This window comes from Mycetohabitans endofungorum, from assembly GCF_002927045.1.
GTDB lineage: Bacteria > Pseudomonadota > Gammaproteobacteria > Burkholderiales > Burkholderiaceae > Mycetohabitans > Mycetohabitans endofungorum.
This window is the reverse complement of sequence record NZ_PRDW01000009.1, coordinates 114,509-167,235: the sequence shown is the minus strand read 5'-3', so window position 1 is coordinate 167,235 and position 52,727 is coordinate 114,509. Positions and strand designations below refer to the sequence as shown.

Below are 52,727 nucleotides of genomic sequence, written 5' to 3'. Positions count from 1 at the left end.
CCCTGCCCATCCCGAACAGGACCGTGAAACGACTCCACGCCGATGATAGTGCGGATTGCCCGTGTGAAAGTAGGTAATCGTCAGGCTCCCCCCTTTCCCCCCAGCGCCCGCTTCCACCCGAAGCGGGCGTTGTGCTTTGGGGATCGCCCCCGGCTCAGCCCACCTCGCTTGCCCAACCCGCCCTCGAGCACCGCCTGGACCGAATGGTGGGTCCGCTCCCCCTTCGCTGCAGTGCCACCCCGTATGGATGCGCTTGACCCAATCAGTCGCGCCGACGCCCACGCACCTCGTCATTGACGCGTCATCGCTGGCGTGATGCAACGCGCACGGGCCCAGTGCGTGCCCCGCGGTGCGATGCGCGCCACTGCCATTGTCGAGAAACGCATAGCAACCTGACTGGGCCTGTAGCATGAACGACATGAGATGACGCACTTCGTATGGTGCTGGTACATTTCGCAAAACGCATCTGGCCTTGCCGTGCCATCGGCACACTGGATAACGCGCAAAGTGTTTACGATGCGGCGCGTTTTTTCAACTGCTTATGAGGAACGGATATGGACGGCATCAACTCAATGCAAGGCGTCAACCCGACTAGGATTGATATCGGGGAGGACGGGAACCTCAAACCGGGTGCTAAAAAGCTGGATCTTTAAAATCAATCCTGGAGCGTGTGGGACGGCAACGACTGGAAACCAACTCTTCCTGATCCGGCGAGCCAAGCAGCAACAGACGCTGCTATGGCAGCATTAAAACACCAGATTATGTCAGGCTCCGATAAGCCAGTAGAGATCCATAATATGGATGAAGGGACTCAAAACGCGGGTGGTGGAGCTTCGGATGGTAATGCTGCGGCATCGCCAAAACCTGTCGAAAGCCACCAAATCTAATTTTCTACTGGATGATGCGCTCGGTTATGCCATCCTAGTGGCTTCGAGCACCGGCACAAGGCGGCATATTTGCAGTTCTGAACAGGCGGCGCGCTCGGCAGTAGCGGCCCCGCGTTGCCTGCCTGGAAGAAACTCGGCAAATTTAACTTGCCTTCTTAGGGCTAACGGGGCTTTTAGCAAAGTACCAATTTCATGAAAAGCGGCAGGAACATCCGCTGCTGCCCGATGTTTCATCGCACACTCTGCTGGTAAAAAGTAATTCAGTGCGCTGTGCGGCCCTTCTTTGTTGCAGCCCTAGCGCTATGCCGCGATGGGCAGCTCGAGCATGCGCGGGGCTCGTCAACCATTGCTCATTGACGCATTCATCGCGAAACTTGCCGTTGAATGACTCGATGAATGCGTTCTGCGTCGCTTTGCCCGGCTGAACAATTTCAGCGTCACGCCGTTGCCGTACGCCCATTGGCCGAGCGTCCGGCTCGTCAGTTCAATTCCAGCCTCTGCTCCGCCTCGCAGCGAAGTCGACGTTTAATAAACGAACTCGGTCCGAGCGTCGAGATCCGTATGCATTCCCATCCGTCGCGGCAGGTGCCTTATCAGACAAGCCTATGCGCCCTATACCGCAGCTGTTGTCGCACTGCTCCCCATCGGACCTCCAAACCTTTGTGCGTTAGCAGACCGAGGCCATGAAGGCCGTTAAGCAACGATCTGTATCGGATAACGTAAATCCGGCTCAACGAAAAGGAGATGAGAAAAATGAAGGCGGTGTCGATTGCGATTGCGGCCATTTCTGTCGGAATCCTAACAGGATGCAACAGCGGGCTGACGGAGGTTTCACCTTCAGCAGCCAATAGGGGCGCCAATGCCGGAAGCGGCCCGAATGGCGGGCAGTTCGGCGTGCCGCAGTCCGGTACAAGCGCGAGCAACGCCGATAACGGAGGCAAGGGTACGGGCAGCCGTCCAGGCAATGACGGCAATCGGCCGGTAGTGAGCCTTGCGCAAGGATACTACGTGGGCATGACGACACCGGGTCAGCGCGAGGTGGGTATCGTTCGAGATGACGGCGTGTTCTGGATCGCCTACGACCGCGGCACGCCGGGATTGGGTGGCTTCGTCAGCGGCACCAGTACGACGAGCGGCACGCAGGCCAGCGGCACGTTCACCTCGACGGACGCGATCCGCTATGACTTCGCGCAGCGCACGAGCGACGCGGAACGGGTGGATGCAAATTATGTGTACAAGGACTGCTTGTGCGGCCGCAGCACGAATGCGTCGGGCACGGTGGGGGTGGAGTTCGGCTCGACCTACCAAGGGCTGTACGAGCGGCAGCCGACGCTCGCGGCGTTAGCTGGGGCGTACAGTGACGGGGTCGCGCAAACGCTGGTGGACGACCAGGGTGTCACGTTGCAGATCGATGCGGGCGGCACGCTGAACGCCCGGACGGCCAATGCGTGCACGCTGACGGGTACGTTTCAGCCGCGCACGGTGGGCAACCTGTACGACGTGACGGCCACGGCTGGGCCCGCGCCTTGCGCGACGCCCGGCACGGTGTACGCGGGCGCAGCGGTGCTGGACAGCGGCAAGCTGCTGGTGATGGCCACCGATGCCTCACGCCAGGCCGCTCTGGTACTGACGGGTACGCGCGCGACGGCCGCACCGGCTCTTCAATGAGTCGCGTCTCAAACCGGTGCTCCGACGCGGCGAATTCGCCGCGTCGGAGCACCGGTAACCGCTGGCGATACGCATATCGCTTGCCTTCGGCGCCCGTGTAGTTGACAATTCCCATCTTGCTGGAAGGCGAACGACTGACGGTCATCAAGTACCAAGTCGGCGGGTGGTTGCAGGGCAGTTGACACTCGCAACTAATTAGCCGATAATCGTCAGTTCTCTGCGGAGGGGTGCCCGAGTGGCTAAAGGGGGCAGACTGTAAATCTGTTGGCTTACGCCTACGTTGGTTCGAATCCAACCTCCTCCACCAGAATTTTACGGCAGCGGTACTGGGTGGAAGCACCTCGCGGGTGTAGCTCAATGGTAGAGCAGAAGCCTTCCAAGCTTACGACGAGGGTTCGATTCCCTTCACCCGCTCCAGCGTTTCAGATGTTCGCCCATGTGGCTCAGTGGTAGAGCACTCCCTTGGTAAGGGAGAGGTCGGCAGTTCGATCCTGCCCATGGGCACCAGCAAGTGTCGGTGATGCGTTTGCGCGCGGCGCAACGGACCAAATTCCTGTTAGGAGTCGAATATGGCCAAAGGCAAGTTTGAACGGACCAAGCCGCACGTGAACGTGGGCACGATCGGTCACGTTGACCATGGCAAGACCACGCTGACGGCGGCAATCGCGACGGTGCTGTCGTCGAAGTTTGGCGGCGAAGCGAAGAAGTACGACGAGATTGACGCGGCGCCGGAAGAGAAGGCCCGTGGCATCACGATCAACACGGCGCACATCGAGTACGAGACAGAGCAGCGTCACTATGCGCACGTGGACTGCCCGGGTCACGCGGACTACGTGAAGAACATGATCACGGGCGCGGCGCAGATGGACGGCGCAATCTTGGTGGTATCGGCCGCAGACGGCCCGATGCCGCAAACGCGTGAGCACATTCTGCTGGCGCGTCAGGTGGGCGTGCCGTACATCATCGTGTTCCTGAACAAGTGCGACATGGTGGACGACGCGGAGCTGCTCGAGCTGGTGGAAATGGAAGTGCGCGAGCTGCTGTCCAAGTACGAGTTCCCGGGCGACGATACGCCGATTATCAAGGGCTCGGCGAAGCTGGCGCTGGAAGGGGATAAGGGCGAGCTGGGCGAAGCGGCGATCCTGAGCCTGGCCGATGCGCTGGACACGTACATTCCGACGCCGGAGCGTGCGGTGGATGGCACGTTCCTGATGCCGGTGGAAGACGTGTTCTCGATCTCGGGTCGAGGCACGGTGGTCACGGGGCGCGTGGAGCGCGGGGTGATCAAGGTCGGCGAGGAAATCGAGATCGTGGGCATCCGTGACACGACGAAGACGACGTGCACGGGCGTGGAGATGTTCCGCAAGCTGCTGGACCAGGGTCAGGCCGGGGACAACGTGGGCATCCTGCTGCGTGGCACCAAGCGTGAGGATGTGGAGCGTGGTCAGGTGCTGGCCAAGCCGGGTACGATCAAGCCGCACACGGGCTTCACGGCGGAAGTGTACGTGCTGAGCAAGGAAGAGGGCGGTCGTCATACGCCGTTCTTCAACAACTACCGGCCGCAGTTCTACTTCCGCACGACGGACGTGACCGGCTCGATCTCGTTGCCAGAGGGCAAGGAAATGGTGATGCCGGGTGACAACGTGTCGATCACGGTCAAGTTGATCGCGCCGATCGCGATGGAAGAAGGTCTGCGTTTTGCGATCCGCGAAGGTGGCCGTACCGTCGGCGCCGGTGTCGTCGCCAAGATCATTGAGTAAGCCAGTTATTTGATGACCGCGATAGGGGCAGCGATGGCTGCCCCGACAAGGTTTTAGGGGTATAGCTCAACTGGCAGAGCGTCGGTCTCCAAAACCGAAGGTTGGGGGTTCGATTCCCTCTGCCCCTGCCACTACAGCGCCGCTTATGCGGCGCGTTCGTTTAGGGTGTTATGGCGAATCCATCCGTCGAAACTGTGAATACCGCAAGCGACAAGCTATTGCTTGCGCTGGGCGTATTGCTCGTGATCGCCGGGATCGCCGGGTTCTACCTGCTGGACACGCACGATTGGTATGTGCGTGGTGCGGCGTTGGTGGTCGGCATCGCTGCGGGTATCGCGGCGGCGCTCGCTTCTTCCTCGGGCAAGGGCTTTGTTGCATTCGCGAAGGATTCGTACCGCGAGGTGCGTAAGGTCGTTTGGCCAACCCGTAAAGAGGCTGGCCAAACGACGTTGGTCGTATTCGGTTTCGTGCTGGTGATGGCGATCTATCTTTGGGTTAGCGATAAGACCATCGAATGGGTCATCTTCTCGCTAATTCTAGGTTGGAAATGATATGAGCGATAGCGCAGCGTCATCGGGTGGAAAGCGTTGGTACGTCGTGCACGCCTACTCTGGCATGGAGAAAAGCGTGCAACGTGCGCTTCAGGAGCGCATTGAGCGTGCTGGCATGCAGGATAAATTTGGCCAGATTTTGGTCCCGACCGAAGAGGTCGTCGAGATCAAGGGCGGGCATAAGTCGGTCACCGAGCGCCGGTTCTTTCCGGGCTACGTGCTGGTCGAAATGGAAATGACAGACGAAACCTGGCACTTGGTGAAAAATACCGCCAAAGTGACCGGATTCGTCGGCGGCGCACGGAATCGTCCGAGCCCTATCTCGCAGCGCGAAGTCGACAAGATCATGTCGCAAATGCAGGAGGGCGTCGAAAAGCCGCGGCCGAAGACGCTGTTCGAGGTCGGTGAGCTGGTTCGCGTCAAGGAAGGTCCGTTCACCGATTTCAACGGTAGCGTCGAGGAAGTCAATTACGAGAAGTCGCGCGTGCGTGTCTCGGTGACGATTTTTGGTCGCGCGACGCCGGTTGAGCTTGAGTTCGGCCAAGTTGAGAAGGTCTGATATGGGTTTCGTGCGTGACGCGATGCGTCACGCGGCAAAGTGTTGACAGCCCGCTTCATTGGCTGTTGAGGAGCGCTGGTACGGTTTGCCGGAAAGCGCGTTATCACTCACCGAACGCCAGGCGTTCACCCGAGGTTTCAAATGGCAAAGAAAATCATCGGCTTTATCAAGCTGCAGATCCCTGCAGGTAAAGCCAATCCGTCGCCGCCCGTCGGTCCGGCGCTGGGTCAGCGCGGCCTGAACATCATGGAGTTCTGCAAGGCGTTCAACGCGCAAACGCAGAGCCTCGAGCCGGGTCTGCCGACGCCGGTCGTGATTACCGCCTATGCGGACAAGAGTTTCACGTTCGTCCTGAAGACGCCGCCGGCAACCGTGCTAATCAAGAAGGCGGCGAAGGTCGACAAAGGCTCGAGCAAGCCGCACACAGACAAGGCGGGCAAGATCACGCGCGCACAAGCCGAAGAAATCGCCAAGACGAAGATGCCGGATCTCACCGCAGCCGACCTCGATGCGGCGGTTCGTACGATCGCTGGCAGCGCCCGTTCGATGGGCATTACCGTGGAGGGTGTGTAAATGGCCAAGGTTTCAAAGCGCCTGAAGGCACTGGAAGGCAAGGTCGATCACCTGAAGCTGTATCCCGTGGACGATGCGCTCGCGCTCGTGAAGCAATGCGCGACCGCTAAGTTTGATGAGTCGATCGATGTCGCGGTGCAGCTCGGTATTGACGCGAAAAAATCGGACCAAGTGGTGCGTGGCTCAGTTGTGTTGCCGGCCGGCACCGGCAAGAGCGTGCGCGTTGCCGTGTTTGCGCAAGGCGACAAGGCGGAGCAGGCGAAAGCCGCGGGCGCCGACATCGTCGGGATGGAAGACCTGGCTGAGCAAGTGAAGGCGGGTAATCTGAATTTTGACATCGTGATCGCGTCGCCGGATACGATGCGCGTGGTGGGTACGCTCGGCCAGATCCTGGGTCCGCGCGGCTTGATGCCAAATCCAAAGGTGGGCACGGTTACGCCGGACGTGGCGACCGCGGTGAAGAACGCGAAGGCGGGGCAGGTACAGTTCCGTGTCGACAAGGCTGGGATCATCCATGCAACGATCGGCCGCGCGTCGTTTGAACCGACCGCGCTGAAGTCCAACCTTGCCGCGTTGGTCGACGCGCTGCAAAAGGCGAAGCCGGCGACGAGCAAGGGCGTTTATCTGCGCAAGATCGCGGTGTCGAGCACGATGGGCGTCGGTGTGCGCGTCGACTCGAGCACGGTTGTCGCGTAACGATCGATAACGCGGCGAGATGCGACGGTGGTCGCGCCTCGCCGCACACAGGCTTTGGGCGGTTGTGTCGTTGCTGTGGGACGACGCAGCCGGTTGTCAAAGACCGTTGGCGGAAGGGTGGTTGTATCGCCTGACCTTAATCGGAAGCCAACGCAGATGGCGAACCCGAAACAGTTTTGCAGAATGGAAACCGGGCACTGTGACAGGTGTACCGGCGGAAATACTCCTAACAACCTCGGACGCCGTTTATGAAACGCGGTGCGCGATGTGGTCGGAACGACCCCTAGCGGACCGAATCTGGAGGTTAAACGTGCCACTCAATCGTGAAGATAAGCGGGCCGTCGTGGCTGAGATTTCTGCGCAAGTCGCGAAAGCTCAGACCATCGTGCTGGCCGAATATCGTGGGATTGCGGTTGGCGATCTGACCAAGCTTCGTGCGAAGGCGCGCGAGCAACAGGTGTACCTGCGCGTGTTGAAGAACACGCTCGCGCGTCGCGCGGTCGAAGGTACGCCGTTTGCCCCGCTCGCCGAGCAGATGACCGGTCCCTTGATTTATAGCATTTCGGACGACGCAGTCGCGGCAGCCAAGGTCATCCATGACTTTGGCAGGACCACCGACAAGCTCGTGATCAAGGCCGGCTCCTACGAAGGCAAGGTGATGGACAAGGCTGACGTGCAAGCGCTGGCTTCCATTCCGAGCCGCGAGGAACTGCTCGCGAAGCTGCTGGGCGTCATGCAGGCACCTGTTTCCGGCTTCGCGCGTGCTTTGGCCGCGCTGGCCGAAAAGAAGCAGGGCGAGGCGGCCTGACAGGCGGCCGGGTGCAAGCCCGGTTGGCCGCGGATCGTTGGCTGAGAATCCAAATTCCAAGTTAGGAGTATTTTAAATGGCAATCGCAAAAGAAGACATCCTGGAAGCCGTTGGCGCGATGTCGGTTCTGGAACTGAACGAGCTGGTCAAGGCGTTCGAAGAGAAGTTTGGCGTGTCGGCCGCTGCGCTGGCCGTTGCGGGTCCGGCGGGTGCCGGCGGCGGTGCTGCTGCGGCGGCGGAAGAGCAGACCGAATTCACGGTCAACCTGCTCGAAGCCGGTGCGAACAAGGTGTCGGTCATCAAGGCCGTTCGTGAACTGACGGGTCTGGGCCTGAAAGAAGCGAAGGACCTGGTCGACGGCGCACCGAAGCCCGTGAAGGAAGCGGTACCCAAGGCTGCCGCTGAAGAAGCGAAGAAGAAGCTCGAAGACGCTGGCGCAAAAGCTGAAATCAAATAACTTTCGGCATTTTGCGCGAAGGGCTGGCGGTTTCGGACCGTCAGCCTTTTTGCGCTTTGTGGATCTGGCGGGCGTCATGCAGGTCGGGCACCGCGATGATCGCCGGAGAAGTCAAAGAAAAGGCCACCGTGCAGAGCACATGCCCTTTTCTTTGTCTTCTGAAGCGACTGCAGAAGGCAAGTTTGGTCGGGTAGCGGGCAACATGGGCATCCGCTGCCGTCAGCCAGCGGTTGGTAGCGGCCAACCACCAAGCTTCTTGGTCCGTTCGAGCGTTTGGACGGCCACAGGGTCTCAGTCGGTGAACACTCGGGCAATCCGGTTCACTGCTGTCGGAGCAATGAACCACCCCGCCGTGATTCGGAGATCGTATGCACTATTCCTTCACCGAGAAGAAGCGTATTCGCAAGAGTTTCGCGAAACGCCCCATCGTTCACCCGGTTCCTTTCCTGCTGGCCACCCAGCTTGAATCATTCAGCACTTTCCTGCAAGCGGATGTGCCTGCCACGCAACGCAAGCCGGAAGGGCTGCAAGCTGCGTTCACATCGGTCTTCCCGATTGTCTCGCACAATGGCTTTGCTCGGCTCGAGTTCGTCAGCTATGCGCTGTCGTCGCCGGCGTTCGACGTCAAGGAGTGCCAGCAGCGCGGCCTGACCTATTGTTCCGCGTTGCGGGCAAAGGTCCGCCTGGTGATCCTCGACAAGGAATCGCCGAGTAAGCCGGTCGTCAAGGAGGTCAAGGAACAGGAAGTGTACATGGGCGAGATTCCGCTCATGACGCCGACCGGCTCGTTCGTGATCAATGGCACCGAGCGCGTGATCGTCTCGCAGCTGCACCGCTCGCCGGGCGTGTTCTTCGAGCACGACAAGGGCAAGACGCACAGCTCGGGTAAGCTGCTGTTCTCGGCGCGGATCATCCCATACCGCGGCTCGTGGTTGGACTTCGAGTTCGACCCGAAGGACATCCTGTACTTCCGTGTCGACCGTCGCCGCAAGATGCCGGTGACGATTCTGTTGAAGGCCATCGGCTTGACGCCTGAGCAGATCCTGGCGAATTTCTTCGTGTTCGACAACTTCACGTTGATGAACGAAGGCGCGCAGATGGAATTCGTGCCGGAGCGGCTGCGAGGCGAGGTCGCGCGCTTTGACATCGCCGACCGGGACGGCAAGGTCATTGTCCAGAAGGACAAGCGGATCAACGCCAAGCACATCCGCGACCTCGAGAATGCAAAGACGAAGTACATCTCGGTGCCGGAGGACTACCTGATCGGTCGTGTCCTCGCGAAGAACGTGATCGACGCGGACACCGGCGAAGTGATCGCCAATGCGAATGACGAGATCACCGAGAGCGTGCTCGAGAAGCTGCGCGAAGCGAGCGTGAAGGAAATCCAGACGTTGTACACGAACGATCTGGATCAGGGTCCGTACATCTCATCGACGCTGCGTATCGACGAGACCACCGACAAGACTGCTGCGCGCATCGCGATCTACCGGATGATGCGGCCGGGTGAGCCGCCGACGGAGGAAGCGGTCGAGGCGTTGTTCAACCGTCTGTTCTATAGCGAGGATGCGTACGACCTGTCGAAGGTCGGTCGCATGAAGTTTAATCGCCGCGTCGGTCGCGACGAGATTCACGGCCCGATGACGCTGACCGACGATGACATCCTCGCGGCGATTAAGATTCTGGTCCAGTTGCGCAACGGCAAGGGCGAGGTCGACGATATCGACCACCTCGGCAACCGCCGCGTGCGCTGTGTCGGCGAGCTGGCCGAAAACCAGTTCCGTGCTGGCCTAGTGCGCGTGGAGCGGGCGGTGAAGGAGCGTCTCGGCCAGGCCGAGAGCGAGAACCTGATGCCGCACGACCTGATCAACTCGAAGCCGATTTCGTCGGCGATTCGCGAGTTCTTCGGCTCGTCGCAGCTGTCGCAGTTTATGGACCAGACCAACCCGCTGTCGGAGATCACGCACAAGCGGCGTGTGTCCGCGCTGGGACCGGGCGGCTTGACGCGTGAGCGCGCCGGCTTCGAGGTGCGCGACGTGCACCCGACCCACTACGGCCGCGTGTGTCCGATCGAAACGCCGGAAGGTCCGAACATTGGTCTGATCAACTCGCTCGCGCTGTACGCGCACCTGAACGAATACGGCTTCCTCGAGACGCCGTACCGGAAGGTGATCGACGGCAAGGTGACCGACCAAATCGACTACCTGTCCGCGATCGAGGAAGGTCGGTACGTGATCGCGCAGGCGAATGCGGCGATCGACGATGAAGGCAAGCTGATTGACGAGCTGGTTTCAGCCCGCGAAGCTGGCGAAACGCTGATGGTCACGCCGGACCGGATCCAATATATGGACGTCGCGCCGTCGCAGATCGTGTCGGTGGCCGCGTCGCTGATTCCGTTCCTCGAGCACGATGACGCAAACCGTGCATTGATGGGTTCGAACATGCAGCGGCAAGCGGTGCCTTGCCTGCGACCGGAAAAAGCGGTGGTCGGCACCGGTATCGAGCGTACGACCGCGGTGGACTCCGGCACGACGGTGCAGGCGTTCCGTGGTGGCGTGGTGGACTATGTTGACGCGGGCCGCGTGGTGATTCGCGTGAACGATGACGAAGCGGTGGCGGGTGAGGTCGGCGTCGACATCTACAATCTGATTAAGTACACGCGCTCGAACCAGAACACGAACATCAACCAGCGCCCGATCGTGAAGGTCGGCGACCGTGTCGCGCGTGGCGACGTGATCGCCGATGGCGCATCGACGGACCTGGGCGAGCTTGCGCTCGGCCAGAACATGCTGGTCGCGTTCACGCCGTGGAACGGCTACAACTTCGAGGACTCGATCCTGATCTCCGAGCGCGTCGTCGCCGACGACCGCTATACGTCGATCCACATCGAGGAGCTTAATGTCGTGGCGCGCGACACGAAGCTCGGGCCGGAAGAAATCACGCGCGACATCTCGAACCTGGCTGAAGTGCAGCTGGGCCGCCTGGACGAATCGGGCATCGTCTACATCGGCGCCGAAGTCGAAGCGGGCGACGTGCTGGTCGGCAAGGTGACGCCGAAGGGCGAGACGCAACTGACGCCGGAAGAAAAGCTGTTGCGCGCGATCTTCGGCGAGAAGGCATCCGATGTGAAGGATACGTCGCTGCGCGTGCCGTCGGGCATGACCGGCACCGTGATCGATGTGCAAGTGTTCACGCGCGAAGGGATCCAGCGCGATAAGCGTGCACAGCAGATCATCGATGACGAACTCAAGCGCTATCGGCTGGATTTGAACGACCAGTTGCGCATCGTCGAAGGCGACGCATTCGAGCGGCTGGCGCGGATGCTCGACGGTAAGGTTGTGAACGGCGGTCCGAAGAAGCTGGCGAAGGGCGCGAAGATCACGCGCGAATACTTGGATGACCTGGACCACTATCACTGGTTCGACATCCGGCTGGCCGACGAGGACGCAGCGGCGCAACTGGAAGCGATCAAGGAATCGATCGAGCAAAAACGCCATCAGTTCGACCTCGCGTTCGAGGAAAAGCGCAAGAAGCTCACGCAAGGTGATGAACTGCCCCCGGGCGTGCTGAAGATGGTCAAGGTGTACCTGGCGGTCAAGCGTCGCTTGCAGCCGGGCGACAAAATGGCGGGCCGCCACGGGAACAAGGGTGTTGTCTCCAAGATCGTCCCGGTTGAAGACATGCCATACATGGCGGACGGCCGTCCGTGCGATGTCGTGCTGAATCCGCTGGGCGTGCCGTCGCGGATGAACGTCGGCCAGATCCTCGAGACCCACTTGGGCTGGGCCGCAAAGGGCTTGGGTTGGCGTATCGGCGAAATGCTGCAGGCCAAGAAAGCGACGCTAGTGCAGGATCTGCGATCGTTCCTGACGAAGGTCTATAACGAATCGGGTCATCCGGAGTCGATCGACGAGATGTCCGATGATGAAGTCGTCGAGCTTGCGCAGAACCTGAAGGAAGGCGTGCCGTTCGCGACGCCGGTGTTTGACGGCGCGCACGAGAAAGAGATTTCGCGCATGCTCGATCTCGCGTTCCCAGATGAGGTGGCGCAGCAGCTTGGGATGACGAAGTCGAAGAACCAGGTGGCGCTGTACGACGGGCGCACGGGCGAGGCGTTCGAGCGCCCGGTGACAGTCGGCTACATGCACATGCTGAAGCTGCACCACCTGGTCGACGACAAGATGCACGCGCGCTCGACCGGCCCATACTCGCTGGTGACGCAGCAGCCGTTGGGCGGCAAGGCGCAGTTCGGCGGCCAGCGCTTTGGGGAAATGGAAGTGTGGGCGCTCGAGGCGTATGGCGCATCGTACGTGTTGCAAGAAATGCTGACGGTGAAGTCGGACGACGTGACGGGTCGCACGAAGGTGTACGAGAACCTCGTGAAGGGCGACCACGTGATCGACGCGGGGATGCCGGAGTCGTTCAACGTGCTGGTGAAGGAAATCCGGTCGCTCGGTATCGATATCGACCTGGACCGGAACTAATCGGACTACTGGAGAGAAGCGATGAAAGCTTTGCTCGATCTATTCAAGCAAGTCCAACAAGAAGAAGTTTTTGATGCGATCAAGATCGGTCTGGCCTCGCCGGACAAGATTCGGTCGTGGTCGTTCGGTGAAGTGAAGAAGCCGGAGACCATCAACTACCGCACGTTCAAGCCGGAGCGCGATGGTTTGTTCTGCGCGAAGATCTTCGGCCCAATCAAGGACTACGAGTGCTTGTGCGGTAAGTACAAGCGCTTGAAGCACCGCGGCGTAATCTGCGAGAAGTGTGGCGTCGAGGTGACGCTCGCGAAGGTGCGCCGCGAGCGCATGGGCCATATCGAGCTTGCCTCGCCGGTCGCGCACATCTGGTTCCTGAAGTCGCTGCCGTCGCGCCTGGGCATGGTGCTCGACATGACATTGCGCGACATCGAGCGCGTGCTGTACTTCGAAGCCTATGTCGTGATCGATCCGGGCATGACGCCGCTTAAGGCGCGGCAGATCATGACCGAAGAGGATTACTACAATAAGGTCGAAGAGTACGGTGATGAGTTCCGCGCCGAAATGGGCGCGGAAGGTGTGCGCGAGCTGCTGCGCTCGATCGACATCGATGCGCAGGTCGAGCAGCTTCGCACCGAGCTGAAGAACACCGGCTCCGAAGCGAAGATCAAGAAGTACGCGAAGCGCCTGAAGGTGCTCGAGGCATTCCAGCGTTCGGGCATCAAGCCGGACTGGATGATTCTCGAGGTGCTGCCGGTGCTGCCGCCGGAGTTGCGTCCGCTGGTGCCGCTGGACGGCGGCCGGTTCGCGACGTCGGACCTGAACGACCTGTATCGTCGCGTGATCAACCGTAACAACCGGTTGAAGCGTCTGCTTGAACTGAAGGCGCCCGAGATCATCGTGCGCAACGAGAAGCGGATGTTGCAGGAAGCGGTAGACTCATTGCTCGACAATGGACGCCGCGGCAAGGCGATGACCGGCGCCAATAAGCGGCCGCTGAAGTCGCTTGCCGACATGATCAAGGGCAAGGGCGGCCGCTTCCGCCAGAACCTGCTCGGCAAGCGCGTCGATTACTCGGGCCGCTCCGTGATCGTCGTCGGTCCGACGCTCAAGCTCCACCAGTGTGGCTTGCCGAAGCTGATGGCGCTCGAGTTGTTCAAGCCGTTCATCTTCAACAAACTCGAGGTGATGGGCGTCGCGACGACGATCAAGGCGGCAAAGAAGGAAGTTGAAAGCCAGACGCCGGTCGTGTGGGACATCCTCGAAGAGGTGATCCGCGAGCACCCGGTGATGCTGAACCGCGCGCCGACGCTGCACCGCCTGGGGATTCAGGCGTTCGAGCCGGTACTGATCGAAGGCAAGGCAATCCAACTGCACCCGCTTGTGTGTGCGGCGTTCAACGCCGACTTCGACGGCGACCAGATGGCCGTGCACGTGCCGCTGTCGCTCGAGGCGCAGATGGAGGCGCGCACGCTGATGCTCGCGTCCAACAACGTGTTGTTCCCGGCCAACGGCGATCCGTCGATCGTGCCGTCGCAGGATATCGTGCTGGGCCTGTACTACGCGACGCGCGAAGCGATCAATGCGAAGGGTGAAGGGATGACCTTCACCGGCGTGGGAGAAGTCCTGCGAGCGTATGAGAACAAAGAAGTGGAGTTGGCCTCGCGCGTGAACGTGCGGATCACCGAGATGGTGGTCAACGAGGATCGCTCCGACGGTGCGCCGAAGTTTGTGCCGAAGGTCTCGCTATATGCGACCACCGTCGGCCGTGCGATCTTGTCGGAGATCCTGCCGCCGGGCCTGCCGTTCAGCGTGCTGAACAAGCCGCTGAAGAAGAAGGAGATTTCGCGGCTGATTAACACGGCCTTCCGCCGTTGCGGCCTGCGCGAGACAGTGATCTTCGCCGACCAGCTGATGCAGTCCGGATTCCGGCTGGCCACGCGTGCCGGGATCTCGATCTGCGTCGACGACATGCTCGTGCCGCCGCAAAAGGAAACGATCGTGGGCGAGGCCGCCAAAAAGGTCAAGGAATACGATCGCCAGTACATGTCAGGTCTGGTCACCGCGCAGGAACGCTACAACAACGTGGTTGACATCTGGTCGGCGACGTCCGAGTCGGTCGGCAAGGCGATGATGGAGCAGCTGTCGACCGAACCGGTGATAGACCGCGGCGGCAACGAGACGCGCCAGGAGTCGTTCAACTCGATCTACATGATGGCGGACTCCGGTGCCCGTGGTTCGGCGGTGCAGATTCGCCAATTGGCGGGCATGCGTGGGCTGATGGCCAAGCCGGATGGCTCGATCATCGAGACGCCGATTACCGCGAACTTCCGCGAAGGCCTGAACGTGCTGCAGTACTTCATCTCGACGCACGGTGCACGTAAGGGTTTGGCGGATACTGCGTTGAAGACGGCGAACTCGGGCTACCTGACCCGTCGTTTGGTCGACGTGACGCAGGACCTAGTGGTGGTCGAGGACGATTGCGGCACCAGCCAGGGCGTGGCAATGAAGGCGCTGGTCGAAGGCGGTGAAGTCGTCGAGGCACTGCGCGACCGGATTCTCGGCCGCGTCGCGGTGGCCGATGTCGTCGATCCGGAAACCCAGGAGACGCTGTACGAATCGGGCACGCTGCTGGATGAAACCGCGGTCGAGGAGATCGAGCGCCTCGGTATCGATGAAGTGCGCGTGCGCACGCCGTTGACCTGCGAAACGCGCTACGGGTTGTGCGCGAAGTGCTATGGTCGCGACCTGGGACGCGGCTCGCTGGTGAACGTGGGCGAGGCGGTCGGCGTGATCGCCGCGCAGTCGATCGGCGAGCCGGGTACGCAGCTGACGATGCGCACGTTCCACATCGGTGGTGCGGCTTCGCGCGCGGCGGTGGCCTCTAGCGTCGAGGCGAAGTCCAACGGTACCGCGCGCTTCACCGCGACGATGCGCTATGTCACGAACGCGAAGGGCGAGCAGATCGTCATTTCGCGCTCCGGCGAAGTGGTCATCGCGGACGACCACGGCCGCGAGCGCGAACGCCATAAGATTCCGTACGGTGCGACGCTGCTGCAGCTGGACGGCGTGCAGATCAAGGCCGGTACGCAGCTCGCGACGTGGGACCCGATGACGCGTCCGATCATCACCGAGTACGGTGGCACGGTGAAGTTCGAGAACGTCGAAGAGGGCGTGACCGTCGCGAAGCAGATCGACGAAGTGACCGGCCTGTCAACGCTCGTCGTGATCGACTCCAAGCGCCGCGGCTCGCAGTCGTCCAAGAGCGTGCGTCCGCAAGTGAAGCTGCTCGATGCGACCGGCGATGAAGTGAAGATTCCGGGAACCGAGCATGCGGTGCAGATCGGCTTCCAGGTCGGTGCGCTGATCACGGTAAAGGATGGTCAGCAAGTCCAAGTCGGTGAAGTGCTGGCGCGGATTCCGACCGAGTCGCAGAAGACGCGTGACATTACCGGCGGTCTGCCACGGGTTGCCGAGTTGTTCGAGGCGCGTTCGCCGAAGGATGCGGGCATCCTGGCGGAAGTCACCGGGACGGTGTCGTTCGGCAAGGACACGAAGGGCAAGCAGCGCCTGGTCATCACGGATCTGGACGGCAGTCAGCACGAATTCCTGATCGCGAAGGAAAAGCAGGTGCTTGTGCACGATGGCCAGGTTGTCAACAAGGGCGAGATGATCGTGGACGGGCCGGCCGATCCGCACGACATCCTGCGCTTGCAGGGCGTCGAGGCGCTGTCGCGCTACATCGTTGATGAAGTGCAGGACGTGTATCGCTTGCAGGGCGTGAAGATCAACGACAAGCACATTGAAGTGATTGTGCGCCAGATGCTGCGCCGCGTGCAAATCGTTGACAACGGCGATACGCGGTTCATCCCGGGCGAACAAGTCGAGCGTTCCGACATGCTCGACGAGAACGACCGGATGATCGCGGAAGACAAGCGGCCGGCAACCTACGAGAACGTGCTGCTGGGTATCACGAAGGCGTCGCTGTCGACCGATTCGTTCATCTCGGCCGCATCGTTCCAGGAGACGACGCGCGTGCTGACCGAAGCCGCGATCATGGGCAAGCGCGACGACCTGCGTGGTCTGAAGGAGAACGTGATCGTCGGTCGCCTGATCCCGGCCGGTACGGGGCTTGCGTTCCACAAGGCGCGCAAGAGCAAGGAGACGGCGGATCGCGAGCGTTTCGAGCAGATTGCGGCAGAGGAAGAGCACGCGAGCCCATTCGACTTCGCCACGCCGGAAACGCCGGTCGAGCATCCGCATTCGGAAAACGAGTGACGCATGCTGCCGGCGCCGGGTTGACGGCGCCGGCAGCCTCTCGTGACCGCATGACAGTGTGCCTGGTCAGGTGTCCGCGTGTCAGTAGACTGTAAGTCTGCGGCGCCCGATGGTTGAACAATAAACCCCACGTACGAGAGTGCGTGGGGTTTTGTCTTTGTGTGGATCGACGGGAACGTTCAGCGGTTGGAGATTAGAGGCAGGGGGCAGGGGGCACGGGGTAGGAGATAGGAAGGTAGGGGGTAGGGGGTAGGAGGTAGGAGGTAGGAGGTAGGAGGTAGGAGGTAGGAGGTAGGGGATCAGGGTCAGGGTCAGCGGACATCGGTCGACAATTGGAAGTTGGAGTGCAGTTGGCATCCGGCCTGCCAGGGTCTTCAAGGCGGCGGACGCCAACTGTCACATAGGGCGAGACAGGGATTCGCATCAAGCCACGGCAGTTCGCAGTTTCCGGAGCCTGGTTCGGCGACATGCTGATAATCGATTCACGATCCGTTGCCCCGTTCAGGGCATGTCTTGCGCACCACTGTTGCTGGCGCGCCACCGAGAGGAGCCAAACTCGATGAATACCTTAGTGCAGCAGTGGAGTGGCCCATGGCTCAACACGGGACTGCAAATGCCTGAAGCCGACGCCAAGAGTGACAAGTTGGACGTACAGAGTGATAAACTCCCGCCCCACTTAAGCCTGTTGGGGCTGTCCTACCTAGATTCGGAGTGGGAAGACTCCGATGTCGACGACAGCGACTCGGAGACCGACACATGGGCTCCCCCGGCGCAGACAGCGCATGATGGCACCAAAGCGAACCCGTCTGGCACCGAATCGAATACGCCGTCGAGCAGCGCGAAATCGGATACATCAGCCTTCGGAACCCGCACCTTTGTGATCCGCGCGCCGTTCGTTACCGTCAACGACGAGCAGGATTGGTCAGACGACGATTCGACCATCGTAGACGGGGCGGACACGGATACCGACACGACAGAATGTGGTTGTGATGAGGAGTTTATTCAAGGCAATCCGAAGTATGCCGCCCTCGATAATTTCATTGACCAGTACGAAGGTGATGACTTATCGAAGTGGAACGACATGGCCTCGGCCGATCAGTGCATCCAGTTGGAGCGCCCGATTGCGGCGATGCAGATTCTGAGCGGCCAAGTTGACGGGGCCACCGATGAGATGAAGCAAGCCGCGCTGCAGTATGTCAACGACAATCCATCGCTCAAGAGTGCACTGCAGCGAACCGGTGCGTTGAAGGATGATGGAACGGTCGATCAGGGAAAAATGGGCGACTTTCTAAACTCGGTTCATAAAAATCTGGAACAGGCCGATAACAATATCCAGGAGTATATGAAGAAGCACCCAGACGCCGATTCCGATTCGCTGGCAACGGCGCGCTCGGCTGCGCTGCTGCAAGCCTACATCGCGATCACCGGCCAGTCCACGGGTCATCAGGATGCCGGTGGCAAGAACCATAGCTACAACGGCGGAAAGGGCGGCGGTATGGTGGCGACCAAGGAGCAGGTTGCCAATCTGCAGAACAACGAGGGGTTCAGCGATGCCCTGAAGAGTGCCGCAAAGGCGCTGTCGACCAACGGCGGGTTCGACGCGATTGACCGCGCCGGCGTTGACAAGGCGACGAACAAGGCCGATAACCTGATCAACGATGACAATCTGACGAGCTTTATCAAGGATGAGGCGCCGACGGACCAACAATCCGACTTGAGTTTCTTGAAAGATGCAGGCCTGAAAAACATCACGGCTAATACCGATATCAGTACACTGAATCAGGACATCTTCGCTCACCCCGGCAATTACACGGCGGAGCAGAAGGCCGCGGTTATGTGCAAGCTGATGCAGACGCTGATCAACGTGCAGGCCGGCGGCAGCGATCATTTACGCAACGTCGATGAGACGGTCAAAGCGCTCTCGCAGGACATCCAGACACTGGCAAAGGATCCGGCCGTGGGTGAATACCTAAAGAAGAACTTGCCGCCGGAAATGGAGAGTCTTGCGCAGCTGTTCGAGAAGGCGGGCGGTGGCGCGGCGTCGAGCGGCGCCGAAGGGGCCGATTCCAGCGGCAGCGGATCGTCCAGCGCGAACCCGACCGACATCATCGACACAATCAAGGACGCGGTCAAGGGCACCAAGGACGTCGGCTCATGGGTTGCCCGTGGCGCCGGTGCGGCTGGTGAGGCCGCGGCGGAAACGGGTGAGGTCGCCACCAAGATTGCGACGACCGCTGCCCGCGTCGTGGGCAACGTGGCGGGTGAAGCGGTTGCTGGGATCGTCAGCGCGGTATCGACGGTGCTCGATGCACTCGGGCCGATTGGCGAAATTGCCGGTGTGATCGCGACGATTGTGTCGGCGATCGTCGAAGCGGTGCACAAGAAGCAGAATCAGGAGAAGTTTGCCGATAACGTGAATCCGACGCTGCAGCAATTCGGCATTCCATTGCCAACCTGATCCGCTGTTTGGACCCGATTATGCGACGAATTGTGTATCACCGTAGCGACGAGGTCATGCGCTTTGTCGCCGCGGCAACGGGCGAGGCGAGCTACAATGACTGCACGACGATTGGGCTCGAAAAAGACGACCATATCGTGGCCGGCGTGGTGTACCAGGGATACAACGGCCCGAACGTGCTGATGCACTGCGCGATGCTGGAGTCGCGTCATCTGCTGACGCCGGCGTTTCTGTCAGCGGTTTTTCTGTATCCGTTCGTGGTGCTCAACTGCCGGCGGGTGACGGGGCTGGTGCGCACGGATAACCTGCGTGCGCAGCGGCTCGACGAGCACCTGGGTTTTCGGCGTGAAGGTATCATGCGCGAGGGCGCCGGAGACGGCACGGATTTCATCCTCTATGGCATGCTCAAGCAGGAATGCCGCTTCCTGCGCGGACGATATTTGCAGGCACTGCAGCAAGAGCTGGGGCTGATCATGCCGGGGCCGACGCGGGCCCGGCGCGCCGAGCCGTCTAAGTGACTCCTACTGAGCGGTATCCTTCATTGGCCATCGAGGCGATATCGCTGCCCGCGCGCGGTTGTTAAAATGCACGGATCTGAACGCGCACGCTGCGTGCCGTTCCCATCCATGGAGTTGCATGTCCCGCTGTCTTGCGTTGCTTAAAGAGGTCTTCGGCTATCCGGCGTTTCGCGGGCCGCAGGCCGATATCGTCGAACATGTCGCAGCGGGGCACGACAGCCTCGTGCTGATGCCCACCGGTGGCGGCAAGTCGTTGTGCTATCAGATTCCCGCGCTGGTGCGCCACGAAGCCGGCCTGGGCGCTGGCATCGTGGTGTCGCCGCTGATCGCGTTGATGCAGGACCAGGTCGCGGCGTTGACCGAGGCGGGGGTGCGGGCGGCCTACGTGAACTCGGCGCTCACCGCAGCCGAGGCGGCGGCAACCGAGCGCGCGTTCACGCGTGGTGAGTTGCAATTGTTGTACGTTGCACCGGAGCGACTGCTGACGGAGCGGTTCCTGGAACTGCTCGCGCGCAGCCGGATAGGGTTGTTTGCGATCGACGAAGCCCACTGCGTGTCGCAGTGGGGCCATGATTTTCGGCCCGAATACATGCAGCTATCCGCGCTGCACGAGCGTTTCCCGCAGGTGCCCCGCATCGCGTTGACCGCGACGGCAGACGCGCTCACGCGCGAGGAAATCATCGAGCGGCTCGCGCTGAACAACGCTCGGGTGTTCATTTCGAGTTTCGACCGGCCGAACATTCGTTACCGGATCGTCGAGAAGGACAACGCGCGTGTGCAACTACTCGACTTTATCCGGGCCGAGCACACCAACGTTGACGGTACCACCGATTCGGGCATCGTCTATTGCCTGTCGCGGCGCAAGGTCGAGGAGACGGCCGACTGGCTGGTGCAGCAGGGGCTGCGCGCGTTGCCGTATCACGCCGGCATGGACGCTCAGCTTCGCCAGCGGCACCAGCAGGTCTTCCAGCGCGAGGAGGGCGTCGTGATGTGCGCGACGATCGCGTTCGGAATGGGGATTGACAAGCCGGACGTGCGCTTTGTCGCGCATCTGGATCTGCCCAAGAGCATCGAAGGCTACTATCAGGAAACCGGCCGGGCCGGCCGCGATGGCCTCGCGTCCAACGCGTGGATGGCCTACGGGCTGGGCGACGTTGTGCAACAGCGCAAGATGATCGACGAGTCCGAGGCCGACGAACTGCACAAGCGCGTGCAAACGGCGAAGCTCGATGCGTTGCTTGGATTGTGCGAGACGGCCGGATGCCGGCGCGTGCATCTGCTCGGCTATTTTGGCGAAACGGGCCAGCCATGTGGCAACTGTGATACGTGCTTGGAGCCGCCGGCAACCTGGGACGGCACTCGCGAGGCGCAGATGGCGCTCTCGTGCGTGTACCGCGTGCAGCGGGCCAGCGGCTTTGGATTTGGCGCGGGCCACCTGATCGACATATTGCGCGGCAATGCAACTGAACGCGTCAAGCAACGGAGGCACGACGCGTTGAGCACCTTTGGTGTCGGCGCGGCGTTGTCAGAGGCGCAATGGCGGGCGATTTTTCGCCAGTTGATTGCGCTAGGCCTGCTTGCGGTCGATCACGCAGGCCATGGCGTACTGGTGCTCACGCAGGCGAGCAAGCCGGTGTTGAAGGGGGAGCGTAGCGTCACGCTGCGCCGGTATGCCAAACCCAAACGGGTGCGCGAGGCGGATGGCGCGCGTCGCGGCGAGCGCACCGATCCGACCGCTGGCATGTCGCCGCGCCAGCGTGCGTGCTGGGACCGGTTGCGCGCCTGGCGTAGCGAGACGGCTAAGGCCGACGGCGTGCCGGCCTACGTGATTTTCCACGATGCGACGCTAGCCGAACTGGCCCGCAGCGCGCCGGTTTCACTCGATGAGTTGCGCGGCGTACCGGGCCTGGGCGCGCGCAAATTCGAGCGCTTCGGTGACGAGCTGCTCGACGTGATCAGCGACGACTGACGGCGGTAGTCGCTCCGCCGGCGTGATCTAATGCATGCAACCTGTTGACGTACTTGCAAATTTTGGATTACTATGCCAGGTTCCGGTATTCGGCGCAAATGCGCTCGCATCGCTGGTCGCCCTCTGTGTCATTGTGGGCCGGCCGATTGTTAGCATGGCGGGCGCGGCACTATCGCCGCCGATATTCGGGTGTCGGTTCATCGGGTGGCGTGCGTGCAACCATTCAGGTCCGCTTGCCCGGGCCTGCGTCGTCCGGTTTTATCTATTTCCAGGAATCAACAATGCCAACCATCAATCAATTGGTTCGCAAAGGCCGCACTTCGGAGCATGTGAAGAGCAAGAGCCCGGCCTTGCAGGACTGTCCGCAGCGTCGCGGTGTGTGCACTCGTGTGTACACGACGACGCCAAAAAAGCCGAATTCGGCGCTTCGTAAGGTCGCGAAGGTTCGCTTGACGAACGGCTTCGAGGTCATCTCGTACATCGGTGGTGAAGGCCACAACCTGCAGGAGCACTCGGTCGTGCTGATTCGCGGCGGCCGGGTCAAGGACTTGCCGGGTGTGCGTTACCACATGGTGCGCGGCTCGCTCGACACGCAAGGCGTCAAGGACCGTAAGCAGGCCCGCTCGAAGTACGGTGCGAAGCGCGCCAAGGCGGGTAAGTAAGCTGCATCGTCCATCGATGCAAAGGCGGTGGTGCCGGATCGGTCGGCGCTATCGAGTAAGTGGTCACCCGGCCAAGCTGGTTAGTCGTGAGATGGATCGGGTTAGTTGGTGGCCGCGGGGTGGGGAAAGCAACCGCTCCAACTGAACAGTCAAAGGAACAGAAATGCCGCGTCGTCGCGAAGTCCCCAAGCGGGAAATATTGCCGGACCCGAAGTTCGGTAATGTTGATGTTGCAAAATTCATGAACGTACTGATGCTGTCGGGCAAGAAGTCAGTGGCCGAACGCATCGTGTACGGGGCTTTCGAGCAAATCCAGGGTAAGGCCGGCAAGGACCCCCTGGAAGTGTTCACTGTCGCGCTGAGCAACGTGAAGCCGGTGGTTGAAGTGAAAAGCCGCCGCGTTGGAGGTGCGAACTACCAGGTTCCGGTCGAAGTGCGCCCGTCGCGTCGTATGGCATTGGCGATGCGCTGGTTGCGTGAGGCCGCGAAAAAGCGTAGCGAGAAGTCGATGGCGCTGCGCCTGGCCGGTGAGCTGCTCGAGGCCGCGGAAGGTCGGGGCGGCGCGATGAAGAAGCGCGACGAAGTGCACCGGATGGCGGAAGCGAACAGAGCTTTCTCGCATTTCCGTTTCTAACGGCCGTTTAGGCTGGAAAGCCTGGTAAACGGAGAAGGAAATTCCGGGCGGGTGCGCTTCCGAAGCGCCTCGCCCGTTTGTGTTAAGGCGCATTGCGGTTCTCCCGCTGCGCAATCCTCTTGAGAGATTAAAGTGGCTCGTAAGACTCCTATCGAGCGTTACCGTAATATCGGTATCAGCGCTCACATCGACGCCGGCAAAACGACGACGACCGAGCGCATCCTGTTTTACACTGGTGTGAACCACAAGATCGGCGAAGTGCACGATGGTGCCGCGACGATGGACTGGATGGAGCAGGAGCAGGAACGTGGCATCACGATCACGTCCGCTGCAACGACGGCGTTCTGGAAAGGCATGGGTAACAACTACCCGGAACACCGCATCAACATCATCGACACGCCGGGACACGTGGACTTCACGATCGAGGTCGAGCGCTCGATGCGCGTGCTCGATGGCGCGTGCATGGTGTACTGCGCGGTCGGTGGCGTGCAGCCGCAGTCGGAAACCGTGTGGCGTCAGGCCAATAAGTACAAGGTGCCGCGGCTCGCGTTCGTGAACAAGATGGACCGTACCGGCGCAAACTTCTTCAAAGTGTATGACCAGTTGAAGACGCGCCTGAAGGCCAACCCGGTGCCGATCGTCGTGCCGATCGGTGCGGAGGAGTCGTTCAGGGGTGTCGTCGACCTGTTGAAGATGAAGGCGATCATTTGGGACGACGCGTCGCAAGGAACGAAGTTCGAATATGCCGACATTCCGGCTGAACTCGTGGACACGTGTAACGAGTGGCGCGAGAAGATGATCGAGTCGGCGGCCGAGGCGAGCGAGACGCTGATGGAAAAGTATCTCGGTGGCGAAGCGCTGACTGAAGCCGAGATCGTCAAGGCGCTGCGCGATCGCACGATCGCCTGCGAAATCCAGCCGATGCTGTGCGGGACCGCATTCAAGAACAAGGGCGTGCAACGCATGCTGGACGCGGTGATCGACTTCCTGCCGTCGCCGGTTGACATTCCGCCGGTCAAGGGCGAGACCGAGAGCGGTGAGGGTGCAGAGCGCAACGCATCCGACGACGAGAAATTCTCGGCGCTCGCGTTCAAGATCATGACGGACCCGTTCGTTGGCCAATTGATTTTCTTCCGCGTGTATTCGGGCGTCGTCAATTCTGGCGATACCGTGCTGAACTCGACGAAGGGCAAGAAGGAGCGCGTCGGACGGATTCTGCAAATGCACGCGAACCAGCGCGAGGAAATCAAAGAAGTGCGCGCTGGCGACATTGCCGCCGCGGTCGGCCTGAAGGAGGCGACCACCGGTGACACGCTGTGCGATCCGGCCAACCCGATCGTGCTCGAACGTATGGTGTTCCCGGAGCCGGTGATTTCGCAGGCCGTCGAGCCGAAGACGAAGGCCGACCAGGAAAAGATGGGCATCGCGCTGAACCGCCTGGCGCAGGAGGATCCGTCGTTCCGTGTCAAGACCGACGAGGAATCGGGCCAGACGATCATCTCGGGCATGGGCGAATTGCACCTGGAAATCCTGGTCGATCGGATGAGGCGCGAATTCAACGTCGAGGCGACGGTCGGCAAGCCGCAGGTTGCGTATCGCGAAACGATCCGCAGCTCGGCGGCGGACGTCGAAGGCAAGTTCGTCAAGCAGTCCGGCGGTCGCGGCCAATACGGCCATGCGGTGATCACGCTGGAGCCGAACGAGCAAGGCAAGGGCTATGAATTCCTTGACGAGATCAAGGGTGGCGTGATTCCGCGCGAGTACATCCCCGCGGTCGACAAGGGTATCCAGGAAACGCTCAAGAGCGGCGTGCTGGCCGGTTTCCCGGTCGTCGACGTGAAGGTGCATCTGACGTTCGGTTCGTACCACGACGTGGACTCGAACGAAAACGCGTTCCGGATGGCCGGCTCGATGGCGTTCAAGGAAGCGATGCGCCGGGCGAATCCGGTGATTCTCGAGCCGATGATGGCCGTCGAAGTCGAAACGCCGGAAGAGTACATGGGCAATGTGATGGGCGACCTATCGGGCCGTCGTGGCATCGTGCAGGGCATGGAAGACATGGTCGGCGGCGGCAAGATCGTCCGCGCGGAAGTGCCGATGTCGGAAATGTTCGGCTATTCGACGTCGCTGCGCTCGCTGACGCAAGGCCGTGCGACGTACACGATGGAGTTCAAGCACTATGCCGAGGCTCCGCGTAACGTGGCTGATGCGATCATCAACGCGAAAGCGAAGTGATCGGTCAGCAAACTCATTCACGAACCACTATTGAAAGAAGAGAAACATGGCTAAAGGTAAATTTGAACGGACCAAGCCGCACGTGAACGTGGGCACGATCGGTCACGTTGACCATGGCAAGACCACGCTGACGGCGGCAATCGCGACGGTGCTGTCGTCGAAGTTTGGCGGCGAAGCGAAGAAGTACGACGAGATTGACGCGGCGCCGGAAGAGAAGGCCCGTGGCATCACGATCAACACGGCGCACATCGAGTACGAGACAGAGCAGCGTCACTATGCGCACGTGGACTGCCCGGGTCACGCGGACTACGTGAAGAACATGATCACGGGCGCGGCGCAGATGGACGGCGCAATCTTGGTGGTATCGGCCGCAGACGGCCCGATGCCGCAAACGCGTGAGCACATTCTGCTGGCGCGTCAGGTGGGCGTGCCGTACATCATCGTGTTCCTGAACAAGTGCGACATGGTGGACGACGCGGAGCTGCTCGAGCTGGTGGAAATGGAAGTGCGCGAGCTGCTGTCCAAGTACGAGTTCCCGGGCGACGATACGCCGATTATCAAGGGCTCGGCGAAGCTGGCGCTGGAAGGGGATAAGGGCGAGCTGGGCGAAGCGGCGATCCTGAGCCTGGCCGATGCGCTGGACACGTACATTCCGACGCCGGAGCGTGCGGTGGATGGCACGTTCCTGATGCCGGTGGAAGACGTGTTCTCGATCTCGGGTCGAGGCACGGTGGTCACGGGGCGCGTGGAGCGCGGGGTGATCAAGGTCGGCGAGGAAATCGAGATCGTGGGCATCCGTGACACGACGAAGACGACGTGCACGGGCGTGGAGATGTTCCGCAAGCTGCTGGACCAGGGTCAGGCCGGGGACAACGTGGGCATCCTGCTGCGTGGCACCAAGCGTGAGGATGTGGAGCGTGGTCAGGTGCTGGCCAAGCCGGGTACGATCAAGCCGCACACGGGCTTCACGGCGGAAGTGTACGTGCTGAGCAAGGAAGAGGGCGGTCGTCATACGCCGTTCTTCAACAACTACCGGCCGCAGTTCTACTTCCGCACGACGGACGTGACCGGCTCGATCTCGTTGCCAGAGGGCAAGGAAATGGTGATGCCGGGTGACAACGTGTCGATCACGGTCAAGTTGATCGCGCCGATCGCGATGGAAGAAGGTCTGCGTTTTGCGATCCGCGAAGGTGGCCGTACCGTCGGCGCCGGTGTCGTCGCCAAGATCATTGAGTAAAATCGCTGGTTTGCTGTAGCGGTACGTTGTAGTGTCCGGAGCGGGCTGCCCGTTTCCCGATCGGGGGCCTGCTTCACGTTCTTTGGTTATGGCGATGCAATATCGCCTCGCTCTTTACAGGAAATGTCATGCAAAAGCAGAAAATCCGTATCCGCCTGAAAGCTTTCGACTACAAGCTGGTCGATCAATCGGCGCGGCAGATTTTCGAGACGGTACAGCGCACCGGCGCGATCCTCGTCGGCCCGATCCCGCTGCCGCGGCGCATCCAGCGCTTTGACATCCTGCGTTCGCCGCACGTGAATAAGACGTCGCGCGATCAGCTGGAAATCCGCACGCACCTGCGCTTGCTGGACATCGTCGACCCGACGGATAAGACCGTGGACGCGCTCATGAAGCTCGATTTGCCGGCGGGTGTCGACGTCGAAATCAAGCTGCAGTAACGCGGCTTTGCGGCGCGCCATGCACGGCGATGGCTTGGTGCGCCTAAGTCATTGATTGCTTGCAAAAAACGAAAAGCCTTGCTACAATGCTAGGCTTTTCGCGTATTTGCGTTAAAAAGCCGTGTGACAGGTGGGCGTCAGCCTTTCCCTGGTCGCCGGTGTTTCGTAATCAGCCCTGACCAATCGCAGTCGGGAATGGAGAAAACGATGAGCCTTGGACTCGTAGGTCGCAAGGTTGGAATGACCCGTATTTTCACGGCTGACGGTGATTCGATTCCCGTCACCGTACTGGACGTGTCGGACAACCGCGTGACGCAGATCAAGTCCGTTGAAACGGACGGTTATACGGCCGTGCAGGTTGCTTTCGGCGAGCGTCGCGCGTCGCGTGTGACCAAGCCGCTGGCCGGTCATCTCGCCAAAGCCGGTGTTCAGGCCGGCGAAATCCTGAAGGAATTCCGCATCGAAACCGACAAGGCGGTCGAGCTGTCGCCGGGCGCAGTGATCGATGTCGACTTGTTCGAAGTGGGTCAGAAGGTCGACGTGCAGGGCGTGTCCATCGGTAAGGGCTATGCCGGTACGATCAAGCGCTACAACTTCGGTTCGGGTCGCGCGTCGCACGGTAACTCGCGTTCGCACAACGTGCCGGGCTCGATCGGTATGGCGCAGGATCCGGGGCGTGTGTTCCCGGGTAAGCGCATGACCGGTCACCTCGGTGATGTGAAGACCACCACGCAGAATCTCGAGATCGCACGTATCGACGCGGAGCGCAAGCTTATCCTCGTCAAAGGTGCGGTGCCGGGCGCCAAGGGCGGCAAAGTTTTCGTGACGCCGGCCGTTAAGGCTCGCGCGAAGAAGGGGGCGTGACAATGGAACTGAAGCTCCTGAACGACCAAGGTCAGGAAAGCGCGGGTGTGAACGCGTCGGACGTCGTGTTCGGTCGTGATTACAATGAAGCGCTGATCCACCAGATTGTCGTCGCGTACCAGGCGAACGCGCGCAGCGGTAACCGTGCGCAGAAGGATCGCGAGCAAGTCAAGCACACGACGAAGAAGCCGTGGCGCCAGAAGGGCACGGGCCGCGCCCGCGCTGGGATGTCGTCGAGCCCATTGTGGCGCGGCGGTGGCCGTATCTTCCCGAACTCGCCGGAAGAAAACTTCGGCCAGAAGGTCAATAAGAAGATGTTTCGCGCTGGCGTCTGCTCGATTCTGTCGCAGCTTGCCCGCGAAGGCCGGCTGTCGGTCGTTGACGACATCAAGCTCGAGGCGCCGAAGACCAAGCTGCTGGCGGCCAAGTTCAAGGCCATGGGGCTCGAGTCGGTGCTCGTGATCACCGATACCGTTGACGAGAACCTGTACCTCGCGTCGCGCAACCTGCCGCATGTGGCGGTTGTCGAGCCGCGTTATGCCGACCCGTTGTCGCTGATCTACTTCAAGAAAGTGCTGGTCACGAAAGCTGCGGTCGCCCAGATCGAGGAGTTGCTGTCATGAGCGAAATGCGCAAGAACGATCATCGTTTGATGCAGGTTCTGCTCGCGCCGGTGATCTCTGAGAAGGCGACGCTGGTGGCCGACAAGAACGAGCAAGTCGTATTCGACATTGCGCCGGACGCCACGAAGCAGGAAGTCAAGGCGGCAGTCGAATTGTTGTTCAAGGTCGAAGTGGATTCGGTCAACGTGCTGAACGTGAAGGGCAAAGCCAAGCGCTTTGGCCGTTTCATGGGCCGCCGCAAGGACGTACGCAAGGCGTACGTGAACCTGAAGCCGGGCCAGGAAATCAACTTTGAAGCGGAGGCCAAGTAATCATGGCACTCGTTAAGCTCAAACCGACTTCGCCTGGCCGTCGTGCGATGGTGAAGGTGGTCAACAAGGAACTGCACAAGGGCAAGCCGTACGCGGCGCTGCTCGATAAGCAAAGCTCTACGGCTGGCCGCAACAATAATGGTCATATCACGACGCGCCACAAGGGCGGCGGTCACAAGCATCACTATCGCGTGGTCGATTTCCGTCGCAACAAGGACGGTATCCCGGCGAAGGTCGAGCGTCTCGAATATGACCCGAACCGTAGCGCGAACATTGCCCTGTTGTGCTATGCCGACGGCGAGCGCCGCTACATTATCGCGCCGAAGGGTGTGATGGTTGGCGCGCAACTGTTGTCGGGCTCGGAAGCGCCGATTCGCGCAGGCAATACGCTGCCAATCCGCAATATTCCGGTGGGTACGACCATTCACTGTGTTGAAATGCTGCCGGGCAAGGGGGCGCAAATCGCGCGCTCGGCCGGTGCGTCGGCGATGCTGCTGGCTCGCGAGGGCACGTATGCGCAGGTTCGTCTGCGCTCGGGTGAAATCCGCCGCGTGCATATCGAATGTCGTGCAACGATCGGTGAAGTCGGCAACGAGGAACACAGCCTGCGCCAGATCGGCAAGGCTGGTGCGAATCGTTGGCGCGGTATCCGTCCGACGGTCCGCGGCGTTGCAATGAACCCGATCGACCACCCACACGGTGGTGGTGAGGGTCGTACGGCGGCGGGTCGCGATCCGGTGAGCCCGTGGGGCACGCCGACGAAGGGCTTCCGCACGCGTCGCAACAAGCGCACGACGACGATGATCGTCCAGCGCCGTCACAAGCGTTAAGGAGTAGGCAATGGCACGTTCTGTTAAAAAAGGTCCGTTCTGCGACGCCCATTTGCTGAAGAAGGTTGAGGCGGCTGCAGCTTCGCGTGACAAGAAACCGATCAAGACCTGGTCGCGTCGTTCGACGATCCTGCCGGATTTCATCGGCTTGACGATCGCCGTGCACAACGGCCGTCAGCATGTTCCGGTGTATGTGTCGGAAAACATGGTCGGCCACAAGCTCGGCGAATTCGCGTTGACCCGTACGTTCAAGGGACACGTGGCCGACAAAAAGGCCAGGAAATAAGGGGCAATCAAGATGGAAGTGAAAGCAATTCATCGCGGTGCCCGCATTTCGGCGCAGAAGACGCGCCTTGTGGCTGACCAGATTCGCGGTTTGCCGGTCGACAAGGCACTGAACATTCTGACGTTCTCGCCGAAGAAGGCAGCGGGTCTCGTCAAGAAGGTGGTGCTGTCGGCGATCGCGAACGCGGAGCACAACGAAGGCGCGGATATCGACGAACTGAAGATCAAGACGATCTACGTCGACAAGGCGGCCTCGCTGAAGCGTTTCACCGCGCGTGCGAAGGGCCGCGGTAACCGCATTGAGAAGCAATCCTGTCACATCACTGTGACGGTCGGGAATTAAGGGGTCACACGATGGGACAAAAAATTCATCCGACTGGCTTCCGTCTGGCCGTCAGCCGTAACTGGGCGTCGCGTTGGTACGCGAACAACACCCAGTTTGCGGGGATGCTGAAGGAAGACATCGGCGTTCGCGAATACCTGAAGAAGAAGCTGAAGAACGCGTCGGTGAGCCGCGTTGTGATCGAGCGTCCTGCAAAGAACGCGCGTCTGACGATTTTCAGTTCGCGTCCAGGCGTCGTGATCGGCAAGAAGGGTGAGGATATCGAGTTGTTGAAGACCGAACTGCAGCGCCGCATGGGCGTGCCGGTTCATGTCAACATCGAAGAAGTCCGTAAGCCGGAAACCGATGCGCAATTGATCGCCGATTCGATCACACAGCAGCTTGAGCGCCGGATCATGTTCCGTCGCGCGATGAAGCGCGCGATGCAAAATGCGATGCGTCTGGGCGCGCAGGGCATCAAGATCATGAGTGCGGGTCGTCTGAACGGCATCGAAATCGCACGGACCGAATGGTACCGTGAAGGCCGTGTGCCGCTGCACACGCTGCGCGCCGACATCGACTATGCGACGTCGGAAGCGAAGACGACATACGGCATCATCGGCGTCAAGGTGTGGGTCTACAAAGGCGATACGCTCGGCCGCAACGATCTGCCGGTCGTCGAAGAGCCGACGGAAGACAAGCGTGGGCGCCGCAATGCCCGCCCGGGCGATCGTCGCCCGCGCCGTGATGGCGAAGGCAGCGCACCGGGCGCACGTCGGGGCGGTCCGCGCCGTAGTGGTGCCGGTGCTGGCGGCGACGCGAAGAGTGGAGAATAACCATGCTGCAACCGAAACGCAGAAAGTACCGCAAAGAGCAAAAGGGTCGTAATACGGGCGTCGCAACGCGTGGCAACGCGGTGTCGTTCGGTGAGTTTGGCCTGAAAGCGGTCGGGCGCGGCCGTTTGACCGCGCGCCAGATCGAAGCCGCGCGTCGAGCGATGACCCGTCACATCAAGCGTGGCGGCCGCATCTGGATTCGCATCTTCCCGGACAAGCCGATTTCACAAAAGCCGGCTGAAGTGCGGATGGGTAACGGTAAAGGTAACCCTGAGTACTACGTCGCCGAGATCCAGCCCGGCAAGATGCTGTACGAAATGGATGGCGTTAACGAAGAGCTGGCGCGTGAGGCGTTCCGTCTGGCAGCGGCGAAGTTGCCGCTGAAGACGATGTTCGTCGCCCGCCAGATCGGCGCCTAAGGAGTCAAGCGATGAAAGCTTCCGAACTTCGCGACAAGGATCAGGCCGCGCTCAACAAGGAGCTGTCGGACCTGCTAAAAGCCCAATTCGGTCTGCGCATGCAGCTCGCGACCCAACAGCTGCAGAACAACAGCCAGCTGAAGAAGGTCCGCCGCGACATCGCGCGTGTGCGTACCGTGTTGACTGAAAAGGCGAACCAGAAATGAACGATAGCGTTAAAACCTCGCTTAAGCGGACGCTGGTCGGCAAGGTCGTCAGCAATAAGATGGACAAGACCGTGACCGTGCTCGTCGAGCATCGCGTCAAGCACCCGATCTACGGCAAGTACGTCGTGCGCTCGAAGAAGTACCACGCGCACGACGAGGCGAACACGTACAACGAGGGCGACCTCGTGGAGATCCAGGAAAATCGTCCGATTTCGAAGACGAAGGCTTGGACCGTGTCCCGCCTGGTTGAAGCGGCGCGCATCATCTGAACGAAGGCGGCGTGAGCCGCCGCAGTATCGCAATAAGTTGTTGCAAGTCCGAGATTATTTGTTATAATCTCGGACTTCCCTCATATAAGGGATGCCCCGTCGCGGGTAAGTGGTGGGGCTGAGTTGGCCAGTGCGCGTGTGGGTGGCTGTCATCCGCGCCGCAAGATTCACCGATTGCGATGGCGGGTTTCGTCTGCCGTCGCTGCTGTTCTAACCCAAGCAGCCGATCGGCTGACGGGACCAAGACTGACCGGCCGCGCCATGGTGGCGTGCCGGATTAAGTTGGGAAAGATAAACCATGATCCAGACCGAAACTCGGCTTGAAGTAGCCGACAACACGGGTGCACGCGAAGTGTTGTGCATCAAGGTGCTCGGCGGCTCGAAGCGTCGTTACGCGAGCATTGGCGACATCATCAAGGTGAGCGTCAAGGAAGCCACGCCGCGTGGGCGCGTCAAGAAGGGCGAAATCTACAACGCCGTGGTGGTTCGCACCGCCAAGGGCGTGCGTCGTCAGGACGGCTCGCTGATCAAGTTCGACGGCAATGCCGCCGTGCTCCTGAACAACAAGCTTGAGCCGATCGGTACGCGCATTTTCGGGCCGGTCACGCGTGAATTGCGTAGCGAACGTTTCATGAAGATCGTTTCGCTTGCGCCGGAAGTGCTGTAAGGAGTCGCGATGAACAAGATTCGCAAGGGTGACGAAATCATCGTCATCGCAGGCAAGGACAAGGGCAAGCGCGGTACCGTGCTGGCGGTTGCGGGCGATCGTGTGACGGTTGAAGGTATCAATCTCGTGAAGAAGCACGTGAAGCCGAACCCGATGAAGGGCACGACCGGCGGTGTGGAAAGCAAGTCGATGCCGTTGCACATCTCCAACGTCGCGTTGGTCGATGCGAACGGCCGTGCGTCGCGAGTGGGCATCAAGGTCGAGGAGGGCAAGAAGGTGCGCTTCCTGAAGACCACCGGTGCTGTGCTGAGCGCCTGAGTCGGGAGTCAAAAATGGCACGTTTGCAGCAGGTTTACAAAGAGAAGATTGTTCCCGAACTGACGCAAAAGTTCGGCTACAAGTCCGTCATGGAAGTGCCGCGCATCACCAAGATCACGTTGAACATGGGTCTTGGTGACGCGGTCGCTGACAAGAAGATCATTGACAACGCGGTGGGTGATCTGACGAAGATCGCCGGTCAGAAGCCGGTCGTGACGAAGGCGCGTAAGGCAATCGCGGGCTTCAAGATCCGCCAGGGCTATCCGATTGGCGCGATGGTCACACTGCGTGGCCGCGCGATGTATGAGTTCCTGGATCGCTTCGTGACAATTGCGCTGCCGCGGGTGCGCGATTTCCGCGGCATCTCGGGCCGGGCATTCGATGGTCGCGGCAACTACAACATCGGGGTGAAGGAGCAGATCATTTTCCCCGAGATCGATTACGACAAGATCGACGCGCTGCGTGGGCTGAATATCAGCATCACGACGACTGCGAAGACCGACGAAGAAGCGAAGGCACTGCTCGCCAGCTTCAAGTTCCCGTTCAGAAACTGAGGTTACCGTGGCTAAACTGGCACTGATCGAACGTGAAAAGAAGCGTGCTCGTCTCGCAGCGAAGTATGCGCCAAAGCGCGCGGCGCTGAAGGCGATCATTGACGATACGAGCAAGTCCGACGAAGAGCGCTACGAAGCGCGCCTGAAGCTGCAGCAACTGCCGCGCAACGCGAACCCGACCCGCAAGCGCAATCGCTGCGCGATCACCGGGCGTCCGCGTGGCACGTTCCGCAAATTTGGCTTGGCGCGCGGCAAGATTCGCGAAATCGCATTCCGCGGCGAGATTCCCGGCCTGACGAAGGCGAGCTGGTAAGGAGCAACATAAATGAGCATGAGTGATCCTATCGCCGATATGCTGACTCGCATCCGCAACGCGCAGATGGTCGAGAAGGCTGCGGTGACGATGCCCTCGTCGAAAGTGAAGGTCGCAATCGCGCAGGTTCTGAAGGACGAAGGCTACATCGACGACTTCGTCGTGAAGGCCAATGGCCCGAAGGCGGAACTGAACATTGCGTTGAAGTACCACGCCGGCCGGCCGGTCATTGAGCGTCTGGAACGCGTGTCCAAACCTGGTCTTCGTGTGTATCGCGGTCGCAACGAGATCCCGCAGGTCATGAACGGCCTGGGTGTCGCCATCGTGTCCACGCCGAAGGGAGTGATGACCGATCGCAAGGCGCGCGCCACGGGTGTGGGCGGCGAAGTCATTTGCTACGTCGCGTAAAGCCCGACAGGAGAGTGAAACATGTCTCGAGTAGGTAAGAGCCCGATTCCTCTGCCCAACGGTGCTGAGGTGACGCTGGGCGATACGCAGATTACGCTAAAGGGGCCGTTGGGCACGATTTCTCAGGCGCTGAACCCGCTTGTGAAGGTGATCAACGACAACGGCGAACTGAAGTTCCAACCGGTCGACGAGTCGCGCGAGGCAACCGCGCTGTCCGGCACGATGCGCGCGCTCGTCGCGAACATGGTGAACGGCGTGACGAAGGGCTTCGAGCGCAAGCTCACGCTGGTCGGCGTTGGTTACCGTGCGCAGGCGCAAGGCGACAAGTTGAATCTGTCGTTGGGCTTCTCGCATCCGGTCGTGCATCAAATGCCGGAAGGTGTGAAGGCGGAAACGCCGTCGCAAACGGAAATCGTCATCAAGGGGATCGACAAGCAGAAGGTCGGCCAGGTTGCCGCGGAAGTGCGCGGCTACCGTCCGCCTGAGCCCTACAAGGGCAAAGGTGTGCGCTACGCCGACGAAGTCGTGATCCTCAAGGAAACGAAGAAGAAGTAAAGGTGCGCAATCATGGATAAGACTCAATCTCGCCTGCGCCGTGCTCGTCAAACGCGTATCAAGATCGCTGAGCTGCAGGTTGCGCGTCTGGCCGTGCACCGCACCAACCAGCACATCTACGCGCAGGTGTTCTCGCCGTGCGGTACGAAGGTGGTGGCGAGCGCATCGACCGTCGAGGTCGAAGTGCGCCAGCAACTGGCCGACAAGTCGGGCAAGGGCGGTAATGTCGCCGCGGCTCAGCTGATCGGCAAGCGTATCGCCGAGAAGGCCAAGGCTGCCGGTATCGAATCCGTCGCCTTCGACCGCTCGGGCTTCCGCTATCACGGTCGCGTCAAGGCGCTTGCCGATGCGGCGCGTGAAGCCGGGCTCAAGTTCTAAGGATAGGGATTCGTCATGGCAAAGATGCAAGCGAAGGTTCAGGCCGACGAACGCGACGACGGCCTGCGCGAAAAGATGATCTCGGTCAATCGTGTGACCAAGGTCGTGAAGGGTGGCCGGATTCTCGGTTTCGCCGCGCTGACGGTGGTTGGCGACGGTGATGGTCGGGTCGGCATGGGCAAAGGCAAGGCCAAGGAAGTGCCGGTCGCCGTCCAGAAGGCGATGGAGCAGGCTCGCCGTAATATGTTCAAGGTACCGCTGAAGAACGGCACGCTGCAGCATGAGGCGCACGGCAAGCACGGCGCGTCGCAAGTGTTGCTCGCACCGGCCAAGCAGGGTACCGGCGTGATTGCCGGCGGCCCGATGCGTGCGGTGTTCGAGGTGATGGGCGTGACGAACGTCGTGGCGAAAAGCCACGGTTCGACGAACCCGTACAACCTCGTTCGTGCCACACTCGACGGTCTGCGTCGCCAGTCCACGCCGGCCGATATCGCGGCCAAGCGCGGCAAGAGCGTCGAAGAAATTTTGGGTTAAGGCGGGGTGGTCACCATGTCTGGAAAAACTGTCAAGGTCCAGCTCGTCAAGAGCCTGATCGGTACCCGCGATACGCATCGCGCGACGGTGCGCGGCCTCGGCCTGCGTCGCCTGAACTCGGTTAGCGAATTGCAGGACACGCCGGCGGTGCGCGGCATGATCAACAAGGTCTCGTACCTCGTTAAGGTCATCGGCTAAGCGCGACACGAGCTTAAGGAGTGAATATGGAACTGAACAACCTGAAGCCGGCTGCAGGCTCTAAGCACGCAAAGCGTCGCGTCGGCCGTGGCATTGGCTCCGGCCTGGGCAAGACGGCGGGCCGTGGTCACAAAGGCCAGAAGTCGCGTTCGGGCGGCTTCCATAAGGTGGGCTTCGAAGGCGGTCAAATGCCGTTGCAACGCCGCTTGCCCAAGCGCGGGTTCACGTCACTGACGAAGGAGTTCGTTGGTGAAGTACGTCTGGGCGACCTGGAAAAGCTGCCGGTCGACGAAATCGATCTGCTGGCGTTGAAGCAAGCGGGCCTCGTAGGCGAGCTGATCAAGAGTGCGAAGATCATCGCGACCGGCGAGATCAAGCGCAAGGTCACGATCAAGGGGCTGGGCGCCACGAAGGGCGCGCGTGCTGCAATCGAAGCTGCGGGCGGTTCGTTTGCTGAGTAAGTCGTTGCAGACGCGGTCACTCGGATTTGCTACGGAGAAGGTTCTTGGCTAACAGCCCGACTTTCGCAAAGACTGGACGCGGTGGGCCGAAGTACGGCGATCTGCGTCGGCGGCTGGTCTTCCTGCTGCTGGCGTTGATCGTCTACCGAATCGGCGCGCATATCCCGGTGCCGGGAATCGATCCTGATCAACTGGCCAAGCTGTTCCAAAGCCAGTCCGGCGGCATCCTGGCCATGTTCAACATGTTCTCGGGTGGCGCGCTGTCGCGGTTCACGATATTTGCGCTGGGGATCATGCCGTACATCTCGGCATCGATCATCATGCAGCTGCTTGCGATCGTGTCCCCGCAGTTGGAAGCGCTGAAAAAGGAAGGACAGGCGGGTCAGCGCAAGATTACTCAGTACACGCGCTACTTCACGGTGGCGTTGGCGACGTTTCAGGCATTCAGTATCGCGGTTGCGCTCGAGAATCAGCCGAACTTGGTGATCGATCCGGGCATGATGTTCCGGTTCACGACGGTGGTGACGCTGGTGACCGGCACGATGTTCCTGATGTGGCTCGGCGAGCAGATCACCGAGCGCGGCTTGGGCAACGGGATTTCGATCATTATCTTCGGTGGTATCGCGGCGGGTTTCCCGAACGCAATCGGCGGATTGTTCGAACTGGTGCGCACTGGATCGATGAGCATCATCTCGGCGATCATCATCGTCGCGCTGATTGCCGCGGTCACGTATCTGGTCGTGTTTATCGAACGGGGGCAACGCAAGATCCTTGTGAACTATGCGAAGCGTCAAGTCGGTAACAAGATCTATGGTGGCCAGTCGTCGCACCTACCATTGAAGCTGAACATGTCGGGTGTGATTCCGCCGATTTTCGCGTCGTCGATCATCCTGTTGCCGGCGACGATCGCGAACTGGGTCAGCTCCGGCGCGAACATGCGTTGGCTGCATGATCTGGCGTCGACGTTGGCGCCGGGGCAACCGGTGTACGTGATGTTGTACGCGTTGGCTATTGTTTTCTTCTGCTTCTTCTACACCGCGTTGGTGTTCAATAGCAAGGAAACGGCCGACAACCTGAAGAAAAGTGGTGCTTTTGTTCCGGGGATTCGCCCGGGCGAGCAGACCGCGCGTTACATCGACAAGATTCTCACCCGTCTGACGCTGGCCGGTGCGATCTATATCGTATTCGTGTGCCTCTTGCCCGAATTCCTGGTGCTGCGCTGGAACGTGCCGTTCTACTTCGGCGGCACTTCGCTGCTGATCATCGTCGTCGTGACGATGGATTTTATGGCGCAGGTGCAGTCGTACGTTATGTCGCAACAGTATGAATCGCTGCTCAAGAAAGCCAATTTCAAGGGCGGCAATCTCCCGATGCGTTGAACACAAGGAATATGGCCAAAGACGATGTCATTCAGATGCAGGGCGAGGTCATTGAAAACCTCCCCAATGCAACATTCCGGGTGAAACTGGAAAACGGCCATGTCGTGTTGGGACATATCTCCGGAAAGATGCGGATGCACTATATCCGGATCCTCCCGGGCGACAAGGTGACGGTGGAATTGACGCCTTACGATCTGTCTCGTGCGCGGATCGTGTTCCGGGCGAAGTGATTGAGAAAAAGGGTAATATCATGAAAGTGATGGCATCGGTTAAGTGCATTTGCCGCAATTGCAAAATCATCAAGCGCAAGGGCGTCGTGCGCGTCATTTGCAGCTCGGATCCGCGTCACAAGCAGCGCCAGGGCTAAGGCTACGCTTGCGCTTTTTGTTTGAGGAAAAACAATGGCTCGTATCGCAGGGGTTAACATCCCAGTTCACAAGCACACCGTGATCGGCCTACAGGCGATTCTCGGTATTGGTGCCTCGCGCGCACGGTTGATCTGTGCGTCAGCTGGCGTGGACACTTCGAAGAAGGTCAAGGAACTGACCGACGCGGATCTCGAAAAGCTGCGCGATGAAGTCGCGAAGTTCGTCGTCGAGGGCGATTTGCGCCGTGAAGTGACGATGAACATCAAGCGTAAGATGGACATCGGTTGCTACGAAGGTGTCCGCCATCGCAAGGGTCTGCCCATGCGCGGTCAGCGCACGCGCACGAACGCCCGTACCCGTAAGGGTCCGCGTCGTGCAGCCCAAGCGCTGAAGAAGTAAGCGGAACTGACAGTTACAGGAAAACGTAATGGCTAAGGCTTCGAACAGCAGCGCGGCGCAACGCGTTCGCAAGAAGGTCAAGAAGAACGTCGCCGAGGGCGTAGTACACGTCCATGCGTCGTTCAATAACACGATCATCACGATCACGGATCGCCAGGGCAACGCACTGGCGTGGGCGACGTCGGGTGGTCAAGGGTTTAAGGGTTCGCGCAAGTCGACTCCGTTCGCGGCACAGGTTGCCGCCGAGTCGGCCGGCCGCGTCGCGGTGGAGTATGGCGTGAAGAACCTCGAGGTCCGGATCAAGGGTCCGGGCCCGGGTCGCGAATCGGCGGTTCGCGCGCTGCACGGCCTTGGCATCAAAATCACGGCGATTTCCGATGTGACGCCGGTGCCGCACAACGGATGTCGTCCGCCGAAGCGCCGCCGCATCTGATGCAAGCAAGCGTATTGGAGCCTGCTGCCGTGCACGGCAGCAGGCTTGCTGCATTGAGTTTATCAACTAAGTCCACCGTTCGGCCCAAAGGGCGCGAACTAGCGCGGATCGGCCAGATCCGCGTAAATCAACGTTAAGGAATTGCAAAGTGGCACGCTATACCGGTCCGAAAGCAAAACTGTCCCGCCGCGAAGGCACCGATCTGTTCTTGAAGAGCGCGCGTCGCTCGCTCGCCGATAAGTGCAAGCTCGATAGCAAGCCGGGCCAGCATGGTCGTACGTCGGGTGCACGCACGTCCGACTATGGTCTGCAACTGCGCGAAAAGCAAAAGGTGAAGCGGATCTACGGCGTGCTCGAGCGCCAGTTCCGTCGTTACTTCGCCGAAGCCGATCGCCGCAAGGGCAACACCGGCGAAACGCTGCTGCAACTGCTCGAGTCGCGTCTGGACACGGTCGTGTATCGCATGGGCTTCGGCTCGACGCGTGCTGAAGCGCGTCAGCTGGTCAGCCACAAGGCGATCACCGTGAACGGCCAAGTGGCGAACATCCCGTCATTGCAGGTGAAAGCTGGCGACGTGGTCGCCGTGCGTGAGCAAGCGAAGAAGCAGACGCGGATTCAAGAGGCGTTGTCGCTGGCCGAGCAAAACAACTTCCCGGGCTGGGTGTCGGTCGATGCAAAGAAGTTTGAAGGTACCTTCAAGCACGTGCCGGAGCGTAGCGATATTGCCGGCGACATTAATGAAAGCCTGATTGTCGAATTGTACTCGCGCTAATCGTATCGACGGCCGAGCTGCTTGTCCGCGCGGGCGCGCCCGTGTGCGCCGGTGGCTCGGCTGTTCGTTTTCAGGTTGTCACCGGTCAGCCTTATCGGTGTAACGAGCCGAGGGTATTGAAAAGGAAAACCTATGCAAACCAGTTTGTTGAAGCCCAAGATCATCGCAGTGGATTCGCTTGGCGACAACCACGCGAAAGTGGTCATGGAACCGTTTGAACGCGGTTATGGCCACACCTTGGGCAATGCGCTCCGGCGTGTTTTGCTATCGTCGATGATCGGCTATGCGCCGACCGAGGTGACGATCGCCGGCGTCGTTCACGAGTATTCGACGCTCGACGGTGTGCAAGAGGACGTGGTCAACCTGCTGTTGAACCTCAAGGGCGTGGTGTTCAAGCTGCACAACCGCGATGAAGTGACCGTCACGCTGCGCAAGGAAGGCGAAGGTGTGGTGACCGCCGGTGACATCGAGGTGCCGCACGACTGTGAGGTCATCAATCCGGAGCACGTTATCGCCCATCTATCCAAGGGCGGCAAGCTCGACGTGCAGATCAAGGTCGAGAAGGGGCGTGGCTATGTGCCGGGCAACGTGCGCCGCTATGGCGACGAAAGCGCTAAGGTCATCGGCCGCATCGTGCTCGACGCGTCGTTCTCGCCGGTTCGCCGGGTTAGCTACGCCGTCGAGAGTGCACGGGTCGAGCAGCGTACCGATCTGGACAAGCTCGTGATGAACATCGAGACCAATGGCGTGATTTCGCCGGAGGAAGCGATTCGTCAATCGGCTCGCATTCTGGTCGACCAGTTGTCTGTGTTCGCGGCGCTGGAAGGCACCGAAACGACGGCTGAAACGCCGTCGCGTGCGCCGCAGATCGATCCGATCCTGCTGCGTCCGGTTGACGATCTCGAGCTGACGGTCCGATCCGCGAACTGTCTGAAGGCCGAGAACATCTACTACATCGGTGACCTGATCCAGCGTACCGAGAACGAGCTGCTGAAGACGCCGAACCTGGGCCGCAAGTCGTTGAACGAGATCAAGGAAGTGCTCGCTTCGCGTGGCTTGACGCTCGGCATGAAGCTGGAGAATTGGCCGCCGGCCGGCCTCGACAAGTAATCGGTGGGCGTCGCTGCCCGTTGGCATGAACTGGCAACGACGCGGATATTCTTTTAGAATCCGCGTCTTGCCGTATCCCGTACCGGCCCGTGCACGTTCCTCGTATCTCGTATCGAGTCGCGCAATAGAAGAGCTGGATCAAAACTCTGGATCAAGGAAATTAAAATGCGTCACCGTCACGGTTTGCGGAAACTGAACCGCACGAGCAGCCACCGCTTGGCCATGCTCCGTAATATGTCGAACTCGTTGATTGAGCACGAAGTCATCAAGACGACGTTGCCCAAAGCAAAGGAGCTTCGCAAGGTCGTCGAGCCACTGATCACGCTGGGCAAGAAGCCGTCCGTCGCGAACCGCCGTCTTGCCTTCGCGCGGTTGCGCGACGACAAGTCGGTATCGAAGTTGTTCGAAGTGCTCGGTCCGCGCTATGCAACGCGCCCGGGTGGCTATCTGCGGATCCTGAAGTTCGGCTTCCGCGTTGGCGACAACGCACCGATGGCACTGGTTGAGTTGGTTGACCGTCCGGTCGTCGAGGAAGCAGCGGAAGCGGCAGAAGGCGAATAAGCGCTGCATCAGCAAATCAGAAAGGCCAAGCCCAGCTTGGCCTTTTTTGTTGCGTGGCGCACCTGGACGCTAGTTCGGCGCCCGAGCACGATCGCGCACGGATGTTACGATAGTGAGGGAGGGGCGGTGTGCCCGACAGGCTGTCGCTCATCGTTTAACGATACCGGAGGAACGTGTGTCATCGAACGTCATCCTGATGCTTACGACATTGCCCGATGCCCAGGCCGCGGCGACGCTTGCTCGCGCCGTACTGGACGCCCGGTTGGCGGCATGTGCGACGCAACTTGCGCCGTCGCGCTCGGTCTATCACTGGCAAGGCGGGCTCGAGCACGCGGACGAGGTGCCGCTGTTGTTCAAGACGGCGGTGGTGCGTGCGTTCGAGTTGGAAAAGTTTATTGCCGCAAACCATCCGTATCAGACGCCGGAGATTCTGTCCTGGTCCGCTGCGTCGTCGCCTGCCTACGCGTCGTGGGTCGACACGGAGACATCACGTCCGACACATGTTTAATCCGTCTTTCAAGCGTTCGGCTGCCGCGTCATGGTTGACCGGGATCGTGCTGATTATCGTGGTGCTGTGGGCGGCCCTGGCCTGCCGCGCCGCGTGGGCGAGCGACGATTTTCTCGATCCACAAGACGCATTTCAGTTTAGCTCGGTCGAAAAGCCGGGGACGGTCGAGTTGCATTTCAGAATTGCTGACGGCTACTACCTGTACCGCGAGCGCTTTGCGTTTGCCGTCAAGTCGGGCGATGCCGCGCTGGGGACGCCACAGTTGCCGCCCGGCAAGGTCAAGTTCGACCAGACCTTCAATCAGGACGTCGAGACGTACCGCGGCAACCTTGTTGTCACGGTGCCCATTACCCGCGCGGGCGGCGCGTTCGATCTTGTCGTGACGTCGCAGGGCTGTGCGGACCAGGGGATCTGTTACCCGCCGGCCGAGCACGTCGTGCATTTGAGCGGCCCGGCGGTAAAGGCTGGCGTGGCAGGCGTGACGGCGACCCGTGACGGCAACGCACGATCGGGTCCGTTGATCGAACGCTTCTTTAGCGCCGACGATGCGCAGGCCGTGTTGCAACAGGACGGCTTGTTTGCCGTGCTGGCATTCTTCTTTGCCGGTGGCATCGTGTTGAGCTTGTTTCCCTGTTCGCTGCCGATGATTCCGATTCTGTCATCGATCATTGTTGGTCAAGGGGTCCACGTGACACGCGCGCGCGGCTTCACGCTGTCAGTGGCCTATGTGTTTGGCATGGCGCTGGTGTACGCGTTGCTCGGCGTAGCGGCCGCGGCGATCGGCCAAAGCCTCGGGGCGTGGTTGCAGAACCGATGGGTGCTCGGTGTCTTCGCGGTACTGATCGCGGGGATGGGGGGCTTGTTGTTGGCTGGCCGGGACATTCAGTTACCACAGGGGCTGCAGGACCGCGCCAATGCGCTGTCGCAGCGCCAGGCGGGGGGGCGGTTTGCGGCCGTCTTTATCATGGGGGCGTTGTCAGCCGTTGTCGTCGGCGCATGTATGACCGCGCCGCTAGCTGCGATTCTGCTATTCATCGCGCATACCGGCAACATCGGCGTGGGGGCCGCGTCGCTGTTCGTGATGGGCCTCGGCAATGGCGTGCCACTGCTGGTCGTTGGCATCGGGGCTGGCGCGCTGCTGCCGCGTGCAGGTCGATGGATGGACGCCGTCAAGCGCATTTTTGGCATGATGCTGCTGGCCGTTGCGCTGTGGCTCGTTACACCGGTGTTGCCCGGCACGATCACGATGTCGCTGGCGGCGCTGTGGCTGATGTTCACGGCAGCGCTCCTGCGGCTTTTTGATCGCTCGGCCGGCACGGTATCGATTGCGGTGCGATTGAGCAAGGGCCTGGCCGCAGCGCTTGCCGTGTGGGCTGTCGCGCTGCTGATTGGGGCGGCTGCCGGTTCGTCGGATCCGCTCAGACCGCTCGCTGTCTTTGCCGGCGCACGGACCGAGCCCGGGACCGCCGCAACGATCGCCGCCACTGTGCCTGCATTTGCCCCGGTCACGTCGACGACACAGCTAGACCAGGTACTGGGCGCGGCGCGGCGGCCTGTGATGTTGGATTTCTATGCGGACTGGTGCACGAGTTGCAAGGAAATGGAGCAGTTCACGTTCAGGGACGAGCGTGTGCGGACCAGATTGGCATCGATGGACCTGCTGCGTGCCGACGTCACCGCGAACCACGCCAACGACCAGGCGTTGCTGCGGCGCTTTCGGCTGTTCGGGCCGCCAGGAATCGTTTTCTTCGACGCTCAAGGCCGGGAACTGGCTCGCGTCGTCGGCTATCAGTCGCCGGAGCTTTTCCTGAAAAGCCTGGACCGCCTGATCGGCACCTCGTCCCCTGTCGCCGGCTAAGAGTCGTAGAGCGAGCGCTGCCGGCGATGTAACGCCGGATCATGCCAAAAGCGGGCCCTGCCGCTGGATTGCCCTAGCTGGGCCGCCTTCGCTGACTTGCGTTCGCTGGATGCCCTCGCTAGCTTGCGTCCATTGGATCGCGCCCATGCTAGGCGGGCGGCATCATCGACGCTGTTCCCGCAGGATACGGGCGGCATCCAGTGCAAAATAGGTCAGCACGCCATCCGCGCCAGCCCGCTTGAACGCCAGCAACGATTCCATGACGACCTTGTCGTGGTCCAGCCAGCCGTTTTGCGCGGCGGCTTTCAACATCGCGTATTCGCCGCTGACCTGATACGCATAGGTTGGAAAGTGAAATGCCTCTTTCACGCGATACACGACGTCCAGATACGGCATGCCAGGCTTAACCATCACCATGTCCGCGCCTTCCTCGATGTCCAACTGGACCTCGCGCAGCGCTTCATCGCCATTGGCTGGGTCCATCTGGTACGTCATCTTGTTGCCCTTGCCCAGATTGGCTGCCGAGCCGACCGCGTCGCGGAACGGGCCGTAAAAGGCCGACGCATACTTGGCCGCATAAGCCATAATCCGAGTATGGATATGGCCTTCGTTCTCAAGCATTGCGCGGATCGAGCCGATCCGGCCGTCCATCATGTCCGATGGCGCCACGATATCGACGCCGGCCTGCGCTTGCGTGTGTGCCTGCTCAACGAGGATGGCTGACGTCACGTCGTTAATCACGTAGCCATGCTCGTCCAGCACGCCGTCTTGTCCATGGCTCGTGTACGGATCCAGCGCGACGTCGGTTAGCACGCCAAGCTCGGGAAAGCGACGCTTGAGTTCGCGTACCGCCCGCGGGATCAGCCCATCGGGGTTGGTCGCTTCCCGCCCGTCCGGTGTCTTCAGCGCGGGTTCGATCGCCGGGAACAACGCCAGCACCGGGATGCCGGCCTGGACACATTGTTCAGCCACGCCCATTAACAGATCGACCGACGTACGTTCGACGCCCGGCAATGAGGCCACTGGTTGGCGAACCTGCGTGCCTTCGACGACGAATACCGGGTAAATCAGATCATCCGTCGTCAGGTGGTTCTCACGCATCAGGCGACGGGAGAAATCATCGCGACGCATGCGGCGCGGACGGTACTGGGGAAAGAAGCTCATGGGGGTGCGTATTCGAGTCGATTGTCGGATAGATGGCGGCGCCCAAAACTTTTCAGGCCGTTGGTATATCATACCGAGCGAGGGCCGCACGATGTGCGGAACTCCCCGCTTCTCCTCCCTGAGCGGGTGCCTGTCGTTCTACGATTAGGCTGTTGACCCGCCGCGTGACGGCGGGTTTTTTTATCGGCGCCCCATTTATTGGCACCTTATGTCTATTCGCTCACATCGGGGCCGGATTGCGCATCCGCTTGCGAAGCGGCGTTCGGTGCCAGCCAGTGCTCCAGCAGTGCGTGAGCCTGCTCCAGGCCGATACGCTTGAGGGCTGAGAACAGCTGTATCGTAATCTCGCTGCGCAGACCGGCAGCCTGGTAAGCGGTGGCGGCTTTTTGCGCGGCGCGTAGAGCATTCATGCTTTCCTGTCGCGTCAATTTGTCGCATTTAGTGAGCAGCACGTGGATCGGCCGCGCGGTTGCGCCGAACCACTCGACCATGCGCCGGTCCAGTTCCGTGAACGGCCGCCGTGAATCCATTACGAGGATCAGGCCGCGGATCTGCGGCCGCGTCGTCAGGTAAGTGCTCAGTAACGCTTCCCAATGCGCCTTCGCAGCGCCGGGCACTTCGGCGTACCCGTACCCGGGCAGATCTACCAGATGCGCGACGGGCGCGTCCGCCGGCCCGACCGCGAAGTAATTGATATGCTGTGTGCGCCCGGGCGTCTTGCTCGCGAACGCCAGCCGCTTCTGGTTGCATAACACGTTGATCGCCGTGGACTTGCCGGCGTTGGAGCGGCCGGCGAACGCCACTTCCGGCTGTATCGTCGCCGGCAGGTCGCGCAGATGGTTGACGGTCGTGAAAAAACGGCACTGATGTAACAAGGGCATGAGATCACCAACAGGGCGGCGCAATGCAAGGGCAGTGGCCGGGCAACCCCGGGCTGGCATCATCGCGAATAGCGCGTTATTGTACAATGCGACGGTTTACTGACGATTCGATTGCGTGTCCACTGGGTCGCCGGAGGTTGCCTACCGTCGTTTGTTGCAGAACCTCAGTTCTCTTCCCTACAAGACGAAACAAGGTGTGCGAATGAACCGATTGAGCAGGTCTGTGGTCGTGCTTCAGATGTTGGCAGGAATCGTTGCGGCGTCAGGATGGGCGGGGTTGGCAGGAGCGGCGGATGCGCCGGCAAAGCCGGACCTCAACCGAGGACAGGCCGTTGCCGCCCAGGTGTGTGCGACGTGTCATGGCACGGACGGCAACAGCGCGAGCGGGGCATTCCCGAAGCTTGCCGGGCAGCACGCGGACTATACCGTTAAGCAATTGAGCGATTTCAAGACGCAGCCGGGCGCGGAGCAACCGGAGCGCAAGAATGACGTGATGGCACCTTTTGCCGCTGTGCTGTCGGACCAGGACACAGCGAACGTGGCGGCCTATTTCGCGTCGCAGCAGCAAACGCGCGGATTCGCGAGCGACAACGCGTTGGTGGCGGTGGGCCAGCAGATCTGGCGCGGCGGCATCCTCGAAAAGGGTGTGCCGGCGTGCGCGGGTTGTCATGGACCTGCCGGCGCGGGGATCCCGGCGCAGTATCCGCGCCTGGCTGGGCAGTGGAGCGACTACACGATCGCCCAATTGAGGGCGTTCGCAGAAGGCACGCGCAACAACAACGTGCCGATGAGCCAGATCGCGGCACGGCTCAGTGATCATGAGATCAAGGCGGTGGCCGACTACATCAGCGGCTTGCGGTAATGCGGCGGCGGCGGGCCGCCGGTGAAAACTACAAAGGGTGAGGGCCGGCGATGCCAGTGCCGTCACCCTTTTTTTGCTGGCAGGGGCGCGGGCAGCGTCCGAATGGAGTGTGAATTGAGTGTTTCAACATCGGGCGTGCAGATTCGTACCGAACACCGGATCGTGCGCGACGCGATCGAGTTGCTCAGCTCGATGCGCTTTGCGATCAGCCTGCTGGTCATTCTGGCGATCGCGAGCGTCATCGGCACGGTGCTGACGCAGGAAGACCCCTACCCGAACTACGTCAACCAATTCGGTCCGTTCTGGGCCGACATCTTCCGCGCGCTCGGGCTATACACGATGTACAGCGCGTGGTGGTTCATGCTGATTCTCGCGTTCCTGATCGTGTCGATCTCGCTGTGCGTGATTCGCAATGCGCCGAAGATGATCGCCGACATGAAAAGTTGGAAGGAGCGCGTGCGCGAGGGCAGCTTGCGCGCATTCCACCACAACGCGGAGTATGTGGCAACGATGGACCGGGAGTACGCCGCGCAGACGCTCGGCGAGCTCGTGCGCCGGCTCGGCTACCAGATGCGAGTCGTGCCGCGCGACGAACCCGACGGGACGGCAACGCTGATCACTGCCAAGCGTGGCGCATTCAATAAGCTCGGCTATATCTTCGCCCATCTGGCGATCGTCGTGATTTGCCTCGGTGGGTTGCTCGACAGCAACCTGCCGATCAAGCTGCAAATGTGGCTATTCAACAAGACCCCTGTGCAGTCCAACCAGGTGATCAGCCAGATTGGCCCGGAGCACCGGTTGTCGGCGTCCAACCCAACCTTTCGGGGCTACGCCTGGGTGCCGGAAGGCCAGCATGTGTCCACGGCAATACTGAACCAGCAGAACGGTTCTTTGATCCAGGATTTGCCATTCTCGATCGAGTTGAATAAGTTTATCGTCGACTATTACTCGACTGGCATGCCCAAGTTGTTCGCCAGCGACATCGTCGTGGTCGACCATGATAGCGGCAAGCGCATCCCGGCGCGTGTCGAAGTCAACAAGCCGTTCGTCTACGACGGCGTGGCTATTTACCAATCCAGTTTCCAGGATGGTGGCTCGACCATGCGCATAAGCGCTTACCCGATGACTGGCACCGGCAGCCAGCCCGTGCCGCTTGCCGGTACGATTGGCGCGTCGATGCCGCTGGGATCGCTCGGACAGGGCGACACCGTCGAGTTCACGGATTTTCGTGCCATCAATGTCGAGAACGTGTCCAACGGCGCTGGGCGGAATGATGCGCGCGGCGTATCGCACCAATCGCTCAAACAGGCGTTTGACGAACGGTTGGGGTCGGGCGCGAAGACCTCGAAACCGGTCGAGCTGCGCAATGTCGGCCCGTCCGTGCAGTTCAAGATTCGCGACAAAAGCGGGCAGGCGCACGAATATAACAATTACATGCTGCCGGTGCTGATCGATGGCCAGCGAGTGTTCCTGGCAGGCATGCGCAGTCGTCCCGATGATCCGTTCCGCTACTTGCGCATTCCGGCGGACAACGCCGGCTCCGTCAATGAATGGATGCGGCTGCGTGCAGCGCTGGCGGATCCCGCCGTGCGCGACGAGGCGGCGCGCCGATTCGCCGTACGGTCGATGCCATCGGCCAGCAATAGTGCATTGCAGAGCCCTTTGCGCGACAGCGCCCAGCGCGTGCTGAACCTGTTCGCCGGCGGCGCGCGCCCCGACGGCATGCCCGCCGGTGTGCCCCCGAACGGCGGATTCCAGGCCGTGGCCGAGTTCATTGACCATTCGGTGCCGAACGCGGAGCAGCAAAAAGCAGCCGAGTTGTTGTTGCGGATGCTCGAAGGGGCGCTCTGGGAAGTGTGGCAGATTGCGCGGGAGCGCGCCGGGGAGCCGCCCGCGCCGCCTGACGCTGACAATACGCGTTTCATGCAAAGCGCCATTCACGCGTTGTCGGACAGTTTTTTCTACGGCGCGCCAGTGTACCTGCAACTTGACTCCTTCAAGCAGGTCCAGGCGTCGGTGTTTCAGCTGACCCGCGCGCCCGGCAAGCCTCTCGTGTATCTTGGCAGCATCCTGCTCGTGCTGGGCATCTTTGCGATGTTCTACGTGCGCGAACGCCGCCTGTGGATCTGGCTCAAGCCCGAGGGACAGCACGGCGGCACCCGCGTCCTGATGGCCATGTCCACGGCCCGCAGAACGCTCGATTTTGCTGGCGAATACGTGCGCATGCGCGACGCGCTTGGTGCGGCGCTGGGTGTGCGGCCGCTCGATGCAGGCCTGTCGCATGTTGCCACGTCCAATGCCGCTACGCGTTCGTCCAATGCCGGCGACGACGCACCGTCGTCGCAAACGGGCGACACGTCGGCCTCCAACACGTCGGCACCTACCTCCTTGCGATCTCCGCAAAAGTGAAGATTATGGATTTGACTCATTCATCTTCCCGGCCCGCCCGGGACTCCGCGGTGGATACGGCGTCACGCCCGCCGTGCGCCACCCAAGCCACTGCGTCGGTTGAGGGGCCGCTGGCCGGGCTACCAGACTTTGATACCCGTGCGCTGCTGCACCGCCTGACGCTGCTCGACTGGTTGTTCGCGTTGCTGGTGATCGTGGGCGCGGGCTTTGCGCTGTCGCGCTATCACGCGTACATGAACGTGTATGACGTCGGCGTGTTGTGCGGTACCGTGCCGGCGTTGGTCGTGCTGGCCTGGCGCTGGAAGCCGGTTCGATGGCTGGCGCTGGGCATCGCGGTGCTGGCACTGTCCGGCGTGGCGCTGTATCGCGGCGACCTGGCACGGGCCGAGTCGACGTTTTTTCTGAAGTACCTGCTGTCGAGCCAGTCGGCGATCCTATGGATGAGCGCGCTGTTTGTCATCGCGACCGTGTTTTACTGGATCGGCACGCTGACGCGCTCGGCCTCGGGCGGCGCGATCGGCTCGAAGCTGACTTGGGCGGCGGTATGGATGGGATTTGTGGGGATGATGGTGCGCTGGTACGAATCGTACCTGATCAGTCCGGATGTCGGCCACATTCCGATTTCGAACCTGTATGAAGTGTTCGTGCTGTTTTGCCTGATCACTGCGCTATTTTATCTTTATTACGAATCGCATTACCGCACGCGGGCGTTGGGTGCATTCGTGCTGCTGGTGATCAGCGCGGCCGTCGGATTTCTGATGTGGTACTCGATATCACGCGACGCGCAACACATTCAGCCGCTCGTGCCGGCGTTGCAAAGCTGGTGGATGAAAATCCATGTGCCGGCGAATTTCATCGGCTATGGCAGCTTCGCGTTGTCGGCGATGGTATCGGTGGCCTATCTGCTCAAGCAGCGCGGCATGCTGGACGATCGGTTGCCTTCGCTCGAATTGCTGGACGACGTGATGTATAAGTCGATCGCGGTCGGCTTCGCGTTCTTCACGATCGCGACCATTCTTGGTGCGTTGTGGGCTGCCGAGGCTTGGGGGGGCTATTGGAGTTGGGATCCGAAGGAAACCTGGGCGTTGATCGTCTGGTTGAATTACGCGGCCTGGCTGCATATGCGGCTAATGAAAGGGTTGCGTGGCACGCCGGCGGCATGGTGGGCGCTGACCGGTTTGCTCGTGACGACTTTTGCGTTCCTCGGCGTCAATATGTTCCTGTCCGGCTTGCACAGCTACGGTAATCTCTAGGCGCCGCCGCTGCACGGTGACGACCGGTATCGCGACCGCCGCATACCGGCGGTTTTTTTCAGTCGCATGGCATAAAAATGGGAATATTGTGCGCATGTGCCGCGTCCAAGCCGATAGAGAGCGGCGCAATGTAACGATGATTGCGCTTAACCGGCGAATGGACAACGCGAGCGCATGAGGCGTGGACGCTATCGTGCGAACAGGAGCAAGCCGATGTGGAGCAGCCGGTCAGTGTCGCTGCAGGGCGACGACATTGCGCCGCGCGGCGGTACCTTCTGAGCGGTCACCCGGCTCAGTCGGGCAGTGTCGATTCGTCGTCCATCAACTGCGCGAGCGTTTCGCGTCGGCGGGCCACGTGCACCCGCGCGCCGTCCACCAGTAACTCGGCGGCCCGGGGGCGGGTGTTGTAGTTCGAGCTCATCACGAACCCGTATGCGCCGGCTGACCGTATCGCGAGCAGGTCGCCGGACTTCAGTACGAGTGACTGATCGCGAGCCAACCAGTCGCCACTCTCGCACACTGGGCCGACGATGTCGTAGATCACCGGCGGCTGGCCATCGCGCGGCGCGACCGCGTCGACCGCGTGATACGCGTCGTACATGGCGGGGCGGGCGAGGTCGTTCATCGCTGCATCGACGATCGCGAAATGCTTGACTGCTCCCGGCTTTAAGTATTCGACGCGGGTCAGCAAGATTCCCGCATTGCCGACCAGCGAACGGCCAGGCTCAAACCAGATTTCACGATGGCCATGTCCACGCCGATCGAAATGGTCCAGTATCGCTTTCACGAACGTGCCGATGTCCGGCGGCGTTTCGTCGTCGTAGCGAATGCCCAGGCCGCCACCGACGTCGATATGGCCGATTGGTGCGCCGTCTGCCTCGACTTGCGCGACTAACTCGAGTACCTTGTCGATGGCATCAAGGTAGGGGGAAATCTCGGTGATCTGCGAGCCGATGTGGCAGTCGATGCCCGCGATGCGCAAATGTTTCATGCCCAGCGCCGCGCGATATGCCGCACGTGCATCGTCGAAGGCGACGCCGAACTTGTTTGCCTTTAGGCCCGTCGAAATATACGGATGAGTCTTCGCATCGACATCGGGGTTTACACGTAGCGATATCGGTGCGATCTGGCCCGATTCACCGGCGACCTGGTTCAGTCGCGCCAATTCGGCCAGCGACTCGACGTTGAAGCAACGCACGCCCGCATCCAACGCAATGCGCATCTCGGCGGTGCTCTTGCCGACACCGGAAAACACCACGTCGTGCGGCTTGCCACCGGCGGCGAGTACGCGCGCGAGTTCGCCGCCGGAAACGATATCGAATCCGGCGCCCAGGCGCGCGAACACGTTCAGCACGGCGAGATTGCTGTTGGCCTTGACCGCATAATGGATCTTCGCGCGGCGGCCGGTGCACGCGCTCGCATAGGCCTGGTATGCGTCGGTCAGCGCGGCACGCGAATAGACGTAGAGCGGCGTGCCGTATTGTTCGGCGAGCTGGCCGGCGGGCACGCGTTCGGCGTGCAGTTCACCGTTGACGTAGGCGAAGGCATTAACCATGAATTAGCGGGCAGGTTGGGCAGTATCGGAGGCAGACCGCGGGACAGACAGGTTGGGCGCGGTCCGAAGGCCGCGCTGCGATGGGTCGGGGGATGGCGTCGCGGATGCGCCCATGGCACTGCTGGCCGACGATGCAGCGGTGGCGGACGCCGGTTGTGCGATGAAGGCCGGCCGTTCAGGCAGCGGCGGCACACTGGGCAAGTACAACGGGCCGCGCTGTCCACAGCCCGCGAGCACGGCAACGCCCCAGGCCACGATACCATACGACACCGCGATGGCACGGCGCGGACCCGCTACAATGCCCGACAATCCTGAAACGACACGCATGACGGACCCTGTCAATCTAACCGGTGGAGTTTAGCATGACCGATACCGAATACCTGGAGCTAGCCGAACAGACGCTCGACGCCGTGCAGACGGCCATCGAGGATGCGGCCGACGAGGCGGGCATCGACGTCGAATGCGAGCGCAGCGCAAACGTGCTGACGCTCGAATTCGACGACGATTCGAAGATCATCGTGAATTTGCAGCCGCCGATGCACGAAATCTGGATCGCAGCGAAGTCTGGTGGGTATCACTTCAAGTATGTTGACGGCGTGTGGCGCGATACCCGCACATCGACCGAGTTTTTTGCGACGTTGTCCGCCGCGGTGTCGCTGCATGCGGGCCAGCCGGTCACGCTCGCGCGCGCGTCGTGAGCCGCCGCGCTGCGCATCATGCCCCGTGCGCGCCGCGCTTGTGTGGCGTGCTCACTGGCCCTTGAACAGCTTCATGATGTCCTGTCGTTCGGATTCGTCTACGCTCGCGTTGACACCCGAGTCCGAGGCGGCGCTTGCCGATTCGCCAGTCAGTGCCGAGGCGGGCATGTCGACCGCTGCCACGAAGCCTGAACCCGGCAGCATATTAGCGTAGTATAGCTCGCCGCCGATGTCTTCGATGCCCGGCGGGCGGGGCATGGTGTAGGTGGGTTTGTCCTTGAGCGCTCGGCCCATGTAATCG

The 52,727-nt window shown here is 60.9% G+C and carries 59 protein-coding genes, 4 tRNA genes and 1 pseudogene (1 of these 64 cut by a window edge); 57 read left to right on the top strand and 7 right to left on the bottom strand.

Translation table 11 applies throughout. From position 1 onward, the window contains the following. Positions 1-737: 737 nt before the first annotated feature. Positions 738-887 carry a hypothetical protein gene (locus B0O95_RS16550; protein ID WP_233203289.1) on the top strand — a complete coding sequence of 50 codons (150 nt, stop codon included), beginning with the start codon at positions 738-740 and terminating at the stop codon, positions 885-887. Between the two features lie 316 nt (positions 888-1,203). On the opposite strand, the pseudogene B0O95_RS17200 reads toward B0O95_RS16550, so the two are convergent. Beyond that, a pseudogene (locus tag B0O95_RS17200) lies at positions 1,204-1,385 on the bottom strand (integrase core domain-containing protein); the annotation flags it as partial. A gap of 246 nt (positions 1,386-1,631) precedes the next feature. Between B0O95_RS17200 and B0O95_RS10510 the strand changes: the two are divergent. The 12 genes from B0O95_RS10510 (at position 1,632) to rplL (ending at position 7,959) form a co-directional block, all read left to right on the top strand. Beyond that, positions 1,632-2,555 carry a hypothetical protein gene (locus tag B0O95_RS10510; protein ID WP_146064052.1) on the top strand — a complete coding sequence of 308 codons (924 nt, stop codon included), beginning with the start codon at positions 1,632-1,634 and terminating at the stop codon, positions 2,553-2,555. Between the two features lie 221 nt (positions 2,556-2,776). Next, a tRNA-Tyr gene (locus tag B0O95_RS10505) sits at positions 2,777-2,862 on the top strand. A gap of 36 nt (positions 2,863-2,898) precedes the next feature. Continuing rightward, positions 2,899-2,972: transfer RNA gene (locus B0O95_RS10500), tRNA-Gly, on the top strand. 15 nt (positions 2,973-2,987) lie between these two features. Beyond that, a tRNA-Thr gene (locus B0O95_RS10495) sits at positions 2,988-3,062 on the top strand. Positions 3,063-3,124: 62 nt separating this feature from the next. Then, positions 3,125-4,315 (top strand): elongation factor Tu, encoded by a 1,191-nt coding sequence (gene tuf / locus B0O95_RS10490; protein ID WP_104077832.1) that lies wholly within the window; start codon positions 3,125-3,127, stop codon positions 4,313-4,315. A 55-nt stretch (positions 4,316-4,370) separates the two neighbouring features. Beyond that, positions 4,371-4,446: transfer RNA gene (locus tag B0O95_RS10485), tRNA-Trp, on the top strand. A gap of 39 nt (positions 4,447-4,485) precedes the next feature. Beyond that, positions 4,486-4,866 (top strand): preprotein translocase subunit SecE, encoded by a 381-nt coding sequence (gene secE / locus B0O95_RS10480; protein WP_104077840.1) that lies wholly within the window; start codon positions 4,486-4,488, stop codon positions 4,864-4,866. 1 nt (position 4,867) lies between these two features. Further along, positions 4,868-5,425: a transcription termination/antitermination protein NusG gene (gene nusG / locus B0O95_RS10475; RefSeq protein ID WP_013434764.1), complete on the top strand. Its 558-nt coding sequence runs from the start codon at positions 4,868-4,870 to the stop codon at positions 5,423-5,425. 141 nt (positions 5,426-5,566) lie between these two features. Continuing rightward, entirely contained in the window at positions 5,567-5,998 is a 432-nt protein-coding gene (gene rplK / locus B0O95_RS10470) for a 50S ribosomal protein L11 (RefSeq protein WP_104077839.1), read from the top strand. Next, entirely contained in the window at positions 5,999-6,694 is a 696-nt protein-coding gene (rplA, locus tag B0O95_RS10465) for a 50S ribosomal protein L1 (RefSeq protein ID WP_076785653.1), read from the top strand. Between the two features lie 310 nt (positions 6,695-7,004). Beyond that, positions 7,005-7,502 carry a 50S ribosomal protein L10 gene (rplJ, locus tag B0O95_RS10460; RefSeq protein ID WP_076785652.1) on the top strand — a complete coding sequence of 166 codons (498 nt, stop codon included), beginning with the start codon at positions 7,005-7,007 and terminating at the stop codon, positions 7,500-7,502. A gap of 76 nt (positions 7,503-7,578) precedes the next feature. Next, positions 7,579-7,959: a 50S ribosomal protein L7/L12 gene (rplL, locus tag B0O95_RS10455; RefSeq protein ID WP_076785651.1), complete on the top strand. Its 381-nt coding sequence runs from the start codon at positions 7,579-7,581 to the stop codon at positions 7,957-7,959. Between the two features lie 40 nt (positions 7,960-7,999). On the opposite strand, the gene B0O95_RS15560 is transcribed toward rplL, so the two are convergent. Then, the gene (locus B0O95_RS15560; protein WP_146064051.1) at positions 8,000-8,203 is read right to left on the bottom strand and encodes a hypothetical protein; all 204 of its coding nucleotides are present in this window, start codon (positions 8,201-8,203) and stop codon (positions 8,000-8,002) included. Positions 8,204-8,327: 124 nt separating this feature from the next. Here B0O95_RS15560 and rpoB point away from each other — a divergent pair, with 124 nt between their 5' ends. From rpoB to dsbD, 40 genes are all read left to right on the top strand, one after another. Next, on the top strand, positions 8,328-12,440 hold the full coding sequence (gene rpoB, locus B0O95_RS10450) for a DNA-directed RNA polymerase subunit beta (RefSeq protein ID WP_104077838.1): 4,113 nt from the start codon (positions 8,328-8,330) through the stop codon (positions 12,438-12,440). A 21-nt stretch (positions 12,441-12,461) separates the two neighbouring features. After that, positions 12,462-16,712, top strand: coding sequence for a DNA-directed RNA polymerase subunit beta' (gene rpoC / locus B0O95_RS10445; RefSeq protein ID WP_104077837.1), 4,251 nt, complete (start codon positions 12,462-12,464; stop codon positions 16,710-16,712). Positions 16,713-17,271: 559 nt separating this feature from the next. Next, positions 17,272-19,170 (top strand): type III effector HrpK domain-containing protein, encoded by a 1,899-nt coding sequence (locus B0O95_RS10435; RefSeq protein WP_233203288.1) that lies wholly within the window; start codon positions 17,272-17,274, stop codon positions 19,168-19,170. A 20-nt stretch (positions 19,171-19,190) separates the two neighbouring features. Next, positions 19,191-19,688 (top strand): GNAT family N-acetyltransferase, encoded by a 498-nt coding sequence (locus tag B0O95_RS10430; protein ID WP_104077835.1) that lies wholly within the window; start codon positions 19,191-19,193, stop codon positions 19,686-19,688. A gap of 118 nt (positions 19,689-19,806) precedes the next feature. Continuing rightward, positions 19,807-21,657, top strand: a complete 1,851-nt coding sequence (gene recQ / locus B0O95_RS10425; RefSeq protein WP_104077834.1) for a DNA helicase RecQ — start codon at positions 19,807-19,809, stop codon at positions 21,655-21,657. Between the two features lie 281 nt (positions 21,658-21,938). Beyond that, positions 21,939-22,319 (top strand): 30S ribosomal protein S12, encoded by a 381-nt coding sequence (gene rpsL, locus B0O95_RS10420; protein ID WP_041754145.1) that lies wholly within the window; start codon positions 21,939-21,941, stop codon positions 22,317-22,319. Positions 22,320-22,482: 163 nt separating this feature from the next. After that, entirely contained in the window at positions 22,483-22,953 is a 471-nt protein-coding gene (gene rpsG / locus B0O95_RS10415) for a 30S ribosomal protein S7 (protein WP_013434778.1), read from the top strand. Between the two features lie 132 nt (positions 22,954-23,085). After that, positions 23,086-25,188 (top strand): elongation factor G, encoded by a 2,103-nt coding sequence (gene fusA / locus B0O95_RS10410; RefSeq protein WP_104077833.1) that lies wholly within the window; start codon positions 23,086-23,088, stop codon positions 25,186-25,188. A 46-nt stretch (positions 25,189-25,234) separates the two neighbouring features. Then, positions 25,235-26,425, top strand: coding sequence for an elongation factor Tu (tuf, locus tag B0O95_RS10405; RefSeq protein WP_104077832.1), 1,191 nt, complete (start codon positions 25,235-25,237; stop codon positions 26,423-26,425). A 128-nt stretch (positions 26,426-26,553) separates the two neighbouring features. Continuing rightward, positions 26,554-26,865, top strand: a complete 312-nt coding sequence (gene rpsJ, locus B0O95_RS10400; protein WP_013434780.1) for a 30S ribosomal protein S10 — start codon at positions 26,554-26,556, stop codon at positions 26,863-26,865. Between the two features lie 207 nt (positions 26,866-27,072). Continuing rightward, entirely contained in the window at positions 27,073-27,729 is a 657-nt protein-coding gene (gene rplC, locus B0O95_RS10395) for a 50S ribosomal protein L3 (protein WP_104077859.1), read from the top strand. Between the two features lie 2 nt (positions 27,730-27,731). Then, positions 27,732-28,352, top strand: coding sequence for a 50S ribosomal protein L4 (gene rplD, locus B0O95_RS10390; protein ID WP_076785644.1), 621 nt, complete (start codon positions 27,732-27,734; stop codon positions 28,350-28,352). Further along, the gene (gene rplW, locus B0O95_RS10385; RefSeq protein ID WP_076785643.1) at positions 28,349-28,663 is read left to right on the top strand and encodes a 50S ribosomal protein L23; all 315 of its coding nucleotides are present in this window, start codon (positions 28,349-28,351) and stop codon (positions 28,661-28,663) included. The genes rplD and rplW overlap by 4 nt, the downstream gene beginning before the upstream one ends. Before the next feature lie 2 nt (positions 28,664-28,665). Then, the gene (gene rplB, locus B0O95_RS10380; RefSeq protein WP_076785642.1) at positions 28,666-29,493 is read left to right on the top strand and encodes a 50S ribosomal protein L2; all 828 of its coding nucleotides are present in this window, start codon (positions 28,666-28,668) and stop codon (positions 29,491-29,493) included. Positions 29,494-29,503: 10 nt separating this feature from the next. Then, the gene (rpsS, locus tag B0O95_RS10375) at positions 29,504-29,779 is read left to right on the top strand and encodes a 30S ribosomal protein S19 (RefSeq protein WP_076785641.1); all 276 of its coding nucleotides are present in this window, start codon (positions 29,504-29,506) and stop codon (positions 29,777-29,779) included. Between the two features lie 12 nt (positions 29,780-29,791). Continuing rightward, a complete protein-coding gene (rplV, locus tag B0O95_RS10370) occupies positions 29,792-30,121 on the top strand; it encodes a 50S ribosomal protein L22 (protein ID WP_076785640.1) in 330 nt (109 codons plus the stop codon). A gap of 11 nt (positions 30,122-30,132) precedes the next feature. Further along, positions 30,133-30,936: a 30S ribosomal protein S3 gene (gene rpsC, locus B0O95_RS10365; protein WP_104077831.1), complete on the top strand. Its 804-nt coding sequence runs from the start codon at positions 30,133-30,135 to the stop codon at positions 30,934-30,936. Positions 30,937-30,938: 2 nt separating this feature from the next. Continuing rightward, a complete protein-coding gene (rplP, locus tag B0O95_RS10360; RefSeq protein WP_076785638.1) occupies positions 30,939-31,355 on the top strand; it encodes a 50S ribosomal protein L16 in 417 nt (138 codons plus the stop codon). Between the two features lie 11 nt (positions 31,356-31,366). Continuing rightward, positions 31,367-31,561: a 50S ribosomal protein L29 gene (gene rpmC / locus B0O95_RS10355; protein ID WP_104077830.1), complete on the top strand. Its 195-nt coding sequence runs from the start codon at positions 31,367-31,369 to the stop codon at positions 31,559-31,561. Further along, positions 31,558-31,830 (top strand): 30S ribosomal protein S17, encoded by a 273-nt coding sequence (gene rpsQ / locus B0O95_RS10350; protein ID WP_013434790.1) that lies wholly within the window; start codon positions 31,558-31,560, stop codon positions 31,828-31,830. Before rpmC ends, rpsQ begins: the two co-directional genes overlap by 4 nt. A gap of 298 nt (positions 31,831-32,128) precedes the next feature. Next, entirely contained in the window at positions 32,129-32,497 is a 369-nt protein-coding gene (rplN, locus tag B0O95_RS10345; RefSeq protein ID WP_013434792.1) for a 50S ribosomal protein L14, read from the top strand. Between the two features lie 9 nt (positions 32,498-32,506). Continuing rightward, the gene (rplX, locus tag B0O95_RS10340; RefSeq protein WP_013434793.1) at positions 32,507-32,815 is read left to right on the top strand and encodes a 50S ribosomal protein L24; all 309 of its coding nucleotides are present in this window, start codon (positions 32,507-32,509) and stop codon (positions 32,813-32,815) included. A gap of 14 nt (positions 32,816-32,829) precedes the next feature. Continuing rightward, the gene (gene rplE, locus B0O95_RS10335) at positions 32,830-33,369 is read left to right on the top strand and encodes a 50S ribosomal protein L5 (RefSeq protein WP_076785636.1); all 540 of its coding nucleotides are present in this window, start codon (positions 32,830-32,832) and stop codon (positions 33,367-33,369) included. 7 nt (positions 33,370-33,376) lie between these two features. Then, on the top strand, positions 33,377-33,682 hold the full coding sequence (gene rpsN / locus B0O95_RS10330; protein ID WP_013434795.1) for a 30S ribosomal protein S14: 306 nt from the start codon (positions 33,377-33,379) through the stop codon (positions 33,680-33,682). A 12-nt stretch (positions 33,683-33,694) separates the two neighbouring features. After that, positions 33,695-34,090, top strand: coding sequence for a 30S ribosomal protein S8 (rpsH, locus tag B0O95_RS10325; protein WP_104077829.1), 396 nt, complete (start codon positions 33,695-33,697; stop codon positions 34,088-34,090). 21 nt (positions 34,091-34,111) lie between these two features. Beyond that, a complete protein-coding gene (gene rplF / locus B0O95_RS10320) occupies positions 34,112-34,645 on the top strand; it encodes a 50S ribosomal protein L6 (RefSeq protein WP_104077828.1) in 534 nt (177 codons plus the stop codon). Positions 34,646-34,657: 12 nt separating this feature from the next. Further along, positions 34,658-35,023 (top strand): 50S ribosomal protein L18, encoded by a 366-nt coding sequence (gene rplR, locus B0O95_RS10315; protein WP_013434799.1) that lies wholly within the window; start codon positions 34,658-34,660, stop codon positions 35,021-35,023. A gap of 15 nt (positions 35,024-35,038) precedes the next feature. Next, on the top strand, positions 35,039-35,557 hold the full coding sequence (gene rpsE / locus B0O95_RS10310) for a 30S ribosomal protein S5 (RefSeq protein ID WP_076785633.1): 519 nt from the start codon (positions 35,039-35,041) through the stop codon (positions 35,555-35,557). A 15-nt stretch (positions 35,558-35,572) separates the two neighbouring features. Continuing rightward, positions 35,573-35,755, top strand: a complete 183-nt coding sequence (gene rpmD / locus B0O95_RS10305) for a 50S ribosomal protein L30 (RefSeq protein ID WP_041753260.1) — start codon at positions 35,573-35,575, stop codon at positions 35,753-35,755. Between the two features lie 26 nt (positions 35,756-35,781). After that, positions 35,782-36,216 carry a 50S ribosomal protein L15 gene (gene rplO / locus B0O95_RS10300; protein WP_104077827.1) on the top strand — a complete coding sequence of 145 codons (435 nt, stop codon included), beginning with the start codon at positions 35,782-35,784 and terminating at the stop codon, positions 36,214-36,216. Between the two features lie 44 nt (positions 36,217-36,260). After that, a complete protein-coding gene (gene secY / locus B0O95_RS10295) occupies positions 36,261-37,595 on the top strand; it encodes a preprotein translocase subunit SecY (RefSeq protein ID WP_104077826.1) in 1,335 nt (444 codons plus the stop codon). A gap of 11 nt (positions 37,596-37,606) precedes the next feature. After that, the gene (infA, locus tag B0O95_RS10290; RefSeq protein WP_004521905.1) at positions 37,607-37,825 is read left to right on the top strand and encodes a translation initiation factor IF-1; all 219 of its coding nucleotides are present in this window, start codon (positions 37,607-37,609) and stop codon (positions 37,823-37,825) included. Positions 37,826-37,845: 20 nt separating this feature from the next. Continuing rightward, positions 37,846-37,962 (top strand): 50S ribosomal protein L36, encoded by a 117-nt coding sequence (gene rpmJ, locus B0O95_RS10285; protein ID WP_041754149.1) that lies wholly within the window; start codon positions 37,846-37,848, stop codon positions 37,960-37,962. A gap of 34 nt (positions 37,963-37,996) precedes the next feature. Next, positions 37,997-38,362: a 30S ribosomal protein S13 gene (gene rpsM / locus B0O95_RS10280; protein ID WP_076785630.1), complete on the top strand. Its 366-nt coding sequence runs from the start codon at positions 37,997-37,999 to the stop codon at positions 38,360-38,362. A 28-nt stretch (positions 38,363-38,390) separates the two neighbouring features. Then, the gene (gene rpsK / locus B0O95_RS10275) at positions 38,391-38,795 is read left to right on the top strand and encodes a 30S ribosomal protein S11 (RefSeq protein WP_104077825.1); all 405 of its coding nucleotides are present in this window, start codon (positions 38,391-38,393) and stop codon (positions 38,793-38,795) included. 148 nt (positions 38,796-38,943) lie between these two features. Continuing rightward, the gene (gene rpsD, locus B0O95_RS10270) at positions 38,944-39,567 is read left to right on the top strand and encodes a 30S ribosomal protein S4 (RefSeq protein WP_013434810.1); all 624 of its coding nucleotides are present in this window, start codon (positions 38,944-38,946) and stop codon (positions 39,565-39,567) included. A 132-nt stretch (positions 39,568-39,699) separates the two neighbouring features. Then, positions 39,700-40,677, top strand: a complete 978-nt coding sequence (locus B0O95_RS10265) for a DNA-directed RNA polymerase subunit alpha (protein ID WP_104077824.1) — start codon at positions 39,700-39,702, stop codon at positions 40,675-40,677. 165 nt (positions 40,678-40,842) lie between these two features. Continuing rightward, a complete protein-coding gene (gene rplQ / locus B0O95_RS10260; RefSeq protein WP_104077823.1) occupies positions 40,843-41,238 on the top strand; it encodes a 50S ribosomal protein L17 in 396 nt (131 codons plus the stop codon). A 196-nt stretch (positions 41,239-41,434) separates the two neighbouring features. After that, on the top strand, positions 41,435-41,746 hold the full coding sequence (gene cutA / locus B0O95_RS10255) for a divalent-cation tolerance protein CutA (RefSeq protein WP_104077858.1): 312 nt from the start codon (positions 41,435-41,437) through the stop codon (positions 41,744-41,746). Beyond that, the gene (gene dsbD, locus B0O95_RS10250; RefSeq protein ID WP_104077822.1) at positions 41,739-43,604 is read left to right on the top strand and encodes a protein-disulfide reductase DsbD; all 1,866 of its coding nucleotides are present in this window, start codon (positions 41,739-41,741) and stop codon (positions 43,602-43,604) included. Before cutA ends, dsbD begins: the two co-directional genes overlap by 8 nt. A 162-nt stretch (positions 43,605-43,766) precedes the next feature. Here dsbD and hemB read toward each other — a convergent pair whose 3' ends face one another. Further along, positions 43,767-44,768 carry a porphobilinogen synthase gene (gene hemB, locus B0O95_RS10245; protein ID WP_104077821.1) on the bottom strand — a complete coding sequence of 334 codons (1,002 nt, stop codon included), beginning with the start codon at positions 44,766-44,768 and terminating at the stop codon, positions 43,767-43,769. 212 nt (positions 44,769-44,980) lie between these two features. Next, positions 44,981-45,649, bottom strand: coding sequence for a ribosome biogenesis GTP-binding protein YihA/YsxC (gene yihA / locus B0O95_RS10240; RefSeq protein WP_199180489.1), 669 nt, complete (start codon positions 45,647-45,649; stop codon positions 44,981-44,983). Between the two features lie 202 nt (positions 45,650-45,851). Here yihA and B0O95_RS10235 point away from each other — a divergent pair, with 202 nt between their 5' ends. From B0O95_RS10235 to ccsB, 3 genes are all read left to right on the top strand, one after another. After that, on the top strand, positions 45,852-46,511 hold the full coding sequence (locus tag B0O95_RS10235) for a c-type cytochrome (protein ID WP_104077820.1): 660 nt from the start codon (positions 45,852-45,854) through the stop codon (positions 46,509-46,511). 114 nt (positions 46,512-46,625) lie between these two features. Beyond that, on the top strand, positions 46,626-48,920 hold the full coding sequence (locus B0O95_RS10230; protein ID WP_104077857.1) for a cytochrome c biogenesis protein ResB: 2,295 nt from the start codon (positions 46,626-46,628) through the stop codon (positions 48,918-48,920). A 5-nt stretch (positions 48,921-48,925) separates the two neighbouring features. Beyond that, positions 48,926-50,173: a c-type cytochrome biogenesis protein CcsB gene (gene ccsB, locus B0O95_RS10225; protein ID WP_199180488.1), complete on the top strand. Its 1,248-nt coding sequence runs from the start codon at positions 48,926-48,928 to the stop codon at positions 50,171-50,173. A gap of 292 nt (positions 50,174-50,465) precedes the next feature. Here ccsB and lysA read toward each other — a convergent pair whose 3' ends face one another. Continuing rightward, positions 50,466-51,728, bottom strand: a complete 1,263-nt coding sequence (gene lysA, locus B0O95_RS10220) for a diaminopimelate decarboxylase (protein ID WP_104077819.1) — start codon at positions 51,726-51,728, stop codon at positions 50,466-50,468. Positions 51,729-51,731: 3 nt separating this feature from the next. Further along, entirely contained in the window at positions 51,732-52,055 is a 324-nt protein-coding gene (gene lptM / locus B0O95_RS10215; protein ID WP_104077818.1) for an LPS translocon maturation chaperone LptM, read from the bottom strand. A gap of 35 nt (positions 52,056-52,090) precedes the next feature. Between lptM and cyaY the strand changes: the two genes are divergently transcribed. Then, positions 52,091-52,426: an iron donor protein CyaY gene (gene cyaY, locus B0O95_RS10210; protein WP_104077817.1), complete on the top strand. Its 336-nt coding sequence runs from the start codon at positions 52,091-52,093 to the stop codon at positions 52,424-52,426. A gap of 51 nt (positions 52,427-52,477) precedes the next feature. Here cyaY and B0O95_RS10205 read toward each other — a convergent pair whose 3' ends face one another. Continuing rightward, a protein-coding gene (locus B0O95_RS10205) for a penicillin-binding protein 1A (RefSeq protein WP_104077816.1) crosses the window boundary here: on the bottom strand, positions 52,478-52,727 show its final stretch. The gene runs 2,159 nt beyond the window's last position; only the last 250 of its 2,409 coding nucleotides appear in the window; its start codon lies beyond the right edge, outside the window; its stop codon occupies positions 52,478-52,480.

Bases quoted from the DNA above. Each gene is read 5' to 3' on its own strand.
- recQ (WP_104077834.1), top strand. From the start codon at position 19,807: ATGTCCCGCTGTCTTGCGTTGCTTAAAGAGGTCTTCGGCTATCCGGCG.
- hemB (WP_104077821.1), bottom strand. From the start codon at position 44,768: ATGAGCTTCTTTCCCCAGTACCGTCCGCGCCGCATGCGTCGCGATGAT.
- nusG (WP_013434764.1), top strand. From the start codon at position 4,868: ATGAGCGATAGCGCAGCGTCATCGGGTGGAAAGCGTTGGTACGTCGTG.
- rplD (WP_076785644.1), top strand. From the start codon at position 27,732: ATGGAACTGAAGCTCCTGAACGACCAAGGTCAGGAAAGCGCGGGTGTG.
- rplO (WP_104077827.1), top strand. From the start codon at position 35,782: ATGGAACTGAACAACCTGAAGCCGGCTGCAGGCTCTAAGCACGCAAAG.
- rpsE (WP_076785633.1), top strand. From the start codon at position 35,039: ATGGCAAAGATGCAAGCGAAGGTTCAGGCCGACGAACGCGACGACGGC.
- rplN (WP_013434792.1), top strand. From the start codon at position 32,129: ATGATCCAGACCGAAACTCGGCTTGAAGTAGCCGACAACACGGGTGCA.
- rplQ (WP_104077823.1), top strand. From the start codon at position 40,843: ATGCGTCACCGTCACGGTTTGCGGAAACTGAACCGCACGAGCAGCCAC.
- lptM (WP_104077818.1), bottom strand. From the start codon at position 52,055: ATGCGTGTCGTTTCAGGATTGTCGGGCATTGTAGCGGGTCCGCGCCGT.
- rplK (WP_104077839.1), top strand. From the start codon at position 5,567: ATGGCAAAGAAAATCATCGGCTTTATCAAGCTGCAGATCCCTGCAGGT.
- rpsL (WP_041754145.1), top strand. From the start codon at position 21,939: ATGCCAACCATCAATCAATTGGTTCGCAAAGGCCGCACTTCGGAGCAT.
- rpsK (WP_104077825.1), top strand. From the start codon at position 38,391: ATGGCTAAGGCTTCGAACAGCAGCGCGGCGCAACGCGTTCGCAAGAAG.
- infA (WP_004521905.1), top strand. From the start codon at position 37,607: ATGGCCAAAGACGATGTCATTCAGATGCAGGGCGAGGTCATTGAAAAC.
- ccsB (WP_199180488.1), top strand. From the start codon at position 48,926: ATGGATTTGACTCATTCATCTTCCCGGCCCGCCCGGGACTCCGCGGTG.
- rpsQ (WP_013434790.1), top strand. From the start codon at position 31,558: ATGAACGATAGCGTTAAAACCTCGCTTAAGCGGACGCTGGTCGGCAAG.
- rplV (WP_076785640.1), top strand. From the start codon at position 29,792: ATGGAAGTGAAAGCAATTCATCGCGGTGCCCGCATTTCGGCGCAGAAG.
- rpoC (WP_104077837.1), top strand. From the start codon at position 12,462: ATGAAAGCTTTGCTCGATCTATTCAAGCAAGTCCAACAAGAAGAAGTT.
- yihA (WP_199180489.1), bottom strand. From the start codon at position 45,649: ATGCCCTTGTTACATCAGTGCCGTTTTTTCACGACCGTCAACCATCTG.
- rpsH (WP_104077829.1), top strand. From the start codon at position 33,695: ATGAGCATGAGTGATCCTATCGCCGATATGCTGACTCGCATCCGCAAC.
- rplC (WP_104077859.1), top strand. From the start codon at position 27,073: ATGAGCCTTGGACTCGTAGGTCGCAAGGTTGGAATGACCCGTATTTTC.
- rplP (WP_076785638.1), top strand. From the start codon at position 30,939: ATGCTGCAACCGAAACGCAGAAAGTACCGCAAAGAGCAAAAGGGTCGT.
- tuf (WP_104077832.1), top strand. From the start codon at position 25,235: ATGGCTAAAGGTAAATTTGAACGGACCAAGCCGCACGTGAACGTGGGC.
- rpsC (WP_104077831.1), top strand. From the start codon at position 30,133: ATGGGACAAAAAATTCATCCGACTGGCTTCCGTCTGGCCGTCAGCCGT.
- cyaY (WP_104077817.1), top strand. From the start codon at position 52,091: ATGACCGATACCGAATACCTGGAGCTAGCCGAACAGACGCTCGACGCC.
- rpoB (WP_104077838.1), top strand. From the start codon at position 8,328: ATGCACTATTCCTTCACCGAGAAGAAGCGTATTCGCAAGAGTTTCGCG.
- rpsG (WP_013434778.1), top strand. From the start codon at position 22,483: ATGCCGCGTCGTCGCGAAGTCCCCAAGCGGGAAATATTGCCGGACCCG.
- B0O95_RS10235 (WP_104077820.1), top strand. From the start codon at position 45,852: ATGAACCGATTGAGCAGGTCTGTGGTCGTGCTTCAGATGTTGGCAGGA.
- rpmD (WP_041753260.1), top strand. From the start codon at position 35,573: ATGTCTGGAAAAACTGTCAAGGTCCAGCTCGTCAAGAGCCTGATCGGT.
- rpsJ (WP_013434780.1), top strand. From the start codon at position 26,554: ATGCAAAAGCAGAAAATCCGTATCCGCCTGAAAGCTTTCGACTACAAG.
- rpmC (WP_104077830.1), top strand. From the start codon at position 31,367: ATGAAAGCTTCCGAACTTCGCGACAAGGATCAGGCCGCGCTCAACAAG.
- B0O95_RS10265 (WP_104077824.1), top strand. From the start codon at position 39,700: ATGCAAACCAGTTTGTTGAAGCCCAAGATCATCGCAGTGGATTCGCTT.
- cutA (WP_104077858.1), top strand. From the start codon at position 41,435: ATGCTTACGACATTGCCCGATGCCCAGGCCGCGGCGACGCTTGCTCGC.
- rplX (WP_013434793.1), top strand. From the start codon at position 32,507: ATGAACAAGATTCGCAAGGGTGACGAAATCATCGTCATCGCAGGCAAG.
- B0O95_RS10430 (WP_104077835.1), top strand. From the start codon at position 19,191: ATGCGACGAATTGTGTATCACCGTAGCGACGAGGTCATGCGCTTTGTC.
- dsbD (WP_104077822.1), top strand. From the start codon at position 41,739: ATGTTTAATCCGTCTTTCAAGCGTTCGGCTGCCGCGTCATGGTTGACC.
- B0O95_RS16550 (WP_233203289.1), top strand. From the start codon at position 738: ATGGCAGCATTAAAACACCAGATTATGTCAGGCTCCGATAAGCCAGTA.
- rpsS (WP_076785641.1), top strand. From the start codon at position 29,504: ATGGCACGTTCTGTTAAAAAAGGTCCGTTCTGCGACGCCCATTTGCTG.
- B0O95_RS10510 (WP_146064052.1), top strand. From the start codon at position 1,632: ATGAGAAAAATGAAGGCGGTGTCGATTGCGATTGCGGCCATTTCTGTC.
- rplR (WP_013434799.1), top strand. From the start codon at position 34,658: ATGGATAAGACTCAATCTCGCCTGCGCCGTGCTCGTCAAACGCGTATC.
- B0O95_RS10435 (WP_233203288.1), top strand. From the start codon at position 17,272: ATGAATACCTTAGTGCAGCAGTGGAGTGGCCCATGGCTCAACACGGGA.
- lysA (WP_104077819.1), bottom strand. From the start codon at position 51,728: ATGGTTAATGCCTTCGCCTACGTCAACGGTGAACTGCACGCCGAACGC.
- rplB (WP_076785642.1), top strand. From the start codon at position 28,666: ATGGCACTCGTTAAGCTCAAACCGACTTCGCCTGGCCGTCGTGCGATG.
- rplW (WP_076785643.1), top strand. From the start codon at position 28,349: ATGAGCGAAATGCGCAAGAACGATCATCGTTTGATGCAGGTTCTGCTC.
- rpmJ (WP_041754149.1), top strand. From the start codon at position 37,846: ATGAAAGTGATGGCATCGGTTAAGTGCATTTGCCGCAATTGCAAAATC.
- rplE (WP_076785636.1), top strand. From the start codon at position 32,830: ATGGCACGTTTGCAGCAGGTTTACAAAGAGAAGATTGTTCCCGAACTG.
- rplA (WP_076785653.1), top strand. From the start codon at position 5,999: ATGGCCAAGGTTTCAAAGCGCCTGAAGGCACTGGAAGGCAAGGTCGAT.
- rplL (WP_076785651.1), top strand. From the start codon at position 7,579: ATGGCAATCGCAAAAGAAGACATCCTGGAAGCCGTTGGCGCGATGTCG.
- rpsM (WP_076785630.1), top strand. From the start codon at position 37,997: ATGGCTCGTATCGCAGGGGTTAACATCCCAGTTCACAAGCACACCGTG.
- secE (WP_104077840.1), top strand. From the start codon at position 4,486: ATGGCGAATCCATCCGTCGAAACTGTGAATACCGCAAGCGACAAGCTA.
- rplF (WP_104077828.1), top strand. From the start codon at position 34,112: ATGTCTCGAGTAGGTAAGAGCCCGATTCCTCTGCCCAACGGTGCTGAG.
- tuf (WP_104077832.1), top strand. From the start codon at position 3,125: ATGGCCAAAGGCAAGTTTGAACGGACCAAGCCGCACGTGAACGTGGGC.